This window comes from Acidovorax sp. FG60, from assembly GCF_057808995.1.
Genome location: NZ_JBMDJC010000011.1, coordinates 1 through 56891, shown reverse-complemented (window position 1 = coordinate 56891; position 56891 = coordinate 1). Strand labels below are relative to the sequence as shown.

Below are 56891 nucleotides of genomic sequence, written 5' to 3'. Positions count from 1 at the left end.
CTGACCGAGGCGGGGCGCCAGTTGCTGGCGGCGGCAAATGCGATGGCGCAGGCGCGGGGCGCTGTGCTGTCGCGCTGGCAGGCCACGCCCCATGCGGGCCCTGCGCTGGCGCGGCTGGCGGTGCGCACCAGCATGCGCAACCAGTTGCCGTGTGTGGTGGAGCGGCTGGTGGTGCAGGGGCAGATCGTGGCGGTGCACCTGCGGTTGGGCAATGCGAGCGATGGCGACGGTGCCGCAATGGGCGTGCCTGCAGCACTGGCCGCGCGCATCACCCGCGAGAGTGCGGAACTGCTGGGCCTGCAGCCGGGGCTGGCCGTGCAGGCGCTGTGCAAGGCCACGGCCGTGCGCGTGGATCGGGGTGGTCGTTTGGCATCAGCGTCTGGGTCTGCGGTGGCCGATGCACCCGGCATCCACCGCCTGCCTGCAAAAGCCACGCGCGTGGTGCGGGGCGAGTCGGGCGATGAGGTGTCTGCCGAGCTGTCGGGTGGCTTGCAGATGGTGGGTTTTGCGGCGCCCGGCAGTGGCCTGCGCGCGGGCAGCCCGGTCGTGCTGGTGGTGGAAGACAACGCCGTGGTCCTGGCCTTGGTCGAGGTCTGATACTGGGCCCATTGCGGGAATTTCGCTATATATTTTATAGCTATTGGCGCTTGCTGAAGAAGCGCTAGCGGCCAATTTGATGCAAATGTCTGCTGCGCGTTGTTGGCAGGTGCCGCAGTCGCCGATCACAGCCCCTTGGGATGGCCCAGTTTGCGGTACACCGTGGCGCGGCTGATGCCGAGCACCCGGGCAGCTTCTGCCACATTGCCACGGGCGTCTTGCACGGCTTGGCGAATCAGGGCGGTTTCAGCCTCGCGCAGCGGTGCGGCCGTGGGCGGGGCGCCCACCAGCGCCGGGGACAGGGTGGCAACAGGCTGGCTGGCGCCACGGGCGTTTTCTGGCCGTTGCGCTAGCGCCTGCAGGCGCAGGCCCGACCACAGGGGCAAATCGATCGGCTGCGCCGGGTGCCGCCGCGCAGCATCGAACAACATGGCCCACGGCATGGCCAGCAGGTCGCTGGCGTGGGTGGGCGCACCCGGGGTGCGCAGTGGCTGGGGCACCAGTTGGCGTGCCATGCTGTTGGAGCCCACCACAAATCCATCGCCGTCCAGTGCCAGCAGGCCGTCGCCCTCGCTGCCCAGCGGGCCGCCGGGCCAGTTCACGCGCAGCAGCAGGGCATGGGGCAATTGCAGCAGCAAAGCGTCTTCCATGGCGCGGGCCGATCGGGCCACCAGGTGGCGCAGCTCGGGCCGCTCGGGCACATCCACGCCGGTCAGGTCCAGCATGCCCACACACTGGCCCTGCGGGTCGAACAGCGGTGCGCCTGCACAGCTGTAGCTGGCGTTGTCATCAAAGAAGTGTTCGCCCCGGTGCAGCCACACCGGCTGCAGTTCGGCCAGCGCAGCGCCGATGGCTGTGGTGCCCACGGCCGCTTCCGACAGGTCGATGCCCACGCGGCCAATGGCGCTGGCGCGCGGGTCGCCCGGGTCGCAATGGCCTTGCACGTCTACCACGATGCCGCGTGCGTCCGTCAGCATGGCGAAGTAGTGCATGCCCGCAATCGCGCGGGTGAGCTGTTGCAGCACGGGCCGTGCCGCGCGCAGCAGGTGGTGGTTTTGCTCCTGGCTACGGCGCAACGCCGTGGCGCTGACGGCGTCAAATGCCACACGGTGGGTGGGGTTGAGCCCCTGGGCCAGGCAGCGTTGCCACGACCGTGCAATCCATGGCTCCACCTCGGCCCGCAGGGGCGCTGCGCCATCCGCCAGCAAGCTTTGGCGCGCCTGTGCAATCAGTGCGTGGCGGTGGGCGGGGGAGGTGGGCGCGGAGGACAGCATGGTGAACCGAATCCTTGAGCTGCGCATGATGCGCTGGTGTGCGCTGCAACATGTTTCATTTTGAGAATATCCAGCTGGGGCTGCCGGAAATCTAGGGTTGTCCCTAGGGATGGGTGGTGGGGCGCGGCAGAAGATGCGCGAGGTCAGTCCAGCCAAAACCTATTCAGGAGACAGCCAGATGCAAGTCCAGTTCACGGTCAACGGGCGCGCTGCCAGTGTTGACGTCCCCCCCAATACCCTGCTTGTCCATGCGTTGCGAGAGCACCTGCTGCTCACCGGCACCCATGTGGGTTGTGACACCAGCCAGTGCGGGGCGTGTACGGTGCATGTGAATGGCCGGGCCGTCAAATCCTGCGCCATGCTGGCGGTGCAGGCCCAGGGGGCCGAGGTGACCACCATCGAAGGCATGGCCACCCCCGACGGCACCATGCACCCCATGCAGGCCGCGTTCAAGGAGTGCCATGGCCTTCAGTGCGGCTTCTGCACCCCGGGCATGGTGATGAGCGCGGTGGACCTGTGCAAGAACCACCCCAACGCCAGCGAAGGCGAGATCCGCGAGCTGCTCGAAGGGAACATCTGCCGCTGCACGGGCTACCAGAACATCGTGCGCGCAGTGCAGGTTGGCCAAAAGGCCATGGCTTCAGCGTAAACACACAGGAGAAGAACCATGGGTGCATCCGACTTTTCCAAGCTGCCGCACATCGGCGAATCGCTCAAGCGCAAGGAAGACTACCGCTTCCTGACCGGCGCGGGCCAGTACACCGACGACGTGGTGCTGGCGGCGCAAAGCCATGCGGTGTTTGTGCGCTCGCCGCACGCACACGCCAAGATCAACAGCATCAATGTGGAAGCGGCCAAGGCCGCGCCCGGCGTGCTGGGCGTGTTCACCGGTGCCGACGTGGCGGCCGACAACATCAACGGCCTGCCTTGTGGCTGGCTCATCACCAGCACCGACGGTCAGCCCATGAAGGAGCCGCCGCACCCCATCCTGGCGCAGGGCAAGGTGCGCTATGTGGGCGACCATGTGGCCATCGTCGTGGCGCTGACACAGCAGCAGGCGCGTGATGCGGCCGAGCTGGTGGAGGTGGATTACGACGTGTTGCCCGCTGTGGTCAGTGTGGCCGATGCCGCAGCAGGCACCGTGGCGGGCGCAGGGCTGCATGACGCCGCGCCGGACAACCATTGCTACAAATGGGCCATTGGCGACAAGGGCGCGGTGGACGCCGCATTTGCCAACGCCGCGCACGTGACGAAGCTGGATCTGGTCAACAACCGCCTCATCCCCAACGCGATGGAGCCCCGCGCCGCCATTGGCTCGTACAGCCGCGCCAACGACGAATACACGCTGTACGTCAGCAACCAGAACCCGCACGTCGAGCGCTTGCTCATGACAGCGTTCGTGATGGGGCTGCCCGAGCACAAGGTGCGCGTGATTGCGCCCGATGTGGGCGGCGGCTTTGGCTCCAAGATCTTCTTGTATGCCGAGGACGTGTGCCTGACCTGGGCGGCCAAGAAGCTCAACCGCAACATCAAGTGGGTGGCCGATCGCAGTGAGTCTTTTGTGTCGGACGCGCATGGCCGCGACCATGTGAGCCATGCCGAAATGGCGATGGACAAAGACGGCAAATTCCTGGCCATGCGCGTGCACACCGACGCCAACATGGGCGCCTACCTCAGCACCTTTGCCAGCGCAGTGCCCACCATCCTGTATGCCACCTTGCTGGCAGGCCAGTACACAACGCCGCAGATCTATGTGGAGGTGGATGCCTGGTTCACCAACACCGCGCCGGTCGATGCCTACCGGGGCGCGGGCCGGCCCGAGGCCACCTACCTGCTGGAACGGCTGGTGTCGCGCTGTGGCTGGGAGATGGGCCTGGGCCAGGACGAAATCCGCAAACGTAACTTCATCACCAGCTGGCCCTACCAGACGCCCGTGGCACTGCAGTACGACGTGGGCGATTACCACGCCTGTATGACGCAAGCGCAGGAGCTGGCCGACGTGGCGGGCTTTGCGGCGCGCAAGGCGGCCAGCGAGGCCAAGGGCTTGAAGCGTGGCATCGGCTACAGCAGCTACATCGAAGCGTGTGGGATTGCGCCGTCCAACATCGCGGGCGCCCTGGGCGCGCGCGCAGGTCTGTTTGAATGCGGCGAAGTGCGTGTACATCCCACGGGCAGCGTGACGGTGTTCACCGGCTCGCACAGCCACGGCCAGGGGCACGAGACCACCTTTGCGCAGGTGGTGGCCGCGCGCCTGGGCATCCCGGTGGAGAACGTGGACATCGTGCACGGCGACACGGGGCGCGTGCCCTTTGGCATGGGCACGTATGGCTCTCGCTCCATCAGCGTGGGCGGCGCGGCCATCATGAAGGCGCTGGACAAGATCGAGGCCAAGGCCAAGAAAATCGCCGCGCACTTGATGGAGGCCAGCGACGCCGACATCGACTTCAGTGGCGGTGAGTTCACCGTGCGCGGCACGGACAAGAAGATCCCGTTCGGCCAGGTGGCACTCACGGCCTATGTGCCGCACAACTACCCGCTCGACAAGCTCGAACCGGGCCTCAACGAAACCGCGTTCTACGACCCGACCAACTTCACCTTCCCTGCTGGCACCTACATCTGCGAAGTGGAGGTGGACCCGGCCACAGGCAGCACCCGCGTAGACAAGTTCACGGCCGTGGACGACTTCGGCACCATCATCAACCCCATGATCGTGGAGGGCCAGGTGCACGGAGGTCTGGTGCAGGGCATCGGCCAGGCGCTGATGGAAAACTGCGTGTACGACCGCGAGACGGGCCAGCTGCTGACCGGCAGTTTCATGGACTATGCCATGCCGCGCGCCGACGACTTCCCCGAGTTCAAGCTGGGCCATGTGTGTACCCCCTGCACGCACAACCCGCTGGGTACCAAAGGCTGCGGCGAGGCGGGGGCAATTGGCTCGCCACCGGCGGTGATCAATGCGGTGCTGGATGCACTGCGCCCGCTGGGGGTTAAAGAGTTCGACATGCCCGCATCGCCACACCGTGTGTGGGAAGCGATTCAGAGTGCCAAAGCCTGAGGAGAACCAGCATGTACGCATTCACCTTTGAAAATCCCTCCTCCACCGCCGCCGCTGCACAGCTCATAGCCCAGGGCGGCAAGCTGCTGGCCGGTGGCCAAAGCCTGCTGCCGTCGATGCGGCTGCGCCTGGCCAACCCCGAGAAGATCGTTGACCTCAACAACATCCCCGAGCTGGCGGGCATCCGCCGCGAGGGCAACGCGCTGGTCATCGGCGCCATGACGCGCCACATGGACGTGGCCAACAGCGCCGATGTCAAGGCCGCCATCCCCGCGCTGGCCGACTTGGCCGCGCACATCGGCGACCGGCAGGTGCGCGCACGCGGCACGCTGGGTGGTTCGGTGGCCAACAACGACCCAGCGGCGTGCTACCCCAGCGCCGTGCTGGGCCTGGGCGCCACCGTGATCACCAATCAGCGCGAGATTGCGGCCGACGACTTTTTTGTGGGCATGTACACCACGGCGCTGGAAGAGGGCGAGATCATCACCGCCATCCGCTTTCCGATTCCGAAGCGCGCGGCGTACCTCAAGTTCAAGCAGGCTGCATCGCGCTTCTCGCTGGTGGGTGTGTTTGTGGCGCAGACGGACGGCGGTGTGCGCGTGGCCATCACGGGCGCGGCCAGCAGCGTGTTCCGGCATGCGGGTCTGGAGGCAGCGCTGAACCAGAGCTTTACGCCCGCATCGGCGGCGGCGGTGAAGATCGATGCAAGCGATCTCAACGCTGACATCCACGCCAGTGCGGCCTATCGCGCCAACCTCATCAGCGTGCAGACCCAAAGAGCAGTAGCGCAAATCCTGGGCTGATGGGGGATAGCACCCGCGCCCTGCATACTGCATCCAGGGGCGGGTGTTTGAATGAAATTGGCCTCTAGCGCTTTTCTATCAAGCGCTATTAGCTATAGAAACTATAGTAATGAACGTTTCCCCTCCCGTGCCCATGACCGCGCCTGCGCTGTCCTCCATCGACGCCCTGGTGTCGGCCTTGCAGGGCGTGGGCTATTTTGCCGACCGGCGGCTGGCCACGGCCGTGTTCCTGGCGCTCAAGCTGCAGCGCCCGCTGCTGCTGGAGGGCGAGCCCGGCGTGGGAAAGACGGCGCTGGCCCAGGCGCTTGCCAAGGTGCTGGAACGCAGCCTGATCCGTCTGCAGTGCTACGACGGCCTGGAGCAGCGCGAGGCCCTGTACGAATGGAACTACGCCGCCCAGTTGCTGCACATGCGCGCGGCGGAAGGCAAAGGCAGTGCCGACATGGCGCAGGTGGAGCGCGAGGTCTACCAAGACCGCTACCTCATCCGACGCCCTTTGCTGCAGGCGCTGCAGGCGCCAGAACCCGGCGCCGTGCTGCTCATCGACGAAGTGGACCGCGCCGACGAGCCCTTTGAGGCGTTTTTGCTCGAATACCTGGGCGAGTACCAGGTGAGCATTCCCGAGATCGGCACCGTGCGCGCCACGGCCACGCCGGTCACCATCCTCACCAGCAACCGCACGCGGGATCTACACGACGCCGTCAAACGCCGCTGCCTGTACCACTGGCTGGACTACCCCGAGCGCGAGCGCGAACTGGTCATCGTGCGTGCGCAGGTGCCGGACGCCAGCGCGGCTTTGGCCACCCAGGTGGCGGATTTTGTGGGCCGCCTGCGCAGCCAGCCGTTTGCCAACGCTTTTCAGCGCGCGCCGGGCATCGCAGAGAGCGTGGAGTGGGCCAAGGCGCTGGTCGCGCTCGACACCATCGTGGTGGACCCCGAAGTGGTGTCCGACACCGCAGGTATCTTGTTCAAGCAGCGCGAGGACGTGGCTGCGCTCACGCGCGACATGGCGGCGCAGTTGCTGCAACCCGCTGAGGCCGATGCCTGAGGGCTCAACCGTGGCAGAGGTCAAAACGATTTCCCAGCTGGGCGATGCCCGCACGGGCAAGCTCGCCGACAACCTCAGCGGTTTTGGCCGCACCCTGCGCCGCGCCGGTGTGCGCGTGGACGCCGCCCGCATGGCGCTGGCCCAGCAGGCGGTGATGCTGGTGGGCCTGCGGCGCGAGGATTTCAGCGCCGCACTGGAGGCCGTGCTGGTCAGCCGCGAGCAGGACCGTTTGGTCTTCCGCGAGTTGTTCGACGCGTACTTTCGCAACCCCAACGTGGCGCAAAAGCTGCTGGCGCAGATGCTGCCCAGCGCTGAGTCCAAGGCCGAGCCCGCCAAACGCCGCCCGCGCGTGAGCGAGGCGTTGGCCCCCGTGCGTGCGGCCAGCAACGCCCCCCCGCCGCGCGAGGACGAGAAGATCGATTTCGACGCCGCCATGACGGCCAGTGACCTGCAGCGCCTGCGGCAGGCCGACTTCAACCAGCTCTCGGCCAGCGAATACCTGCTGGTGGAGCGCCTGGCGCGCGAGGTGCCCTTGCCCCTGCCGCGCTACGCCGCCCGCCGCACCCGCCCCGGTGGGCGCGGCAGCCGCCCGCACTGGCCCGGCGCCATGCACCACGCGGCCCGCAACGGGGGCGAGGTGCTGCGCATCCCGCTGCTGCAGCGGCGCCAGCAACCGCTGCCGCTGCTGGTGCTGGTGGATGTGTCGGGCTCCATGGAGCGCTACGCGCGGCTGCTGCTGGCGTTTTTGCATGCCGCCACGGCACCGCGCCACACCGGCGATGCCGTGCGCCGCGACGTGTTTGCGTTTGGCACCGGGCTGACCGATCTCACGCCAGCATATCGCCTGGCCGATACCGACGCGATGCTGCAGGTGGCCAGCCATTCCATCAATGATTTTGCGGGGGGCACCCGCATGGGCGACAGCCTGGCCCAGCTGCGTTTGCAGCATGCCCGGAGGCTGGTGGGGCGGCGCACCCTCGTGCTGCTGATCAGCGACGGGCTGGACACCGGCACGCCCGAGGTGCTGGCGCAGGAACTGGGCTGGCTGCGCCGCCATTGCGGACGCCTGCTGTGGCTCAACCCCTTGCTGCGTTTTGAAGGCTATGCACCCACGGCACGCGGCGCCTCCGAACTGCACCGCCAGGCCCACGGCATGGTGGCCGTGCACAACCTGAGCCGCTTGCAGGATCTGGCGGCCAGCCTGGCGGCCGTGCTGCGGCAGTGACCGATTTCAGAGATAACCAGACAACACCAGACAACACAAGGAACCCACCATGGAAATGCAAGCCAGCCGCACCCTCGCCGTGAGCCAGCAGCAGGCCTGGGAAGCGCTCAACGATCCTGAGGTGCTCAAGCTGTGCATCCCCGGCTGCGACAAGGTCGAGGCGACCGGTGACAACCAATACGCGGTCGCCATGGCGCTCAAGATCGGCCCCGTGTCGGCCAAGTTTGCGGGCAAGATCACGCTGTCGGACATCGTGCCGCCGGAGAGCTACACCATAGCCTTCGACGGATCGGGTGGTGTGGCGGGTTTTGGCAAGGGCAATGCGCAGGTCAAACTGGTGCCTTTGCCCGCGGATGCCGCTGGGCAGGAAAGCTGCGAGCTGCACTACACCGTGCATGCCACGGTGGGCGGCAAGATCGCTCAGCTGGGACAGCGGCTCATCGACGGCGCGGCCAAGAGCATGGCAGAGGATTTTTTCAAGCGCTTTGACAACGAAATGCAAAGCCGCCATCCGCGCGCGCCGGCAGACGATGGTGCGGCATCCTCCGAAGCGCCCACCGAGCCTGGGGCACTGGCGGCGTCGGCGGGGGAGGATATTCCCCCCAGCGGCATTCCGGTTTGGGTGTGGGTGGTGGGCGCGGCGGCGCTGGTGCTGATAGCCTGGGCAATCAATTGACTCCCCCTGAGCCGCTTCGCGTCTTCCCCCTGAGGGGGACGCCTCCGGTGGCCCGGCAAAGCCGGATCCACGGTGGCGCTGGCCCGGGCACCGCGCGGTTTCAGACGCAGCGGGCGTAGACGGGAATATCTGAATAAGCGGCAGAAATGAATTGGTGACGGAACGATGGAAAACCTGGATGTGATGGTGTTGCGCACGCTGCAGGGCTGGCGGGCCGCCGGGCGGCGGGCGTTGCTGGCGACGGTGGTGCGCACGTGGGGCTCTTCACCCCGGCCGGTGGGCTCCATCATGGCGCTGTGTGAAGACGGTTCGGTGGTGGGGTCTGTGTCGGGCGGGTGCATTGAGGACGATCTGATCGATCGCCATACACGGGCCTATGCACAGGGCGCGCCCACGGCGAACGCGGGCAAAGATCACCGCATTCCCAGCGGCCCGCCGACGTTTGTGAAATACGGCGTCACCGCAGACGAGGCGCACCGCTTCGGCTTGCCCTGTGGCGGAACGCTGGAGCTGCTGCTGGAGTACGACCCGGCCCCGGACAGCCTGGCAACACTGATCACCGCGCTGGAGGCTGGGCGCCTGATGCAGCGCAGTGTGCGCTTGGTCGACGGCGCGGTCACGCTAACGCCTGCGGCAGCGCCCACCGAGCTGGTGGTGGATGCTGAGCGGCTTACCAACACCTTTGGCCCCGAGTACCGCATGCTGCTGATCGGCGCGGGCCAGCTGGCGGAATACCTGGCCACCATGGCGCTGTTCAACGGGTTTGCGGTAACGGTGTGCGACCCGCGCGAGGAATACCGGGGCAGCTGGAACGTGCCCGCTGCCACGGTGGTGAGTGACATGCCCGACGACGTGGTGCTGGCCTTCAAGCCCGACCGACGCAGTTGCGTGGTGGCCCTCACGCACGACCCCAAGCTCGATGACCTGGCGCTGCTGGAGGCGCTGAACACGGATGCGTTCTATGTGGGTGGCATCGGCTCGCGCCGCAACAACGAGGCGCGCCGTGCCCGCATGATCGAACACTTCGACCAGACCGAGGAGAGCCTGGCGCGCCTGCGCGGGCCGATTGGCATCTACATCGGCAGCAAGACACCACCCGAGATTGCGGTGAGCGTGATGGCCGAAATTTTGGCCGTCAAAAACGGTGTCACCCTGCCGCGCGACATGGAAGTGGCCCAGGCCAAGAATGACCGGGAGCTGGCGCACAACGACCCCGGTGCGCTGGTGTGTGGGGTGCGCGCCGCGTAGTGCTAAAGCGGCCTGGACCGCCGCTGCAACTGCTGCCGCACATGGTGCAGCAGGCCATCACAGGCGTCTTCCACCAGGTCCAGCACCTCCTCAAAACCAGCGGCCCCGCCGTAGTACGGATCGGGCACCACGGGGCTGTCGAACCGTTGGCAGAACTCTGTCATACGGCGCAACTTGCGGGCGTGTTCGGGTGGGCAAAGGTCTTGCGCAAGGGCCAGGTTGTCCCAGTCCATCGCCAGAACCAGATCGTGGCGTTCAAAGTCGTTGGCCAGCATCTGCCGAGCGCGCAGATCCGACAGGTCGTAGCCCCGTTGCGCCGCATGGCGTTGCGTCCGCTCGTCCGGTGCCTTGCCGGGGTGGTAGTTGTGGGTGCCTGCCGAGTCCACACGCACCTGGCTGGCCAAACCACTGTGAACCACCTTGTGCCGGAACACGCCGTGGGCCGTGGGGCTGCGGCAGATGTTGCCCATGCACACAAAAAGCACCGAGTAGGTAGCGACGCGGTCAGGCATCTCTGTGATCCCGACGATGTTCAGGCGGACATCACCACCGGGCCACCTTTGGCAATGCCGCGCTGGTACGCGGGGCGGGCCTCCATGCGCTGCTTGTAGGCCAGAAGGTTGGGGCACGCACCGGCCTTGCTGGCACGTGAGAGGGCGGCCTCCACCGCAAAGCTCATCTGAAAATCGGCCATGGTGAGGTGATCGCCCGCAAACCAGCGGTGCGTGCCCAGGTGCTGCTCCATGAAGTCGAGCGCGGTGTTCACATTGGGGTCGATCAATTTCTCCTGCACCGTGCCGCACAGTGCCTTGGCGATGGGCTTGACGAAGAACGGCATGGGCTGGGTCGGGATGGTCATGAACACCAGCTTCATCACCAGCCAGTTCATGAGCGAGCCTTCGGCGTAGTGCATCCAGAAGCGGCACTGGCGGTACTCTGGCGTGCGCGGCGCCGGTTGCAGGTGGGCCAGGTCGCCGCCCGCCTGGGCTCCGTAGGTTTCCACCAGGTATTCGATGATCGCGCCCGACTCGGCGATGACCTCTTTGCCGTCGGTGATCACCGGTGATTTGCCCAGCGGGTGGATCTTCTTGAGTTCGGGCGGGGCCAGCTTGGTGGCCTTGTCGCGCTGGTAGATTTTCAGCTCGTAGGGAACACCCAGTTCTTCGAGCAGCCAGAGAACGCGCTGCGAGCGCGAGGTTTCGAGGTGATGGACGGTGATCATGGGTGAATATTGGCACAGGTTGCCGGAGCAAGGCGCCACCGGCCGGGTGGTGTGAAAGCCCCAGAAAGCAAAAAGCCCTCTGGCGAGGGCTTTCTTGCAAGGAACCAACCGCAGTCGGCCCGTGGCGATCTGGCGATCAGCCGCCCTTCTTGGAGCGCTTGCCAGGGTTCTTCTTGCTGCGGGTTGCCACACCGCGTTCCAGGCTCACGCGCTGGCCACGGCCGGGAGTGGCCAGGGTGTAGCCGGGCACGGGCGTAGGGCGGGGGGTGCGCTTGCGGTCTGCTTCGGTGACGATCTTGTTGCCCATGGTAGGTCTCTGAGTTGGTGGAAAAAGGAGAGATTTTAGGCCACAGCCGGGTTGCCGGGCTTTCAAAGGTGTTTGGCAGGTGTTTTGTGGGTGCTCAGGCCGCCACAAAACCTGCGGCCACACCCGCCGCCACACCTGCGCCGTGGTCGGTGGACAGCGCTTGTGTGCAATGGCGGGGCAACTCAAAACCCCGCGCGGCATCCTGAATGGCCATCGTACGGATCACGGGGGGCTTGGCCCACACGCCACCGAAGATGGTGGCAAAGGCCACATCTGCCGCATCCCTCCCCACACCAAACCGCAGCAGGCCCATGGGGATCGCCGTGCCAGACGGGTCAAAGATGTACCAGCGGTCGCCCAGGTACACCTCCACATAGGCATGAAAGTCGGGGGGGCCCAGGGCCGGGTCAGCGCCGTAGTCGGTTCCGGTGGTGAAGCGGGCCGGGATGTTGATGGCGCGGCACAAGGCAATCATGAGGTGGGCGAAGTCACGGCACACGCCCACCTGCTCCACCAGCGTGTCCACCGCAGAGGTGTTGGAGTTGGAAGTGTTGGAGGTGAACGCCACGTGCCGCTGCACCCAGTCGCAGATCGCCTGCACGCGGCTGTGCCCTTGCCACAGCGCACCAAACTCGTTCGTCGCCAGGCGCAGCAGCCGGTCGGACTGGCAATACCGGCTGGGGTAGATGTAGCCCATTACCTCTTGCGGCAGGCGCCGCACCGGTACTTCTGCCAATTGGGAGGGGTCGATGCGGTAGTGGTTGATATCGACCGTGGCTGAATACGACAGCTCCAGCGTGCCGGGCTCGCCATGCAGCCGCAGATAGCGGTTTCCAGTGGCTGGGTCGGTATGAATGTGGTGGGCAATGGGCTGGTTGATGACAAGGCGCTCTGCGCTTACCGACTGGTTGGGTGTCTGCGCCGCGTGGATGTTGAAGACAAAATCGGCACCATGCTGGTCCACCTCGTAGCTCAGATCAATCTGCAGCTCCATGCGTACGCGGTCATGGCTTGGCTGGTCTGCAGGGACTGTGCCGACTTGCTGGGCGGGGTAGGGGGCAGGCCAGGTGGCAGCGTTGCGGGTATTTGACTGCGGGGGAGGGCTTTGGGTGTTTGCCATGGGCATGTCCTTCGTGCACCGCGTTCCGGGGCATCCGGCACAGCAGCGTGGCTTGAGGATAGTCCTTTCCCCCGCGCCCGATGTAGGCGAACGACCCGCCGCCATGCCCGCCCGCTACCCATTCGCGGGAAGCCGCCAGGTCACCCCGTCAGGCGGGTATGGAAAGACGCGCCAGGACCTCGACGTTGCCACTGCGATCTGCCCGGAGAATCAGCCCCTCGCCCGAGCTGGTGTTGGTACTTGCCAGGTCGGACAGCACAAACATGTGGGTGAACCACACTTCGAAACGACCGGGCTGAGACGACGCTGTGGCCAGCGCTGTACGCAGTTCACGCAGGTGGGCCGCACCGGTGGTCTCCGGGCTACCCCGGGGCGACCCGAGTGCCGCCCAGACCTGCGGCGTACCAAAGGCGAGGGCGGCACTGTCCACGCAGCGGCACCAGGGGCTTGATAAAACCTTGCCAGGTTGGAGTTGCCGTTGCTGAAACCACGCGCCCACGCTGCGTGCCTGTGCGCGGCCTTCTTCGCTCAGATTGCGCTGGGTGCTGCAGTCACCCAGGCGGAATCCTGGGGGGTCGAATGTGCCGGGGGCCAGCGAGTGGCGGAAGGCGGCCACCACCCCGCCCTTGCGCAACAAGGCTTCGGCATCCGCGTCTTGCGCCGCCCAGCCACGCAGGCTGGCCAAGGCCAGCCCGGCGCTCAGCACCGCACGGCGGGCAATGCGGGGCTCAGGCGGCAGGCTGGAAGGCATAGCCATTGCCAGAAACCGCCATGCGGCCAAACGCAGGGAACGGGAAGTGGAAGCCGCCCAGCATGGCATTGCTGGCGGTGATGCGCTGGAACACATCGCGCCGCACCTTGCGCGCAGCCTCGGCGTCCATGTCAAAGGTCACAGCCCAGTCGGGATTGCGAGCGAACAGCGCAGGCACATTGGTCAGGTCTGCCACGTAGAAGAACTTCTGGCCCGACGAGGTCAGCTCGAACAGCGTATGACCCGGCGTGTGGCCATAGGCCGCCACAGACTTGATGCCCGGCGCCACTTCCGCATCGGCCGCAAACTGCACCAGCGTGTCTGCGGGCATGGTGGCAAAGGTGCGGCGCACGTTATCGAATGCACCCTTCATGCCTGCGGGCGCAGCTGCCATGCGGGCGTCGTCCATCCAGAACGCGTGTTCGGCGGCAGGCACCATCACCTTGGCCTTGGGGAAAACCAACTCACCGGCCTTGTTGCGGATGCCGTTGATGTGGTCGCCGTGGTAGTGGCTGATCAGCACGGTGTCGATGTCGGCTGCCTGCATGCCTGCCGCGCGCAGGCTGTCGAGCAGCTTGCCGGTGGTGGCGCCACCAAACTCGCCCAAGCCGGTGTCGATGAGGATCTTGCGCGCGCCTGCCACCACCAGAAAGGGTGTGTAGGGCACGTCGATGTAGTCGGTGGGCAGTCCTTGCGATGCCAGCAGCGCACGCACCTCGGTCAGCGGCGCGTTCTTCACAAATTCCTCTCCCAGCGGGCGGCGCGTGATGCCATCGTTCAGCGCAATCACCTCCACATCGCCCACCTTCATGCGGCGAAAGCCGGGGCTGGGCAAGGTGGGGGTTCCGAAGTTGGGCGCGTTCTGGGCCCACACGGGGACAAACGAGCCCGCTGCGTAAACGGTGGTGGCAAGGCTTGCACCCAGGAAGTGGCGGCGTGACAGCATGAAACTCTCCGGTCTTGAGTTGAACTGAGGAGTCGCAACTGTAACGATGCCCGAGAGATTGCCGCTTGCCGACGCGCTAACCTGTTCGCAACGTGGGGCTTTTGCTGGTAATTGGGGCTATGGAGGCTATTCGATCGCGAAGGCGTCGCGCAACGCACCGCAAAAGTCAGCATTTCCGCTGATTGTCAATGTGATCGTGGTCCGCGGTGGGGCGGGGTTGCCTGGCGCCGCACGCAGTTGCCCGGCGGGGTCATCAAACGTCAGCACCAGCGGTGTGCTGATCTCCTGCACGCCTTGCAGGTCGTAGTGCCATATGCCCCCATCTTCCGACGGGCCGCAGGCATCGGGCCAATGCTGGTGCGCCCAGACCAGCACGGCGCTGATCTCGGCATGTAATGCGGGAATCTGCGCGGGCTGCACGCTCGCCATGGCGTCAAACGTACCTACGCCGTCCGCGTCTTCGCTGTAGTCAAAATCCAGGTAGTTCAGGTTCATGGTGTCCGTTAAAGAGATGTCATGTCCAGGTACGGCCCAGCGCCTGGGCGGCTTCGCCCAGGCGGGTCACCTGCTGTAGCGCCTGCGCCAGCGGCATGCGTGCCGCCGGTGCTTGCAGGGCCACGGCGCAGCGTACCTGCCGCCGCCCGCTGCCCAGCACAGGCACAGCCACACAAACGAGACCGTCCACAAACTCTTCGGCATCTGTGGCGTAACCCTGCCGCAGGATCTGCTCCAGCTCGGCCTCTAGGGCGGTGCGGTCGATCAAAGTGGTGGCCGTGTGGCGGGTCAGCGGCAGTCCGTCCAGGATCGCCGCCCGGCGCGCGGCCGACAGGTGGGCCAGAAACAGCTTGCCGCTGGCCGAGCAGTGGATGGGCACGCGCGTGCCGGGCCGCAGCTCCATGCGCAGCGGAAAGGCCGACTCCACGCGGTCCAGGTAGATCACCTCGGCGCCGCTGAGCGCCGTGAGGTTGCAGCTCTCGCCAATATCGGCCACCAGCTGGCGCAGCACCGCATGGCGCACGCCATGCTGGGTGCCCGCGCTGAGCGTGCTTTCGGCCAGGCGCAGCAGGCGGGGTGCGGGGGTGTAGCGGCGCCCATCGGGCTCGCGGGCCAGCAGGCCACCGCTTTCCAGCTGGCCCAGCATGCGGTGCACGCTGGGTTTGGGCCAGCCTGTGGCCTCGATGGCGTCCGCCAGGCTGAACGGGCGGCCATGGGCGCACATGATTTCCAGCAGTTCAAACAGGCGCAGGCTGGGGGATGAGTTGGTCATAAATCCCGAAATTCGAGACGAATCCATAAAACATTTCGGGATTATTGAGCATTGTGGCTAAGCTGCAAACCAACATTTCACGGGGTGCTCATGGCGGCGACTTTTCAGAACGCGGTACTCACAGGCGCTTGTGGTGGCCTGGGCCAGGCCCTGGCGCGGGAGCTGATCGGCGAAGGCGCCGCCGTCGCGCTGGTGGGGCTTCACTTGCCCACGTTGCGGGCACTGGCTGCGCTGGCGCCTGGGCGCTGCGCGGTGTACACGCCCGATGTGGCCGACAGCACCGCGATGCAGGCCATGGCGGCCGACTGGATGGCGCTCTCGGGCGCGGTGCCCGACCTCGTCATTGCCAACGCGGGCGTGGCAGGCGGCTTTGACACTGCCGAAGCCGACGACCTCGCGGTGCTGCGCCGCATGCTGGAGATCAACCTGCTGGGCGCGGCCACCACCTTTCAGCCGTTTGTGAAAGCCATGCGCGCGCAGCGGCGAGGCGCCCTGGTGGGTGTGGCCAGCATTGCAGGCTGGCGCGGCATGCCGGGCAACGGTGCCTATTGCGCGAGCAAGGGCGGGCTCATCCGCTACCTGGAGAGCCTGCGTGCCGAGCTGCGTGGTGAACGCATTGTGGTCAGCACGGTGAGCCCTGGCTACCTTCGCACCGCGCTTACGGCGGGCAATCGTTTTGCCATGCCGGGCCTGATGGAGCCCGAAGCCGCAGCCCGGGACCTGCTGGCGGGCGTCGCGCAAGGTCGTACCCACATCGTGCTGCCCGCGCGCATCGGCTGGCTGGCCCGCTTGCTGAACCTGTTGCCCGATGCCCTGCACGACCGCCTGCTGCTGGGCCAGCCGCGCAAGCCGCGCGTGGGCGAGGCGGGGGCCACGGCCATTCCGGGCCTGCCGTTGCCTACGGAGACACCGATACACAACGAAAGCAAAAACGCATGACAACGGAGACAACACCCACTGTGGCAGATACCCGCACCCAGATCGCTCTGATAGGCGCCGGCCCCAGTGGCCTGGCGGCTGCGCGCAACCTGCAAAAGCTGGGGGTGCCCTTCCAGGGCTTTGAAGCACACACCGACGTGGGCGGCCTGTGGAACATCGAGAACCCGCGCAGCACGGTGTATGAGTCCGCGCACCTCATCTCCAGCAAACACACCACGGAGTTCACCGAATTCCCCATGCGACCCGAGGTGGCCGACTACCCCAGCCACCGCGAGATGCGGCAGTACTTCATGGACTTTGCCGCGCACTTTAGTTTGCGCCCGCACTACTGGTTTGGTACCCGCGTGCTGAAGGTCGAGCCCGTGGGCGAGGGCGCAGCGCCGCTGTGGCGCGTCACCTGGAGCCAGCACGGCGGACCCGCGCAGACCGCAGAGTTCAAGGGCGTGGTGATTGCCAATGGCACGCTGGCCGAGCCCAACATGCCGCGCTTTGAAGGCCAGTTTGATGGCGAACTGCTGCACACCAGCGCCTACAAAAGCGCGGAGTTGTTCAAAGGCAAACGCGTGTTGGTGGTGGGCGCGGGCAACTCGGGCTGCGACATAGCCGTGGATGCGGTGCATTACGCGCGCAGCGTGGATCTGTCGGTGCGGCGCGGCTACTACTTCGTCCCCAAATACGTGTTCGGCCAGCCCGCCGACACGCTGGGTGGCAAGTTCAAGATGCCGCCCTGGCTCAAGCAGAAGATCGACAGCGTGGTGCTGCAGTGGTTCACCGGCGACCCGGCGCGGTTTGGCCTGCCCAAGCCCGACTACAAGATGTACGAATCGCACCCCGTGGTGAACTCGCTGGTGCTGCACCACCTGGGTCACGGCGACATCCATGTGAAGCCCGATATTGCGCGCCTGCAGGGCCACACCGTGTTTTTCAAGGACGGTAGCGCGCATGACTACGACCTGGTGCTCTGCGCCACCGGCTACAAGCTGCACTACCCTTTTATCGACCACAGCCTGCTCAACTGGAACGGCATGGCGCCGCAGCTGTACCTCAACATCCTGTCGCCGCGCTTCGACAACCTGGCCGTGATGGGGATGATCGAGGCCAGCGGCATCGGCTGGCAGGGCCGTTACGAGCAAGCGGAGCTGGTAGCGCGCTTTTTCAAGGCGCAGTCTGAAGGATCGCCGCGCGCCGAGGCCTTGCGCCAGGCCAAGGCCGGACCTCCACCCGATCTGTCGGGTGGCTTCAAGTACCTGAAGCTTGAACGCATGGCGTACTACGTCCACAAGGACACCTACCGCAACGCGGTGCGGGCAGCGGCCGCTGCCCTGGCATGAAAGCCCCCCTGAGGCGCTGCGCGCCTTCCCCCCGCTCTCGCAGCGCTGCGCACTGCGGGCGAGGGGACGACGCCCTCGCTGCGGGGCGGCCCTTGCTCGGCGTCCCACGCCGTCGCTGCGACAGTTTCGTGCGTTGCGCGTTTCGCAATACGCGGTGAAGAACTGAACTCAAAGGTTATCTATGCTCCCCGTCGACGAAATCCGCCTCAACTTCAACCCCGCGTCCTTGGTGGCGCTCAACGTGGTGCTGGGGTTTCTCATGTTCGGCATTGCGCTCGATACGCGCGTGGCCGACTTCAAGCGCGTGCTGCGCATGCCCGGCGCCATGGCGGTGGGCATTGCGGCGCAGTTCATCGTGCTGCCTGCCGTGACCTTTGTGCTCACGCTGCTGCTCCAGCCCGGCCCCAGCATCGCGCTGGGCATGATCCTGGTGGCCTGCTGCCCGCCGGGCAATGTGAGCAACATCCTCACGCACCGCGCCGGGGGCAATGTGGCGCTGTCGGTGTCGATGACGGCGATCTCCAACGCGCTGGCGATTGTGCTCATGCCGCTCAACTTCGCGTTCTGGGGCGGTTTGCACCCCACGGCGGCGCCGCTGTTGCGCAGCATTGCGCTCGACCCGCTGGAGATGGCGGGGCACATCGTCGCCATCATCGGGCTGCCGTTTGCGCTGGGCATTCTGTGTGCGGAGAAGCTGCCGCGTTTCACGCAGCGGGTGAACAAGCCCGTGCGCATCCTCAGCTTTGTCTGCCTGATCGGTTTCATCGTCGGGGCCGTGGCGGGCAACTGGCGCTACTTCCTCGACTACGTGGGGCTGGTGCTTCTGGCCGTGGTGTTGCATGACGCACTGGCCTTTGGCACCGGCTATGCCTGCGCGCGGCTCAGCGGCTTGTCGGACTACGACCGGCGCGCGGTGAGCATTGAGGTGGGCATCCGCAACGCGGGCCTGGGCCTGGTGCTGATCTTCAGTTTTTTTGGAGGTCTGGGGGGCATGGCCGTGGTGGCGGGTGTCTGGGGCTTCTGGGACATCATTGCCGGCCTGGCGCTGGCGGGATGGTGGGGCCGCAGACCTGCGGGGGTGCCGCCGGGGGCTTCGGCCAAGGAGCACGGCGCATGACGGCTTCTTCATTGGCAACGCGCCGCATCCTGGTGACCGGGGCCGACGGTTTTCTGGGCCGGGGTGTAGTGGCCGCCCTTGCGCGCGAGGGTGTGCACACGCTGGTGGCGGCCGATGTGCGCGAGGTGCCTGCCGAGCGCCGCCTGCCTGGCGTGATCTATCTGGTACAGGACGTGCGTGACCCCGCGCTGGCGCAGACGCTGGCCGACCATGCCATCGACAGCGTGGTGCACCTGGCCTCCATCGTCACGCCGGGCAAAGGATCCAACCGCGAATTCGAATACTCCGTGGATGTGCTCGGCAGCAAAAATGTGCTCAACGCCTGCGTGGCCACGGGGGTGAAACATATTGTGGTCAGCTCCAGCGGCGCGGCCTATGGTTACCACGTCGACAACCCGGCCTGGCTGCGGGAGACCGATGCGCTGCGCGGCAATGAGGTTTTTGCCTATGCCCACCACAAGCGGCTGGTGGAAGAGATGCTGGCGCAGTACCGCGCGGACCACCCCGCGCTGGCGCAGACGGTGCTGCGCATCGGCACCATCCTGGGCGAGCGGGTGGACAACCAGATCACCGCGCTGTTCGACAAACGCCGCCTGCTGGCCATCCGTGGCAGCGAGAGCCCGTTTGTTTTCATCTGGGACGAGGACGTGACCGGCGCCATCCTGCATGCGTTGCGCACGCAGCGCGCTGGCTGTTTCAACCTGGCGGGCGATGGTGCGCTGCCGCTGCGCGAGATCGCCCGGCGCCTGGGTAAACCGGTGCTGGAGTTGCCTGCGGGCCTGCTGCGTGCCGCGCTGGCGGTGGGCTCCGCGCTGGGCCTGAGCCGCTACGGGCCAGAGCAACTGGATTTTCTGCGTTACCGCCCCGTGCTGCTCAATGCCGCGCTCAAGGAGGTGCTGGGCTACGTGCCCGGCAAGACCAGCGCAGAGGCGTTCGAAGCCTTTGTGGCTGCCCGGGCGCGCCAAGGGCGGCCGGTGGCTGCGGCTGCGGCGGTGGCTGCATGACGGCGCTGGCACTGAGCCGTGGCGACCTGCTGCGCGCGCTGGCCGTGGTGGTCATCTGGGGGCTGAACTTTGTGGTGATGAAGCTGGGCTTGCAGGGGCTCAGCCCCATGCTGCTGGGTGCCCTGCGTTTCACTGCGGCATCCTTGCCGTTTCTGCTGTTCGTGCCCCGCCCATCGATGCCCTGGCGCTTTGTGGTGGGCTACGGGCTGGCGCAGGGGCTGGGGCAGTTCGGCTTTCTGTTCCTGGGTCTGCAGCTGGGCATGACGGCGGGCATGGCCTCGGTGGTCATGCAGACGCAGGCGTTTTTTACGCTGCTGCTGGCTGCACCGCTGCTGGGTGAGCGCGCCAAACCCTGGCAGTGGTGGGGTCTGCTGCTGGCGTTTGGCGGGCTCATGACGATTGGTCTTGCCCATGGAGAAGGGCCCGGGCAGATGACGCTGGCCGGTTTTGTGCTCACCCTTGGCGCGGCCTTCATGTGGGCGGTGTCCAACCTGGTGGCACGCCGCGCTGCGCAGGCAGGGGCTTACGCGCCGTTTCCGTTCATCGTGTGGAGCAGCGTGGTGCCCATCGTTCCGTTCTTTGCGCTGGCGGTGTGGACCGAAGGCGCCAGCGGTGTCGTGGCGCAATTGCAGGCGGTGGACGGCAGGGCTTTGCTCGCAGTGCTTTACCTCGCATTGCTGGCCACCTTGCTGGCCTACACGCTGTGGACGCAGCTGCTGCAACGCCACGCGGCCGGGCGGGTGACGCCGTTTTCGCTGCTGGTGCCAGTGGTAGGGCTGTGGGCTGCGTATGCGTTTTTGGGCGAAACGCCCTTGCCGCTGCAGTGGGCGGGCGCAGCCGCTGTGTTGTGTGGCCTGGTGGTCAACCAGACCGGTGGCTGGCTGTGGGCACGGTGGCGGCGCAAAGCCGAGACCCACTCGACCGCTCTCTAGAATCCTGGACCGGCGCAGGCTTGTACGGAATGTCCTGCGCAACAAACCCAAGGAAGCAGGATGTCTGAGAACGTGGTGTTGCAGGTGGAGGGGCTGTGTTTTGCCTATCCCGAATGTGGGGTGCTCAACCAGTGGTCGGTGGCGCTGCCTGCAGGCCTGGCGCTGGTGCGTGGCGACGAAAGCAGTGGCAAGACCACGCTGCTGCGCCTGCTTGCGGGTGAACTCACGGCACAGGCCGGGCGCATCACGCTGCAGGGTGTGCGCCTGAGCGACGCGCCCAAGGCCTTTGCGCACATGGTGTTCTGGGTTGATCCCCGTGCTGGCGACCTGGACAAACTCACCGCCCGTGGCTGGCTGGACAGCCTGCCCGCGCACTACCCGCTGTGGGATGCGGCAGCGCTGGCCACGCACATTGAAGGCTTCACGCTGCACGAGCATCTGGACAAGCCGTTCTACGCGCTGTCCACCGGCAGCAAGCGCAAGGTGCTCATGGCCGGGGCGCTGGCCTCGGGCGCGCCGCTGACCTTGATCGACGAGCCTGTGGGCGGGCTGGACAAGCCGTCGGCCACCTACCTGGGCCGCGCCCTGGCGCAGGTGGCGGGCCAGCCCGGGCGGGTGGTGGTCGTGGCGCATTACGAGGCTTTGCCCGGCGTGCCCTGGGGCACGGTGGTGGAACTGAACGGTTGAGTGGTGTCCGGGGCACCGAGCGCCTGCGCCTTCCGCCCCCGCTTGTTTTAGACTGGGCCGCTATCGGGTGTTTTCCCGTTCTCTGAAGGACTGTTTCATGGACGCGCTTCTTTTTGCCCCGGTGGCGGTTGCCATTGCGCTCACGCCCGGCCCCAACAATTTCTGTGGCCTCAACAACGGCATTCGCGCGGGGATTGGTGCGGCCATGGTGGCGACGCTGGGGCGGGTGGCTGCGTTCGCGATTTTCCTGACGGTGTCTGCGGTGGGCCTGGGGGCCATGCTGCTGGCGTCCGAGGCGGCCTTCACGGTCGTGAAGTGGGTAGGGGCCTGCTACCTGTTCTGGCTGGGCTGGCGCGCGTGGCGCAGCCGTGAGTTCAGCGGGCTGGATGTGGTGGATGGCGCAGACGGAGGTGCGGTCAAAGCGGGCGGTGCACCGGTGCGCCTGCAGTCGCTCATCGCGCAGGAGTTCTTGCTGGGCATCACCAATCCCAAGGCCATCATCCTGTTTGCAGCTGTCTTTCCGCAGTTCATCGACCCCGGCCAGCCGGCCCTGCGCCAGTTTGTGGTGCTGGGGGCGGTGTACCTGGGGGCTGAGTTTGTCTCCACGGCGGTTTATGCGGCGGGGGGCCGGCAGATCCGCCGGTTTATCCGCACCTCGCGGGGTGTGGTGCGTCTCAACAAGGCCACCGGCGGGTTCTTCATGGGGGCGGGTGGCCTGCTGCTGGCCACCAATCGGTAAGAACGTGTTTACGATCTTTTCAGGGCCGCGCAAGTACCTTGCCGGGATGGGATGCTAGGCGCGGTGCGCAGTTGATAGCTTGGCTATCAACAAGCGCCGCAACACCGCAGACCGCCCGGCAAGGCACTTGCCCCAAGGGTTGGAGTGAAATCGGGCGATTGAACGCCCCGGCTGCTTGCATGGGCATGGGCCCATGCGGCGCATCCGTTGCATCCATTCATCCCGATTGCACTCCAATGCGGCCCCGAAAAGACCGTAAACACGTTCCAAGAACTCTCGGGGACTACATCGCCTTGAACAGGTGCGCGTAAAGGCGGCTCACGGGCAGCTTCTCGGTCCGGCCCGCCAGCTCCAGATGCAGCTTGCCCGCCTCGTCGCGCGTCACTGTGGTGATGGCGCTGGCGCGCACCAGGGTGCTGCGATGTATCTGCCAGAACACCTGCGTATCAAGCTGGCTCGTCAGCTCCTTGAGCGGCGTGCGGATCAGGTACTCGCGCGCCGCAGTCAGCACCCGCACGTATTTGTCGGCCGCTTCAAAGTACAGCACGTCGGCCACCGGCACCATGTGGATCTGGCTGCCGCTGCTGGCCTGGATGAGGGTGAGGGGGGCGGTGCTGCCTGGTGCCGCTGCAGCGGATGGCGAGGCAATGCCGGGCGCTGCCAGCAGGTGGCGCAGCTGCTCCATGGTTGCTTCTAAATTGATAGCTGGTTGCGCTTTATTCATAAGCGCTAGCTGCAGTTTTTGCACTGTTTTTTGCAGCCGGGCCGCCTGCACGGGCTTGAGCAGGTAGTCCACAGCCTGGGCTTCAAACGCTTGCACGGCGTACTGGTCGTAGGCCGTCACGAATACGAGTGCGGGAAACGGTTTGTCGTCGGGCCAGGCGTCGGCCAGTTCCACGGCGGCATCCAGCCCGCTTTGGCCCGGCATGCGGATGTCAAAGAAGAGCACGTCGGGGAGCAGGGCCAGCGCCTGCCTGACGGCCGACAGGCCGTCGCCCACGGTCGCGGCGATCTGCAGCGCGGGCCAGGCGCGGGCCAGCTCCTGCTGCAGTGCGGCAGCCAGCAGGTGTTCATCCTCGGCAATCAGGGCGCGGGGGGCGGGCTGGTTCATGGGTTGGGGGCGGATTTCAAAGGAAAAACGACGCTAGCGCTTGTCCCACCTGCGCTAGCAGCTATCAAATCAAGAGTGCCTGATGCGCCGTGCAAGGTGGCCAGGCGTTCACGCACCTGGGTCAGGCCAAAGCTCTGGCCGGGACCCGGCGTGGGCAGGGTGCCGGGCAGGCCCACGCCGGTGTCGTTGACCTCGATCACCAGCAGCGGGCCATTGGCGCCCGGGCGCGTGCTGGCACGCACGGTGATGTGGCCGCCTTCCACCTGGGGCTCCAGGCCGTGGCGTATGGCGTTTTCCACCAGGGGCTGCAGCAGCAGTGGCGGTACGGGCACATCCCGCAGTGCCTCGGGCAGGTCCAGCGTGTAGGCCATGCGCGGGCCCATGCGCACCGCCATCAGCTCCAGGTAGTCGCGCAGGCGGTCAAACTCGTTGGACAGCGGGTGCTGGGTGCTGCGCGACGCGGTGAGCGTGGCGCGCAGGTAGGCAATCATGCGGTCCAGCATCTCTTGCGCACGCGCGGGGTCTGTGCCGATCAGCACGCGCAGGTTGGCCAGCGTGTTGAACAGCATGTGCGGTTCGAGCTGGGTTTCCAGTAGCTTCAGGCGCGCCTCGCTCGCGTGCATGCGCGCCTCGGCCATCTTGTCTTCCAGATACGCCGATTTGTGGATGGCGTAGAAGTAGTAGCTGCCCACCAGCCCGGCAATGGCCGTGATGAGAATGGATGTGCGCTGGTCGGACCCGGTAGTGGACGTGCCCGGTGGGTAGAAGTGAAAGTAGTACACGCACAAGGCGTTGGCCAGCGCCGTGCCAGCCACGTACCCCACAACGATGCCCCCCGCCACCAGTGCCATGCCCTGCCACCCATGCGGCCAGCCCGTTTCGGCGGCAGACGGTATCAATTCGCGCCCCAGGTCGATCACGGCCCAGGTGAAGGTGCCGATCAGTATCGAATACACCACCGGCGGCCCGTAGGGCTTGTCGGGCATGAAGGCATATTGGATAGTCGCAACGACCAGGGTGAAGGCGAGCACCTGAAGGAAGTGCCGCAGCTTGCTGATGCCGTTGAAGGGGCGTCGCAGCATCATGGCCGGTTCTGATCTTGCTGCTTTTGGGCTTGTTCGCGCTGCAGGGCTTCGCGCTCGCGCTGCACCATGCGTTCGCGCAGGCCGTCGCCACTGCCCAGCAGGAACACCGACACCCCATGCAGCACCAGCCCCAGGCCCCAGCCCAGCAGTGGATAGATCGACCAGGGGCGCGTACCGAATGCGTAGCGCGACATGGCAAAGAGCAGCGCGTTCACCAGCACGAACGCTGCAGCGTGCACGTACCAACCCAGCTTGGCGCTGGCGCGCCGGCGGGCCAGCGTTTCGATTTCTTCGGGGCTAAGAGGGGAGGTCATGGCGGGGCGGTCGGGGGTGAAAAGCTCGGGGCGCTGCAGGGATTCTAGGGGCGGGCTACGCCGGGCAGGCGTGGCGCGCCACCGTGGCCACAGCCTGGGCGTCCAGCGTCAGCCCCATGTGGTTCACGCCGGGCACCAGGGTCACGGGCACAGGCTTGCCCGCCTGGGCAAACAGGTCGGCAAAGCGGTCGGCGTAAAAAAGCTCATCGTCCTGCCCGGCCACGATGCAGACCGTGCCCCGGGCATTGCGGATGTCGGCCTGGTAGTCGTCGTGGGGTCGAAAGTTGGTGGCCACCGTGTACGAATAGCGGGGCGTGAGCAGCTCGCGGGCTACGTCGTTGAGGGCAAAGCTCAGCACGGGCAGGTGGTTCCACCGGGTGATGCCGATCTGATTGAGCAGCGTGATGGCAACCATGCGGGGCAGGCCCACCGACACCCAGCCGCCGCTGTCAGGCCGCGATGTGGGGGCGTTGTGGTGCAAAAAAGGCGAAAGCAGCACATAGCGGTCGAACAGGTCCTGCCGCGCGCTGCCCGCAAAACGCAGCGCGAACCCGCCGCCTGCCGAAAACCCCATCAGCGTTTGCGGGCCAGCGTGCGGCACGGCGCGCAGAAAGTCCTCGATGTCGTCTTCCATCTGGCCGATGTACGCGGCCTGGCCCCTGGGGCCGGACGCGCCGTGCCCCCGCATGTCCAGGGAAGCCACGGCATAGCCCTCAGCCGCCAGCGCCTGTGCCAGCACGTGGTTGGACTGCCCGCGTGCGGAAGACCCATGCACCAATACCACCCGGCGCTGTGGTGTGGCTGCTGTTGCCGGACTGGGGCTGTAGCCATGCCACGCCAGTGAGGTACCGTCGCGCGCTGTGTAACGCTGGGCTGGTGGAACACCGCTGTAGTCCACACCCTTGAACGGATTGTTGATGCTGGACAGCGGCGGGATGTCGTGGGGGCCGCCCCAGGCGATGGCGGCAGCAAGTCCGGCAAGCCCCAGGGTCAGCAAGGCGGCAGCGATGAACAAGGGGTACCGGCTGCGGGGCCGCAATCTGGAGGTTTGCGTCATGGTGGCGAGCAGGCCGAGGGTGGCGGCAGAGATGAGGAGCATGGGGGCGTGTGACGCAGGATGGCCGCGTTAGGGCACTGGTTGAAAGGGGTGCAAGGGTTGCAGGTGCTGGGCGAAGAACGCCACGATGCGTGCATCCACCTCGGGCAGCACCTTGCGGTCAAAGCCGGGCGGGTCGCCCAGCAGCGCGGTCTGCACGTCGCTCAGCAGGTGCAGCGGTGGCATGGGCGACAGCATGGCGCCGTGGCTGGCGTCCGGCAGGTGGGCTACGTGGGTGCAGCGGTCCTGGCAGGCCGTGAGCACAGCGTCACTGTGAAAGCGCGGTACCTGGTTCACATCCATGCCCGCAGTCACCAGCCCCAGCGCGATGCTTGGGGTGGCAAGGGTGGCCATGTCAAAGTCGGCTGCAAAGGGCACGCTGGCCACGGCGGCTTGTATGCGGGGGTCCTGGTGTGTGTAGGCGGTGTCATCGCCAAAGCGGTGCCGTATCACGGTCAGTGCAAACCACTTCTTCAGGCCATCCAGCAGGTTGCCGTGCAAACGGGTGATGAACCCGACACAGGAGGAAAAATCATCGGCAATGTGGGCCTCGCAGTGCTGACGAAAGCGAGCGGGCGACCACGCGCCGCCCGCCAGCGTCAACGCCGTGTGGCCACCGGCGGAACCACCGAAGACCCCCACCTTGTCCAGGGTGAGCAACGGGGCCAGGCGGTTGTCTTGGGCCACGGCGTCGATGGCGCGGGAGACCTCGGCGGGGCGGCGCTTCCAGCTCTCGGGGCCGGGAGTGGATGGGTCTTTGGAGTTGTCTCCCGCATGTTCGGGCAATGCCACGACAAAACCTGCGGCCACCATTGCACGCGCAAGGTCGGTGTGGACCCACGGATTGCCGCCCGAACCGTGTGTGATGACGATCAGGCGGCCGTTGCCCCGCACGGGGCTGCCTTGCCAGGCCAGCTGCAGCTGGAAGGGGCCGCGCTGCACGGGTTCGTCGGCACTGCTGCTGGGGTAGAACACCGTGATGGGGCCATCCCCCAGCAAGCCGGGCAATTCCATCAGCCCCGTGCCCGCCTGGGAGGCGGTGACCGCACCCCATGTCGCCATTGTCAGCAGGGTCAGGGTCAGTCGTCGGAGCATCTTCATGGGATTTCTTTCGTGCGGAAGGAGGGTGTAGACGGGTTCAGGGACGTTGCCCCTGCTGCGCCAGACGGTCGCGTTCGGCCTGCACCATGCGCTCATGCAGCCCGCCGCCAGCAATCAGGAACACCACCGCCCCATGCACCACCAGGCCGATGCCCCATCCCAGGGCGGGGTACACCGCCCAGTGCCGCCCGCTGGCGGCCGACAAGGTGATCAGCAGCAGGTTGACCAGCAGATAGACGCCGGCGTGCATGTACCAGCCGAGTTTGGCCCCGGCGCGCTTGCGGGCCAGGCGTTCCATGGGGTCTTGGGTGGGGTGGATGTAGTGCATGGTGATGTCTCCAGACAAGGTGAGTCAGTTCGATGGGAGGGCAGGGTTCTGGCGGGGCTCAGGCGCCCACGGGGGATGCGCCGTAGACCACGCTTTGCTGCGCCAGGCGCCACATCCGCAGGGCCCGGGCGGCGAACAGGCCGTTGAACACCCCATAAAGGGCCGAGATCTGCAGCGCGAAGGTGCCGTCCCGTGCCAGGGTGGGTTGCATGGCCAGCTCGACCCCTACGAAATACTTGGTCAGGAAGATGCCGACGATCAGCGCGAGCGGCATGGCGCTGCCCGGAATGTAAAAACTGCGCGAAGAGGCGCTATAGAGCGTGCCGGTGGGCGCCGTGGGCTGGAACCACAGGGCCAGCGCCGTGGTCGCCGTGGCGGCTGCCAGCCAGAGACCCACTGCCTGTACGCCGGAGGAGGCCGAACCGCCGAATGCCGACAGCAGGCCTGCCACCGAGAAGGCGGCCATGCCCAGCGGCATGAGCTGGGTTCGCAGCAGGCTGGCGCTGCGGTCGCGCAGCTGGCTGGCTCCCAGCCCCACCAGGCCGGCCAGCATGCCCCAAACCCAGTAGGGGGTGTGACTGATGACCTGGAGCATTGCTTGGGGTTGGTGAACAATCAAATTGAGCAGCATGGGGGTCTCCTGAGTGGAAAGGGTGGATGGAGAGGGAACGGCAGGGTCAGATCACGCCCAGTGCCGACCAGAGCGAATGGCCGAGAAAGCGATCAGGCAGCAGAGTGAAGCCACCGGCCACCACGCAGGCGCCGATGTAGACGCGCTGCATGGTTTTGCGATGCCCGTCGATGTTGCGCCGGGCCAGGAAGACAAAAGACAGCACCAGCATCCCCAGCGTGACCGGTATCAGCAGGTGGATCAGCCCGAAGCTGCCCCAGCGCGGGCCCGGACCCCCACTGATGAAAATGGCCGACACGGCTGTGGCCACCATCAGGGTTACCCAGGCATACCCGGCGGCGCGGTGCAGGCGCGGGCGTTGGGTGGCACCCTTGCGGGCCCACAGGGCGATGGGGCCGATGGCGGTCGCGGCGAGCGCTGCGGCGAGGTGGATGGCGATGACGGGGGTGAGTTGCATGGTGTGGCTCCGGGCTCGTTCTTCAATGGAGCGGACTGTGCCGACACCGCCCCGCCGCTGCCAGCGGCTTGCGACGAAATGCGCCAGGGCCGCCGCGAAATGCAGGAGCGCGGCGTGACTTGCGGGCATTTTCGGTGGTCGGCCCGTTGGTGGATGTGCCTTCCCTACGAATTGCTTTGACCCCAAGGTTTACTTTTCTTCGCACAGCGTTCAAAGCAACGCGTGAACTGAGCCTCTACGATCCGGTACGGTTGACCGTGCTGACACCCGCCCTGCACGCACCCCGAGAACACGAATCAAGACCGCCATGAACCCCCAAGAAGTCAACGCGCCCCCGCCATCGGCCATTCCTCCCGCTCCCCCCGGCAAACCGCCACGCCGATCCCGATGGGTAGGAAGCCTGCTGGCGCTGGTGTTGGTGGGGCTGGTAGGAGGGGCGGCGTGGTATCTCATCCAGCGGGCCAATGGTGAATCCAGCGGCGGTCCGGGCTTTCCGGGGGGCGGGCGCCCCATGGTCACGGTGGGAGATGCCGTGGTGCGCAAGGCTGAACTGCCGGTGATCATCGATGCGCTGGGCACCGTGATCCCCGCCACCACGGTCACGCTGCGGCCCCAGGTGTCGGGCATGCTGACCCAGGTGCTGTTCACCGAGGGGCAGATGGTCAAAAAAGGGCAGTTGCTGGCGCAGATCGACCCCCGACCCTTCGAGCAGGCGCTGATGCAGGCCCAGGGCACCCGCCAGCGCGACGAGGCGCAGCTGGAGAACGCGCGCCTCACGCTGGAGCGCTACCGCACCTTGCTGTCGCAAGACTCCATCGCCCGCCAGGACGTGGATACGCAGGCCGCGCTGGTCAAACAGCTTGAAGGCACGGTGATGACCGACAAGGCCCAGGAGGGCACGGCGCGCCTGAACCTGGACTACACCCGCATCACCGCGCCCGCGTCGGGGCGCATCGGTCTTCGCACCGTGGATGCGGGCAACTACGTGACCTCGGGCGACACGGCGGGCCTGGCCACCATCACGCAGGTGGCGCCCATCGACGTGCAGTTCTCGGTGCCGCAGGACCGCGTGGCCGACATCCAGGCAGCGCAGGGCGCAGCGGACGCCCTGGCCGTGACGGCGCTGGACCGCACGCGCAAGGCCGAACTCGACAAGGGGCGTTTCTCTACGCTGGACAACCAGGTGGACACCACCACCGGCACCGTCAAGGCCAAGGCGCGGTTCGAGAACGCGGCGGGTGCACTGTTTCCCAACCAGTTTGTGAACGTGCAACTGCTGCTGCGCAACGTGCCCGCGCTGGTGGTGCCCGTGACCGCCGTGCGCACCGGCGCCAATGGCGACTACGTCTATGTCATCAACGAAGACCGCACGGTGTCGCTGCGCAAGGTCAAGCGCGGTCAGGCCACGGTGGGGCTGATGGCGATCACCGAAGGCCTGAAGGAAGGCGAACGTGTGGTGACCGAGGGCGGGGACCGCTTGCAGGATGGCATGGCCGTGCAGCTGCCGGGTGCGCAGGCCGCCCGTGCACCGCGTGCGGGGGCCAGCGGGCCGCGAGGGGAGCGTGGAGAAGGTGGCCAGCGCCGCCAGCGTCCTCCTCAGAATCCCTGAGCGCGACACGACAACATGAGTCCTTCACGTCCATTCATTGAAAGGCCCGTGGCCACTGCGCTGCTGATGATTGCCATCGTGCTGGCAGGGCTGGTGGGGTTCCGCTTTCTGCCGCTGTCGGCCTTGCCCGAGGTGGACTACCCCACCATCCAGGTGCAGACCCTGTACCCGGGGGCCAGCCCCGAGGTCATGAGCCGCACGGTGAGTGCGCCGCTGGAGCGCCAGTTTGGCCAGATGCCCGGGCTCACGCGCATGGCGTCCACCAGCGCCTCGGGGGTGTCCATCATCACGCTGCAGTTTGGCCTGGGGCTGGCGCTGGATGTGGCCGAGCAGGAGGTGCAGGCGGCCATCAACGCGGGCAATTCGCTGCTGCCCGCAGACCTGCCCGCACCGCCGGTGTACGCCAAGGTGAACCCTGCCGACGCGCCGGTGCTCACGCTGGCCATCAGCTCTGACACGCTGCCGCTCACCGAAGTGCAGAACCTGGTGAACACGCGCCTGGCGCAGAAGATCAGCCAGGTTTCGGGTGTGGGGCTGGTGTCGCTGGCGGGTGGGCAGCGGCCTGCCGTGCGCATCCAGGCCGACACCAAGGCGCTGGCGTCGTACGGCATTGGCCTCGATACCCTGCGCACGGCCATCACGTCGGCCAACGCCAACAGTGCCAAGGGCAGTTTTGACGGCCCGCAGCGCTCGTACACCATCAATGCCAACGACCAGTTGCTGACGGTGGACGACTACAAGAACCTCATCGTGTCGTGGCGCAACGGCGCGCCGGTGCGCATGCTGGAGGTGGCGCGTGTGGTGGAGAGTGCGGAGAACAACCGGCTGGGCGCGTGGGCGGGGCTCAACGACCTCCAGAGCGCGGCGCCGGGCCGCCCCAAGCAAGCGAGCGCCCCCCGGGGGGGCAGCGAACCACACGAAGTGAGGAGCGTGGGGGCTTCTAGCACGCCTGCGCCGGGCCGCCCCCAGCAAGCGGACGCGCCCTCGGGGGGCAGCGAACCACACGAAGTGGGGAGCGTGGGGGCTTCCATCACTCCAGCGATCATCCTCAACGTGCAGCGCCAGCCGGGCGCCAACGTGATCGCCACGGTGGACAACATCAAGAAGCTGCTGCCCGAGCTGCAGGCGGGCCTGCCCGCATCGCTCAAGGTGCAGGTGCTGTCGGACCGCACCACGGGCATCCGGGGCTCGGTCCACCATGTGGAGCTGGAACTGGTGCTGGCCGTGCTCATGGTGGTGCTGGTGATCTTCTTCTTTCTGCACAGCCTGCGCGCCACGGTGATTGCCAGCCTGGCCGTGCCCATTTCGCTCATTGGCACCTGCGGCGTGATGTACCTGCTGGGCTACAGCCTCAACAACCTGAGCCTGATGGCACTGACGATTGCCACCGGCTTTGTGGTGGACGATGCCATCGTGATGATCGAGAACATCGCGCGCTACCTGGAGGAGGGCGAGCCGCCGTTCCAGGCGGCGCTCAAGGGCGCGACGCAGATTGGCTTCACCATCATCTCGCTCACGGTGTCGCTGATCGCGGTGCTGATCCCGCTGCTCTTCATGAGCGATGTGGTCGGCCGGCTTTTTCGCGAGTTCGCGGTCACGCTGGCCATCACCATTCTCATCTCGGGCGTGGTGTCGCTCACCCTTGTGCCCATGATGGCTGCGCGCTGGCTGCGCGCCGAGCCCGCTGGGGGCCCGAAGGGCGTGGCGGGCCGTATCAACAGGGGTTTCGAGCGGGTGATTGGCGGCTATGACCGCTGGCTGCAGTGGGTGCTGCGCCACCAGGGCGCCACGCTGGTGGTGGCGGTGATGACGCTGGCCCTCACGGCGCTCTTGTATGTGGTGATCCCGAAGGGGCTTTTTCCCACGCAGGACACCGGGCAACTGCAGGCGCGCGTCGAGGCGTCGCAAGATGTCTCGTACGCCCGCATGAGTGAACTCCAGCAAGCCGCCGTACGCACCATCTTGCAAGACCCCGACGTGTTGTCGCTCAGCTCGTTTGTGGGTGTGGATGCGGCCAACAACACCATGCTCAACGCCGGGCGCATGCTGATCAATCTCAAGCCTGACCGCGACGGGCAGGAAGCCATCATGCAGCGGCTGCGTGAGCGTGTGCGGTCTGTGGCGGGTGTCACGCTATACCTGCAGCCCACGCAGGATCTGACGATCGATGCGGAAACCGGCCCCACCGAGTACCGCGTGTCGATTGGCGGTGTGGATGCCGCGCAGGTCAACGACTGGACCCGCAAGCTCGCCGAGCGACTGCAGCGCGAGCCCAAGGTGCGCAACGCCACGACCGATGCGGGCGCGCAGGGCCTGTCGGCCTTTGTGGACATTGACCGCAACACGGCATCCCGCCTGTCGGTCACGGCCAGCAGCGTGGACGACACGCTCTACAGCGCGTTTGGCCAGCGCATCGTGTCCACCATCTTCACCGAGACCAACCAGTACCGCGTGATCCTGGAAGCCCAGCAGGAAGGCATGAACACGCCCGAGGCCCTGGGCACCTTGCAGCTGCGCACAGGCTCCGGCACGCCCACGCCGCTGGCGGCTGTGGCCACCATCCGCGAGCAACTGGCGCCGCTGCAGATCACGCGCGTGGCCCAGTACCCGGCGGCAACGCTGGGGTTTGACAAGGCCGAGGGCGTGTCCTTGGGCAGTGCGGTGGATGCCATCCGCGCTGCCGCCAAGGAGATCGGCATGCCGCAGGGCTTGTCGATGGAGTTCCTGGGGGCTGCCGGGGCTTACGAAAAATCGTTGTCGAGCCAGCTGTGGCTCATTCTGGCGGCCATGGTGTGCGTGTACATCGTGCTCGGCGTGCTGTACGAGAGCTATATCCACCCGGTCACGATCCTCTCCACCCTGCCTTCCGCCGGGGTGGGGGCGCTGCTGGCGCTCATGGTGTCGGGCAACGACCTGGGGGTGATCGGCATCATCGGCATCATCCTGCTGATCGGCATCGTCAAGAAGAACGCGATCATGATGATCGACTTCGCCATCGACGCCGAGCGCCACCAGGGCATGGGGCCGCAGCAGGCCATCCACCAGGCCGCGCTGCTGCGCTTTCGCCCCATTCTCATGACCACGCTGGCGGCGCTGTTTGCCGCGCTGCCGCTGATGCTGGGATGGGGCGAGGGGGCGGAACTGCGCCGCCCCCTGGGGCTGGCGATTTTTGGCGGCCTGATCCTGAGCCAGATGCTCACCCTGTTCACCACGCCGGTGATCTATCTGGCGTTTGACCGGCTGGGCCGCCGCTGGACGGGCCGGGGCACGGCGGCGGCGCCGGTCCAGGCCGGGGAGGTGTCGTGAATCTCTCGCGCCCCTTCGTCGAGCGGCCGGTCGCCACCGTGCTGCTGACCATTGGCGTGGCCCTGGCGGGGATCGCCGCATTTTTTGTGCTGCCCGTATCGCCTTTGCCGCAGGTGGACTATCCGGCTATTTCGGTCTCGGCCAGCCTGGCGGGCGCCAGCCCCGAAACCATGGCCACCAGCGTGGCCACCCCTCTGGAGCGGCGGCTGGGGGTGATTGCCGGGGTCAACGAAATGACCTCGACCAGCTCCAACGGATCGGCGCGCGTGAGCCTGCAGTTCGACCTGAACCGCAATATCGACGCGGCTGCGCGCGAGGTGCAGGCCGCCATCAACGCGGCGCGGGCCGACCTGCCCGCCACGCTGCGCAGCAACCCCACGTACCGCAAGCGCAACTCGGCGGCATCACCCGTCATCATTCTGGCGCTGACCTCCAAGACGCGCACGCCGGGTGAGATCTACGATGCCGTCTCCAACGTGGTGAGCCAGCGCCTGTCGCAGGTGGACGGTGTGGGCGAGGTGGAGATTGGCGGCGGCTCGCTGCCCGCCGTGCGGGTGGAGCTGCTGCCCTTTGCGCTCAACCGCTACGGCATCAGCACCGAAGACGTGCGCGCTGCCATCCAGGCCTCCAACGCCAACCGTCCCAAGGGCGCCATCGAAGGCGACGGGCGCCGCCTGCAGATCTACACGCCATCGCCCGCGCGCAAGGCGGCAGAGTACGAATCGCTCATCGTCGCCTGGCGCAACAATGCCGCCGTGCGGCTGGGGGATGTGGCGCGCGTGGTGGACGGGGTGGAAAACCGCCGCACCGTGGGGCTGTTCAACGGCGATCCCGCCATCATCGTGCTGGTCACGCGCCAGCCGGGTGCCAACATCATCGAAACGGTGGATGCCGTGCGCGCGCTGTTGCCCGACCTGCAGGCCCAGCTGCCGCAGGACATCCAGGTGGCCGTGGCGTCGGACAGCACCAACTCCATCCGTTCGTCCCTGCATGAAATCGAGCTGACCCTGATGGTCTCCATCGCCCTCGTGGTGCTGGTGGTGGGCCTCTTCCTGCGCAAGGCGCGGGCCACGGTGATCCCGGCGGTGGCCACTGTGGTGTCGCTGCTGGGAACCTTCGGCGTGATGTACTTCCTGGGCTTCAGCCTCAACAACCTGAGCCTGATGGCGCTGACCGTGGCCACAGGTTTTGTGGTGGACGATGCCATCGTGGTGCTGGAAAACACCATGCGCCACATCGAGGCCGGCATGGACCGCATGCAGGCCGCGCTGCAAGGTGCGCGGGAGGTCGGCTTCACCGTGCTGTCGATCAGCCTGTCGCTGGTGGCGGTGTTCATTCCGCTGCTGTTCATGGACGGCCAGGTGGGGCGGCTGTTCCGCGAATTCGCCATCACGTTGTCAGCGGCAGTGATGATTTCGCTGGTGATCTCGCTCACCACCACGCCCATGATGTGTGCGTGGCTGCTGCGGGCGCACGACCCGGCCAGCGACAAGCCCCCGTCGCGCCTGGCGCGGTGGGCAGAGCGCGGCTACCAGGGCGTGCTGCGCGGGTATGGACACAGCCTGGACTGGGCCCTGGCCAGCAAAGGCCTGGTGGTGCTCATCCTGCTGGCGGTGATCGGGCTCAACGTGTACTTGTTCGCGAAGATCCCTAAAGGGTACTTCCCCGAGCAGGACAACGGCCAGCTCAACGCGGGCCTCAGGGCCGACCAGAGCATTTCGTCCGAAGCCCTGGCGCGCAAGCTGCGCCAGGCCGTGGAGATCATCCGCAAGGACCCAGCGGTGGACACCGTCGTCGGCTTCTCGGGTGGCAGCCGGGCCGGGGGTGGGTTCATGTTTGTGAACCTCAAGCCTTTGAAGCAGCGCACGGACAGCACACCGGCCGTCATTGCGCGGCTGCGGCCGCAGCTCAACCAGATCACCGGCCTCAGGGTGTTTCTGAACCCCGTGCAGGACCTGCGCATGGGCGGTCGCTCCAGCAACTCCACCTACCAGTACACGCTCAAGAGCGACAACATGGCGGACCTCAAGCAATGGGCGGGCAAGCTGGCCGACCGGCTCAAGGACGAAAGCCTGCTCAAGGACGTGGACACCGACCAGGCGGAGAACGGCGTGGAGACCTATGTGGAGGTGGACCGCGACAGCGCTTCGCGCCTGGGCGTGAGCGCCTCGGCCATCGACAACGCGCTGTACAACGCCTTCGGCCAGCGTTCGGTGGCTACGATCTATGGCGAACTCAACCAGTACGCCGTCATCATGGAGTGGGCGCCGGAGTACACCCGGGGCCCGCCGGCCCTGAAAGATATCTACGTGGCCAGCAACCCGACCGGTGCCACGGGTACGGCCGCCAACCCGGGCCAGCGCGGTGCGTCCACGGGCAATGTCATCAGCACTGCGGCATCGACCATGGTGCCGCTGAGCGCCGTGGCGCGCGTGGTGGAGCGGGCGTCACCCACGTCCATCAGCCACCAGGATGGCGAGCTGGCCACTACCATCTCGTTCAACATCGACCCCGGAACCTCGCTGGCGCAGGCGCGCCAGGTCATCGAGCAGGCCGAGGCCGACATTGCCATGCCCACCGACGTGCGCGGCAGCTTCCAGGGCACGGCGCTCAGCGCCCAGCAGTCGCAGGGGCAACAGCTGTTCCTGATCCTCACCGCCATCGTGGTGATCTACATCGTGCTGGGTGTTCTGTATGAAAGCCTGATCCACCCGATCACGGTGCTGACCACGCTGCCGTCGGCTGGGGTGGGCGCCGTGCTGGCGCTGCTGCTGTTCAACATGCAGTTCACCATCATTGCGCTCATCGGCGTGTTCCTGCTGATCGGCATCGTCAAGAAGAACGCGATCATGATCATCGACTTTGCGCTGGACGCTGAGCGCGCGCGCGGGCTCACGGCCCTGGAGGCCGTGCGCGAAGCCTGCCTGCTGCGGTTTCGCCCCATCCTGATGACCACGATGGCTGCTGCGCTGGGTGCACTGCCGCTGGCCATCGGCTTCGGGCAGGGCTCGGAGCTGCGCCAGCCGCTGGGCGTGGCGATCATCGGCGGGCTCATCGCGAGCCAGTTGCTCACCTTGCTGACGACGCCGGTGGTGTATGTGCTGCTCGACAAGCTGCGCAAGCCCGCACCCAACGAACAACAACTCAGCCGCGCCGGATCCCCCGGTGCCGCTGTCTGATTGCGCACCATGACCCGTCCCTTCATCCCCCTCGCACCGGGTGCACGCGCCGCACGCTGGGCCAGCCTCGGGCTCGCGCTGACGCTGCTGTCTGCCTGCTCCGTCACTCCGCCGTACCAGCGCCCCGAGATGCCTGTGCCGGCCACGTTCAAGGAGGCGGGCGCCACCTGGGCGCCAGCCGCGCCTGCCGACGCGCTGGACCGTGGACCCTGGTGGGAGCTGTTCGGAGACGCCGAGCTGAACCGGCTGGCGGAGCAGGTGCAGCTATCCAACCAGAACATTGCCGCAGCAGTGGCTGCCTATGCCCAGGCGCAGGCCGTGGTGCGGCAGCAGCGCGCGGGGCTGCTGCCTTCCGTCAGCCTGTCGGGCGGTGCCACGCGTTCGGGTGGCGAGGGCGCCAGCCGGTCCGGCACCACGACCCAAGCCTCGTTGGGGGTGGACTGGGCCCCGGACCTGTGGGGGCGGCTCGAAAGCGGCGTCAACAATGCCCAGGCCAGTGCGCAAGCCAGCGAGGCCGACCTTGCGTCGGCCCGCCTGTCCGCCGTGGGCAGCCTGGCCTCTGCCTATTTCCAGTTGCGCGAGGCCGATGCGGAAATCGGGTTGCTGCAGGCCACGGTGGAGGGCTACGAGCGCAGCCTGCAGATTGCCAGGAATCGTTATTCCGCCGGAGTGGTGGCCCAGACCGATGTGCTGCAGGCGCAGACCCAGCTGGCAAACGCGCGGGCCGACCTGGCCACCGCGCGCCAGAACCGGGCGCGGTTCGAGCACGCGCTGGCGGTGCTGACGGGGCAGGCGCCCTCCGACTTCGTCGTGCCCAGTGCACCGTGGGTGGCCCAAGTGCCCGAGGTGCCACCAGGCGTCCCCTCAACCCTGCTGCAGCGCCGCCCCGACATCGCGTCGGCAGAGCGGGCCGTGGCCGCTGCCAACGCGCAGATCGGCATCCAGCGCGCGGCGTACTTTCCCAGCCTGAGCCTGGGCGCCACCCTCGGCAGCGGTGGCAGCAGCGTGGCGGATCTGTTCAAGGCGTCGGGCACTGTGTGGTCGCTGGGTCTGTCCATTGCACAGACTGTGTTTGATGCAGGTGCCACCGCCGCCCGCGTGGAGGAGGCGCAGGCTGCACGCGATGCCCGTGTGGCCGTCTACCGCCAGACCGTGCTGACGGCCTTCCAGAGCGTGGAAGACCAGCTCACCGTGCTGCGCACCCTGCGAGAACAGGAGCCCCTGCGGCGCGAGGCCGTATTGGCCGCCGAACGCACGGCGCAGCAGCTGCTCAACCGCTATCGCGAAGGCCAGGTGGGCTACACCGAGGTGGTGACCGCGCAAGTATCAGCGCTGTCTGCCCAGCGCGCCCTGCTGCAGCTGCAGGTCAACCGCCAGCTGGCCGTGGTGGCGCTGGTGCAGGCGCTGGGGGGCGGGTGGCAGGCGCCGTGGCAACCCCCTGCCTGAAGGCCGCGCCAGGTTGTTGGGCATATACTCCTGTTTTGATAGCTGCTAGCGCTTGATAGATAAGCGGTAGAGCCTAATTTGATTCAAATTTATCTCAAGGAGTGTGCGTGGACGTTGTATTGCTGGTCAAGGCCGCCATCATGGGCGTGGTCGAAGGCCTGACGGAGTTCCTGCCCATTTCTTCCACGGGGCACCTGATCCTGGCGGGCTCTCTGCTGGGGTTTGATGACGCCAAGGCCAAGGTGTTTGACATTGCCATCCAGACCGGTGCCATCTTTGCGGTGATCCTGGTGTATTGGCAGAAGATCCGCGCCACGCTGGTGGCCTTGCCCACGCAGCGGCAGGCGCAGCGGTTTGTACTCAATGTGCTCATCGGGTTTTTGCCCGCTGTGGTGCTGGGCCTGTTGTTTGGCAAAGCCATCAAGGCCCATCTGTTTACCCCTGTGGTGGTGGCCAGCACCTTCATCATTGGGGGCTTCATCATTTTGTGGGCAGAGCGCCGATCTCCTGCGGCCACCCGCATCCAGTCGGTGGATGACATGACGCCGCTGGACGCCCTCAAGGTGGGCCTGGTGCAGTGTCTCGCCATGGTGCCGGGCACCAGCCGCAGTGGCTCCACCATCATCGGGGGCATGCTGCTGGGCCTGTCGCGCAAGGCAGCCACCGATTTTTCGTTCTTTCTGGCCATTCCCACGCTCATTGGCGCGGGGGTGTACAGCCTGTACAAGGAGCGCGCGCTGCTGTCAGTGGCCGATCTGCCCATGTTCATCACCGGGCTGGTCTTTTCTTTCCTGAGCGCCTGGCTGTGTGTGCGCTGGTTGTTGCGCTACATCAGTACCCATAGCTTTGTACCGTTTGCGTACTACCGCATCGTGTTTGGCATCGTTGTTCTGGTGACAGCATGGACTGGATGGGTGCAGTGGGCGGACTGATAATCCACCCATGAGCCGTTTTGCCCCCATTGCACCCCTGGTTTCTTGTGCTTCGTTGCTGGCTTGCCTGTGCTCCTGGCCGGCGGCGCACGCCGCGGATGCGCCTGCGGCCGAAGAGCCGCCCAAACCGTTGTTCAACTACGCGCTGGGCGCCATCGTGGGCTCCAGCCCGGACTACGCGGGCGGTGATGGGCGCAAGAACAGCTTGCGGCCCGCATGGGCCATCGAATATGGACGTTTCAGGCTCAGTACCTCGCGTGGCAGCGCCTTCATGGGACATGGGCTGGGTCCGCGCGAATCGGGTGCCAGTGCCACGCTGGCGCAGGGAGATCAATTCAACCTGAGCGCCTCGCTGCGCATCGACAAAGGCCGTGACGGCTCGGACGCACCGATCCTGGTGGGGTTGCCCTCGGTCCGGTCCACGCTGCGCGCGCGGGTGAGCGCTGGGTATGCGCTGACGCCACGGTGGTCTGTGGGCGCCGGGCTTTCGCAGGACATTCTGGGGCGCGACGGCGGCGCGCAGTTGTCCACCAGCGTGGGCTATACCTGGCCCGTGACCGAGCAGACCAAAGTCACTTTCGGCGCAGGCGCGAGCTTTGGGGATCGCACCTATCTGCGCGGTCATTTTGGTGTGCCTGCGGGTGGTTCCGGGGCCTTGCCTGCCTTTGATCCGGGCGCAGGCCTGTACAGCGTGGATGCCGGGGTGGAGGTCATGTCGGCCATCAATCGCCACTGGGTGATTCTGGGTGCGGCGCGTGTATCGCAGCTCAAGGGCGACGCCCGCCGCAGCCCGCTCACCGTCGAGCCCACAGGGTATTCCGTGTCCGTCGGCCTGGCATACCGCTGCTGCCGTTAGTCCACTGAAACCGAGAAATCGGCTGTGCCTGAGGGTCTGGCAGGGCCGCCCTCTGGGCGGCGGGCGCAGGCGGGTTGCATACCCGGCGAGCACGGCAACGACGAGGGCGGCCCTGCCAGACCCTCACCCTTCGGGCCGGGGTGGCAGCAGGCGCATCGCTGCGTTGCGGGCCTTGCCAAGGCGGCCAGCCTTGGCCGCAGCCCGCGCCTTGCGCTGCACCCGCTGCCACCTCGGCACACAGCCGATTTCTCGGTTTCAGTGGACTAGCGTGCAACACCGTGCGGGAGCTGGCCTTTTGCGAAGGCCCGTGGGGCCTGCGGGGGCTCCATGGGCCGAAAGTGATAAGCTGGCGCTGACACACTGTTACCTGTAGCAGGGCGATGCAAAGCGGCCACCGCGAAGGAGGTGCAGCGTTGGATCGCCCCCTCTGTCGATGACCATCTCCCCGCCGGGGCTATCGCCGCATGATGCAAGACGAGCCTGAGTTGTCGCAGCCCCCCACAGCCGTCCATCAGGATTCCTGGTCCAAGGCTGAATTGCTGGATCTGATCACCCGCAGCGCGGGTGCCACCATGGCCGTGATCGACCGCAGTCTGGCCATGATCTATGTCAACGAGGAATACGCCCGCTGGTTCGGCGCCGTGCCCCAGCAGTTGGTGGGGAAAACCCTTGTCGAGGTGTATGGTGAGAGCGACTGCGCCCGATTCATGCCCTTCGTCGAGCGTGTGCTGCAGGGCGAGCGGGTGCAGTACCAGCGCCTTCTGCGCACACCGTATGGCATTGATGAATGGCGCACCATCTGCCTGACCCCCTGGCACAACCGGCAGGGGCTGGTGGACGGCTTCATCACCACGGCGCTCGACGTTCATGAACTGCAGGTCACCATGAATGCGCTGCGCGCTGCCAACCAGCGGCTTTCCTCGCACATGGAAAACAGCCCGCTTGCGGTGCTGGAGATGGACCACAACCTCAGGCTCCTGCACTGTTCGCAGCGCGCTGTGCAGCTCATGGGCTGGCTGCAGGTGGCGGGGCTGGAGGGGCGGTTGCTGACGGAACTTGTGGATCCCTCACTTCAGGACGATGGGCTTCAGAGTGCGCTACAGCGCCTGCAGACGGGGCAGGAGTCCCAGAACCGCGCGGAGACCTGCTTTGTGCGGGAGGACGGTAGCGAAGTGCATTGCGAGTGGTTCAACTCCGCACTGACCGACGCCCAGGGGCAGGTCACATCGATCATGGCGCTGGTCCAGGATGTCTCGGCCAAGATCCAGATCGCCCGCCAGCAGCACTATTTGGCCAACCACGATTCACTCACGGGCCTGCTCAATCGTGCGGCTTTTCAGAGCCGTCTGGAGCAGTCCCTGACGCAGGCGCGATGCAATGCCGGGTCTGTGGCCTTGCTGTTCATCGACCTCGATGGGTTCAAGGGGGTGAACGACGCCGAAGGCCATCGCGCCGGTGATGAAGTGCTGCGCATTGTGGCCCAACGCATTGCCAGCACGGTGCGTGCGGGCGACACCATGGCACGCCTGGGTGGCGACGAATTCCTGGTCATGCTCGACCGAGATGTCACCCGCGACGTGACCGACACCATCGGCCACCGCATCATCGAGGCATTGCACCAGCCCATGGTTGTGGAAGGGCGTGACCTTTTCATCGGCGCCAGCATTGGCGTGGCCGTGTATCCCCCGCTGGAGGGGGATATCGACGCCCTGATGAACCGCGCCGACCAGGCGATGTACTCGGCCAAACGCGCGGGCAAAGGCCGGCTCCATTACGCGGAAGCGGCCCGTTCCTGAGCGGTGGTCTACCGCTCCAGGGAGGCTGGCCTGCAGCGCCTCCTCTATAGGCTGGGCAGCCGGACGCTCTGCTGAAAGTGGAAGAAGTTCCCGGGGTCGTACTGGGCCTTGACCTGCTGAAGCTGCGGGTATGCAGGGCCCCAATAGGCCTGGGCAAAGTCCTGCAGGCTTGCGTCGGGATAGTTCTGGTACACGTGGCCGTTCAGGAAGGGTTTGACCAGGTTCATGAACCCATCGAGCCAGGCTTCCATCTGGGCCCGCTCGGTGTCATTGGTCCAGAACACGTCCACCACGAGGTCGGCATCCACATGGCGGTGGATGAAAGCGCTGTCGGCCACGGGATAGCGGTTGATGGCGCCGCCATAGGGTTCCAGATAAGCCAGCGACCAGGGGTTGGGCGAGGTCTTGAAGTAATCGATGATGCGTTGCCAGTCGGCTGTTGACAGCGGCGTGCTGATGTAGCCGCAGGCCTTGGTTTCCGCCACGCCGTCGGGCAGGTTGTCTGGCAAGGTGTAGGGGTGGCCTTCCAGCCAGATATTCATGTCGGGGTAGGTGCCCGTCTTGTCCACCAGCAGCTGTGCGCTCGGTATCGCCATGAGGCGTGCAATGGCCTTCATGCCCTCATCGCGCGTGCCGCAGAACATGCCTTGCACCATGTAGACCGGCGTACTGTTCTGGTAGCCCAGGTTCATCATGTAGCCCAGGGCATCGGGTGCGCCGGTTTTCATGTAGTGGGCTTGCATCGTCGTCAGGACTTCGGCGGCATGCGCGGCGTCCCAGCTGATGGCCCAGGCCCACACCTGGTCCAGCCGGTGCATGCGGTAGGTGACCTGCAGCAACACACCAAAGTTGCCGCCCGTGCCACCGCGCATGGCCCAGTAGAGCCCCGGGTTCTCCTGCGCGCTGGCCGTGACGATGCTGCCGTTGGCAAGCGCCACCCGGAACGATTCCACCAGATCGCTCTGGATGCCGAAGGCCCGCGACGTATAGCCGTAGCCGCCACCCTGCACGAAGCCCCCCACGCACACGCTGCCGCACGCTCCCGTGGGCACATGCCAGCCGGTGTGGTTCATCGCGCCGTTGAAATGGTCGAAATCGGTGCCCGGCAGCACATGCACGCGCTCGCGGGGTGGGTCCAGCATCACGCCTTTCAGGTCGCTCAGGTCCACCACCATGCCGCTGTTGACGGAGTAGCCTGCCGTGCTATGCCCGCCGCAGCGCACGGCCACCCACAGGTTGTAGGTGCGGGCCACGGCAAGGCATTCAAGCACATCGTGTTCGCAGGCGCAGTAGACGATGATCTCGGGATAAGCCTGAAACGCGGGGTTGGATTCTTGCCGCGCAGCGTTGTAGTCGGGGCTGGATGGCAGCACGATGCGGCCCACCAGCTTGGCCTCCAGCGCAGCCACGGCGTCCCAGGTCAGGGTTGCGCCCGGCGCGTTCGGTGCGGCCTGGCGTGTAGCCAGCGACTGAAAATGCGCAATGCGGGCGTCTTTGGCAATGCGGGCGGGACTTTTGCGATGGGCCATGGTGAACAATCCTTGGGTGGTAACGCGAAGCCCCGTGTTTAACGGAAGCCAGGCCGTTTGACCAGTTCGGAATGGCCCTTGTGGCTCAGCCGCCGGGTGCGGTGTGCACTGGTAGCGCTCAGGCCGACGACAGCGCCAGGTCCCCGGTGTTGCGGCGAAGGCAGAATTTCCCTCCTTGCTTGCCGCTGTACATTGCCGCATCCGCCAGCTTCAGCAGGCCCAGTGCGTCGTTGCTGTCGTCCGGTGCAATCGCGTAGCCGATGGTCAATCCCACTTCCACCTGTAGATCGCCCAGCGAGAAAGGGGTGCGAAAAGCTTCCAGCAGTTTGAGCCCCAGCTCCTGGGCTTGCTGGCTGCTGCCAAGGTGGCCCGCCATCACCACAAATTCATCGCCGCCCAGGCGCGCTACCACGTCACTCTGGCGCACATGGCCTTGCAGCCGACGGGTCACGGCGATCAGCAGTTCATCGCCCACATCGTGGCCGTGCCGGTCGTTGACGGGCTTGAAACCATCGAGGTCCATCACGTACACGGCCAGCAGGCTGTTGGGGCCGCTGTGGGGCAGGGCGGAGGCCAGGGCAATGCTCAGGCCACGCCGATTGGGCAAGCCGGTCAAGGGGTCGGTATGGGCCAGCGAGTGCATCGCGTCGCGCTCGCGGTTGGCATCCAGCGCCTCCAGCCGCAATGCCTTGGTGCGCAGGCCCAGCACGCGCATGAAGAGCAGCATATCCAGCGTTGCACCAAACTGGAAGGAATGCAAAGTCCAGAAATTCACCGGCACCCAGCCGTTGATGACGCCGATGACGATCGCGGTCGCAATGAAGTAGACCAACCAGGCCAGCAGCAGGCTGGTTCCAACCCCATCACCCCGGATCGCACGGCGTGCCGCACCGGGGATGCCCATCAGGGCGGGTACCAGGCCCAGGATGCTCACAATGGCTGCAATGGCGCGGGTGGAGATGGCATCCAGTCCGTATGCCAGTGCAAGGAGCACACACAGTGCCGCTCCACAGCGCATGAAGCGCAGAAAGCGTTTGTTGGAGTCGGGCTCCGACAGGGCCTGTCCGATGAAGAGGAACGAACCACAGGTGGCGAGCAAGGCAGAGAGCCCTCCCATGTGGACTTCATGCCAGAGGCTGTCGCTCCAGAGGAACTGCCGACCCACGCCGAACAGGTGCATCGAAAACAGCAGGCTGCCGGATGTGAGCAATGCGTAGTAGATGAACAGTGGCTCGCGCAGGCTCAGCCACTGGCCCACGCTGTACACAAGCAGGCACAGGGCCAGCCCGGTCAATACGCCCTGCAGCATTTGCTCGTTGACCGCCTTGCTGAGCATGGCTGCAGGCTTGTAGAACGAGATTGGCAGGATCATCGCTCCCCGGGTCTGGATGCGCACCAACAGTTCGTACTGCAACCCGGGCCTCAGATTCAGCGTGAGCGCGTGGGATCGGCTTTGCAATGGACGGTGCGCGTAAGGGTGCAGGCTGCCCAGGGTTGCTTGCTGGACCACATAGCCGCTGGTCGTGAGGTAGACGCCGATGTGGTTCAGGTCGGAGTGGTTGACATCCAGGATCCACTGGGCGTCAGACGTCGAGGCCACTTCGAACGGGATGCGCAGCCAGACTGCATCGGGCCTCACCCCCAACGTGGCGCCCACGCTAGGGGGCGGGGTGAACTTGTCGGACTGCGCCAGTACATCTTCCACTGAAAGCTGAAGGCTGGGATCGCTCAGTAGCGTGACGGCTGGCCATGCATCGATGGCTCCCCGCTCGTCGTTCAGCAGCAAGGGTGAGCTACCTGCCCACGCCCAGGGGCATACCATCAACGCCCAGAGCAAAGCCAGCCAAGGGAGGTGGTGGGGCCGGGGCCGGTTCGGCATGGGGTGACGGCGGGGCATGGTCGGGCTGGTTCAGTATAGGCAAGGCACCACGGTGCAGGAGGCCTGTTTCATGGCGCAAGCGCCAGTTCGCCACTGTTGCGCAGGATGGAGCTTTTGCCCCCTTGCTTGCCGGCATACATGGCTGCATCGGCAAGACGGATCAACCCATGGGAGTCGTCGCTGTCCAGGGGGGCCAGGGCATAGCCGATGGTCAGTCCCACCTTCAGGTTCAGGTCGCCCAGGGAGAACGGCGCATCGAAAGCGTGCAGCAGGGATCGGCCCAGCTCTTCGGCATGGTGCGGACTTTCGAGATGGCAGGCCATGACGATGAATTCATCCCCGCCCAGCCTTGCTACCAGGTCGGTCTGCTGGCGGACACTGGCTTGCAGCCGCTTGCCCACAGCCACCAGCAGGTCGTCGCCCACATCGTGGCCATGTGAGTCATTGATGGGCTTGAACCCGTCCAGATCGATCAGATACACCGCGACCAGATGGCTTGGTGAGCTGGAAGACAGCGCAAGTTGCAGCGCATGCTGCAGCCCACGCCGGTTGCTCAGACCTGTCAGTGGGTCGCTGTGCGCCAGCGAATGCATGATGTCGCGCTCGCGCAGCGCCTCCTGTGCTTTCATCCGCATGGCTTTGGCACGCAGCCCCATGACGCGCAAGAACAGCAGCATGTCCAGCGTGGCGCCGAACTGGAATGAGTGCAGCGTCCAGAAGTTCGCGGGCACCCAGCCCTGCACCAGGCACACCATGAGTGCGGCAGCCACACCGTAGGCAATCCAGGCCGCCAGCAGGGTGGTGCCGATGGGGTCTTTTTGCCGCACCCGCGTGATGGCAGCAGGCACGCTGATGAGAGAAGGCAGGGGGCCTACCAGACTCATGAAGGCGATGGCGATGGCGATGCTCAGCCAGCCCAGCGTGACGGCAACGCAGACCACTGCTGTGATCGCTGCACCTGCGCGCATGGCGCGTGCGTACCGGCTTAGCGGGTTGTCTGCCAGTGCGGCACTCAGGAACAGGAACGAGCCCGCCAGGGCAATCAACCCAGCGGCCAGTCCTGCATACCGGCTCATCCACAGATTGCCCGGCCATAAAAACTGGTCGCCAATGCCGAAGAACTGCAGCGAAAAACCCGCGCTGCCCAGCACCACCAGTGCATAAAAGCCGAACAAGTGCTCGCGCTGCGTGAACCACTGGATCAGGCTGTACGCCAGCAGGCACAACGCCAGCCCGTTGAGCAGACCCTGCAACATCTGCTCGCGCAGGGCCTGGTGCATCTGGTAGGGCATTTCGCCGACCGTGATGGGCAGGATCAGTGGTCCGGTGGCTTGCACCCGTATCAGCAGGTCGTAAGCCTGTCCGGCCTGCAGGTCGAATGCCATCGCTGGCGTGCGGCTGGATAGCTGCATCTGATCACGCTGGCTGGTACGAATCTGCTGGAGCACCCGGCCGCCACGGACCAGGTAAATCTCGGCCTGCAGCGAGCTGTAGCCGATATCCACCATCCAGGGGGCGCGCGGTGTCTTGGGCGCGACGATGGGAATGTGCAGCCACATGGCTGCCTTGTGCACACCCAGCGAGCCACCGCGCCGGGCAGGCGCCTTGAACTCATCCAGGCGTTCCAGCATGTCCTGCACCGAAAGCTGGTACGTGGGATCGGCCTTGAGCGTGATGGCTTCCCAGGCATTCATCTGCGGCCGATCCTGCGTCAGCACCAGAGGCGCGTTCGCCTGCACGCCCGCAGGCAGAGCCATGATGACGAACAGCCAAAGCAGGCTGGACGCCACGCCGCAGCGTGCACGACCAAGCCGGGTGATCGTCAGGAGGGCGCAGACCAGCGGGGACATTGGCGTGGGAACAACGGCTATGTGGGTTGCTGCGCCTGGGCGGGGTGTGCGGCAGGGGCCTGGGCGGCCAGGCCCGCGCTCCAGCTGCCGTGCGTCGTCAGCCGGTCTTCGATCCGGTTGATCCAGCCCGGCGCGTGGGGGTCATCGCTCCAGCTGTGCACCACCTCGTCCACCTGGTTGAGCAACTCGGTGGGCAGTTGGAGGGGGCGGGTCTGGCTCATCAGCACGCGGCTCATGAAGTGGTAGCCCAGGATGCGCGTGAGTGTCCTCACGATCGAGAACCGGGGCAGCACCAGGCGCAGCACGGTGTCGATGGCACGGGCGAGCAGCAACACCCCCCAGAACAGCAGCGCCGATGGCCACGGCACAGGCTGGGTCAGGCCCAGATCGCTGGCCGTGTCGCGCCCGCACAGGTAGCGGGTCATGAGTTCGGGGAAGGGTTTCACAATGTTCCAGGGCAGCGAGTTCTCCATGGTCTGCATCAAGGCCCGGCCCAGGGCAGGGCGGGGGTCCGGTGTGACGGGTTCGGCGCGGCCCCGGGCCTGCATGCGCGCCATCAGGGCCTGGCCCTGGTCCATGGTGTCCACCATCAAGGCCCGGTCGATGCCCAGGATGTGGCCCACCACGTTCCAGGCGTGCAGGTAGGCCTCTTCGTCGGCCGTGCGCAACCTCAGCCCCAAGCGGCGCAAGCTGCGCAAAAACACATAGCCAAACGTTAGCAAGGTGTAGGCCAGCTCTTCCTGGTTGCAGGGCAGTCCATCGCCTTTCAGGTTCCAGCCGCGGGCGTACAGCGTCTGGAACATGGCCTGACGCCCGCCCCCGCTGGGCAGGGCTTGTGGTGCCACGTGCCCGCTGCCCCCGGCCAGCAGCTGTTTGACGGCACTTTGCGGGCTGCCGTGCAGGATCAGGTTGCGGATGGTGGCGTGGATCAGCCGCACCTTGAGCACCTGCGCCACGCCCGCGCCGCGCTGGCTGAGGCCACCGTGCAGCATCACGGGGAAGATCATCGCGGCCGTGGACCGGATGCGGTACTCGGCGTTCTGCTCCAGCTGGCCCGAGGTGTGCAGCACGCTGGAGAGGTCGGGGATCACATAACACTCGGGCAGGCTGGCGCAAAACAGCAGGATGCACGACAGCGCCCCATGTTCCATGAACAGCTTCTCGGCACGCTCGATCTTTTTCGCATCGGCCCAGGGCGGCAGCACTTGCGCGGTCTGCACGTAGTGGTTCAATGCCCGGGCCATGGCTGCATCCACCCCGTCACCTTGGGCGGTCCAGCCCACCAGGCTCTTGTTGTCCGTCCATTGGCCGAACAGGCGGTTCACGGTGTCGATGCGCGCCCATTGCGGCGCATCCACCGCGACGTCCCCTGCGGGCCAGTCGCCCAGGATGTCGGCGATGGTCTGGTCGGCCAGGGGGTCGGCGTGGTGCTGCATACCCGCCAGTTCGGCGTCCGAGATGGTGTTGGAGTGTGACGTGTTCTGGTTCATACGCTGGCCTTTGCGGGGGCTGCCCAGCGCTGGTACCCGGCCAGCGCGCACAACAAGGGGATGCCCATCGCAAACGGCGCAATGGAGCGGATTTCCACCGGATTGCCCAGGATCATCTGAAACACCATATTGCTCCCATACAGTGCCAGCGGCACCAGGGCATGGTGGCGCAAGAACGGGCTGGATGGCTGCAGTGCCAGTTTGCGAACCGACATGCGGAAACCGAAGATGATGACGAAGGACACGAACACCCAACCAAAAAACCCCTGCACCGTCTCCCCAAACCATGCGCCATCGGTCTTGGTCATGATCCAGGCCTTGAGGGTGTACACCATGTAAGGGTCGGCGCCCAGATCAAACGCCGTGACGATCATCGCTGCCAGAAATGACAGCATGGCGGCATTGCCCAGGCCCCGCGCGCCGTCCACCGCGCTTTGCCAGACGATGAGGTTGCAGATCACATACCCCGCATAGGTCAGCGAAAACCACATCAGCGGGATGACCAGGGGCACGTCCCCCAGACGGGGACCCAGCACTTCGGTGTAGGTGTACTGGCCAAAGAACCAGCCGCGCGAGGAGCCCATCTGCTCGGCAAACCAGCCAAAACTCACGGCAATCAGCACAAACTGCAGCGCTGGCCGTGCGCCCAGCAAATGGGTGGCACTGGCCCAGCAGCAGGCAAACATCACGACCGAGGCAATCACCAGGGCAATGGTGGTGTCGTTGTGGGTGCGGACTGCGAGGATGACCAGATAGACGGCCAGCAGCACATAGCTGAGCACAGGCAATCGCGAGGCAAAGTGAGGCAGGGTGGGCATGGGGGTGTATCACACTGTAACAACTCCCCCAGTGTAGGGGATTGCTCCACTCGGGGCGAACCTTGTTTGCCCTGATCGAAGGCCGTCTTGGCGGGGCTTTTCGGCGCTATTCGGGGCATTGCAGGAGGTATTGGGTGCTATGCCGCCCCAAACCCCGCAGCCCCCCAACACTGCGGGTGGGTCGTCAGTGCTTGACCGGGTTCAGCGCCGCCAGATTGAGCAGCGCCGCCTCAATGGCCGCCGCCGTGGCCATGGGTTGCTCCATCGGAAACAGGTGGCTGCCGTCCAGCATCATGGTGCGGCCCTGGGTGATGCGCAGCGTCATCGCCATGCCCACCTGCCGCATCTCGTCCGAATCGCGCCCGCCGATGAAGGCGGCCGGGCACTGCAGGGGGTGGGTGCTGAGCAGCCGTCCCAGGTTGTGCGGCAGCGTGTTGTAGATGGCGGTTTCCACCGCGCGGTCAAAGCCCAGCACGCGCTTGCCGTCGTGGTCCACCAGGCCGTGGGTGATGTAGTCGCCCAGCACTTCGGGGTCCCAGTGCGCAAAGGCTTTCTTCTTGCGAAAGTGTTCCAGCGCCTCTTCGTTGCTGGCCCAGCTGAAGCGCCGCTGCCGACTGACCTTGCCCGGCGAGATGGAGCCCACGACCTGCGTGCGCTTGGCCACATCGACCGCGTTGGCCTTCCATCCGCCCAGCAGGGGCGAATCGATCAACAGCACACCGCGCACCAGGTGGGGGTGGCGGGCGGCGGCCATCACGCTCAAAAAGCCGCCCAGCGAATGCCCCACCAGAAATACAGGCTGGCCCAGGCGCTCCACCTGCGGCGTGGCGAAGTCTGCCAGCTGCTGCACCAGATGGGGCCAGTTGTTGGTCACCGGGTACTTGGGGTCGTGGCCGTAGCGTTCCACCGCGCTGACTTCAATCCCCCGGGCCTTGAGGTGCTGGAAGAGCACGCGGTAGGTGCTGGCCGGGAAGCTGTTGGCGTGCGAGAAAACGATGGGGAGCATGGGGATACCGGCGGGGCAGGGCGAACCCCGCCGTCAGAGAAATCAGATGAGCTTGTCGGTGTGGTTGGTGATCTTCTTGAGCGGCTTGCTGCGGGCCGGGTTCACCATGATGGGCACGGTCGTGGCGCCACCCCCCCAGGCCGGGTCTTCAATGCTGTCGAACACCTGGCGCAGTTTCTGGCCCCAGCTGTCGTGCAGCATGCGGAAGTAGGGGTTGTTCTCGTCGATGCAGACCACCTTGGAGGTCGAGAAGCTGTCGGCCTCGTACACCACCAGGTCCAGCGGCAGGCCCACCGACAGGTTGGACTTGAGCGTGCTGTCCATGGACACCAGCGCGCACTTGGCGGCTTCGTCCAGCGGGGTTTCGGGGGTGAGCACCCGGTCGAGCACGGGCTTGCCGTACTTGGATTCGCCGACCTGGAAGTACGGTGTCTCGGACGTGGCCTCGATGAAGTTGCCGGCCGAATACACCTGGAACAGGCGCATGCCTTCACCCTTGATCTGGCCGCCGAACACCATGGACACATTGAAGTCCACGCCCGAGCGCTTGAGCGCTGCGCCGTCGCGTTCGTGCACATGGCGCACCGCAGCACCGAGCACGCGGGCCGCGTCGAACATGCTCTTGGCGTTCCAGATCGAGATCGTCTCGCCCGAGTCACCGTCCTTGAGCTGCTCGGTCTGCAGGATCTCGCGCACCGACTGTGAAATGGACAGGTTGCCTGCCGATAACAGCACCATGAAGCGGTCGCCCGCCTTCTCATAGACCATCATCTTGCGGAAAGAGCTGATCTGGTCCAGGCCGGCATTGGTGCGCGAATCGGACAGGAAAACCAGCCCGGCGTTGAGTTTGATGGCGACGCAATACGTCATGGAAGAAGTGGGGTCGTTGTAAGAGGGGAACCCGCGAGTTTAGTCCGGCGTGGGAAGGCACCCTTGGGCAGAGTGCGGGCCAGTCGTCGCGTGTGCCGTAGTCGGTATCCTGTATTGATAGCAACCAACGCTTGGTGGATAAGCGCTAGAGGCCATTTTTACTCAAGAATTGGCAGATCCCGCCCTTTTCCGTTCACCCGAAGTTCCGGCGGCAGCCAAGGCAACTGCCGCCCCGGGGGTAAAGGGCTATTGCTTACGGGCCAGGCAGTATGTGCCCGTCGCTCCTATCATCCGCCGCTTCACCTGGAGGGGCCTTGCCGTGTTGAACCCACTGATTTTGTCTGGAACCCGCCGCGCCTGCGCGCTGGCCTTGGCGGCATTGCTGGCGGCCTGTGGCGGGGGCGGCGCGCAAGACCCCGGCGATGGCGGCAACACTCCGGAGCCACCTCCCGCACCGGCGCGTTCCGGCCAGCTCGAATCCGCCGCCTTGCTTGGCACCGTGCCGGCCGCTGATATCGCTGCAGCGCTGGCCGCCAAGGAGTCGCTCGCCCAGGACGTGGTGCCGCGCTACAGCGTCACTTCTTACCGGATCGAGTACCTCACCACCGATGCCGACGGCAAAGAGGTGCGCGCCTCGGGGCTGGTCAGCGTTCCGCAAAAGCCAGCGGGCGCCAAAAGCCCGGTGCTCAGTTACCAGCATGGCACCCTCTTTCGCGATGCCGAGGCGCCCAGCAACAACGCGGTTGCGTCCGAGGTGGCGGTGGTGCTCGCGTCACTGGGCTATATCGTGCTGGCGCCCGACTACGTGGGCTTTGGCGCTTCCAAGGGCACGCCCCATCCCTACCTGCTGGCGGCGCCGTCCGCAGCCGCCACGGTGGATTTTCTGACCGCCACCCGCACCTGGCGCAGCCAGGCCAACGTGGCGGACAACGGGCAGCTCTTTCTGACCGGCTATTCCGAAGGCGGCTACGTCACCATGGCAACACACCGCGCGCTGCAAGCAAGCGCTTCGCCCCACCTGCAACAGCTGCGCATGGTGGTGCCGGGCGCGGGGCCTTACAACGTGCAGACCACCATGGATGGCCTGGTGGACCTCGTGCGGCAAGAACAGCCGGTGATCGGCGCGCTCATCAACCCGGGCTTCCTGCGCTACCTGGGCGGCAGCGTGCAGCGTGAGGTGCGCCGCCTGCTGCTGCGCGCGCTGGTCCCGGGCGATGCCGATGTGGCCTACGACACACGTTTCATCGACCACTTCCTGGCCGACGACGTGTTGGCCCTGGCCAGCGCCAGCAACGTCTACGACTGGAAACCCAATGTGCCAGTGCGCCTGTACCACGGCCGCGATGACCGCACCGTGCCCTACGCCAGCTCGGTCAGCACCGTGCTCGCGATGCAAAGTCGCGGCGCGGGCGATCTGGTCAGCCTGACTGAATGCCGCGCACAACCGGTGGCCGGGCACCTGCCCTGTGTGCCGCCATTCATCACCTTCATGCTAGGGCAGCTGGCGCCGGTGGCGCAGGATCTTTAAGCCGGGCAGGTGGCGGGGCTCGCGTTGGTGGCGAGTGCTACCCGCTGGGGTGCGTGACTGCGTCAGCCCACCATCTTCTTGAGCTGGTACAGCGCATCCAGTGCTTCACGCGGGCTCAGTGCATCCGGATTGATGCCTGCGAGCGCAGCTTCCAGCGGGCTGGCGCCCGCACTCTCAGGCACCTCGGGCGCAGCGAACAGGTCCACCTGCAATTCATCTTCGCCTGCCCGCTCTTCCAGCGCCGCCAGCGCATGCCTTGCGTGGTGCAGCACGGGCGAGGGCATGCCCGCCAGCTTGGCCACCTGAATGCCGTAACTGCGGCTGGCCGGGCCGGGTTGGATCTCGTGCAGGAAGACGATGTCGGTGCCGCTCTCGGTGGCGCTCACATGCATGTTGATCGCGTGGCGCGCCTTGGCGGGCAGCTCCGTCAGCTCGAAATAGTGCGTGGCAAACAGCGTGAAGGCGCGGGTCTTGTCGTGCAGGTGCGTGGCAATGCCGCTGGCCAGCGCCAGGCCGTCGAACGTGCTGGTGCCCCGGCCGATCTCGTCCATCAGCACCAGGCTGTGGGGCGTGGCCGCGTGCAATATCTGCGCGGCCTCTGTCATCTCCAGCATGAAGGTCGATTGCGCATTGGCCAGGTCGTCCGCCGCGCCGATGCGGGTGTGGATGGCGTCGATGGGCCCCAGGCGGCAACTGGCGGCGGGCACATGGCTGCCCATGCTGGCCAGCAGCACGATCAGCGCGACCTGGCGCATGTAGGTCGATTTACCGCCCATGTTGGGGCCGGTGATGACCTGCATGCGCGTGTTGGCGTTCAGGCGCGTATGGTTGGCGATGAAGCTGCCGCTGGAGGTCTCCGCCAGGCGGGCTTCGACCACGGGGTGGCGGCCGCCTTCGATCTCGATGCAGGGCTCGGGCACAAACTGCGGCGCGCACCAGTTCAGCGTGAGCGAGCGTTCGGCCAGTGTGCACAGCACATCCAGCGTGGCCAGCGCCTGGGCCAGGCGGGTGAGGGCGGGCACGTGGGGTTGGAGCTGGTCGAGGATCTGTTCGTACAGCCACTTCTCGCGGGCCAGGGCACGCTCGTTGGCGGACAGGGCCTTGTCCTCGAAGGTTTTCAGCTCGGGTGTGATGAAGCGCTCTGCGTTCTTCAGCGTCTGGCGGCGGCGGTAGTCGTCGGGTACGCGGTCGAGGTGGCTGCCGGTCACTTCAATATAGAAGCCGTGCACCTTGTTGAACTGCACGCGCAGGTTGGGGATGCCGGTGCGGGCTTTCTCGCGGGTTTCCAGATCCAGCAGGAAGGCGTCGCAGTTGGTCTGGATGGCGCGCAACTCGTCCAGCTCGGTGTCGAAGCCGTTGGCGATCACACCGCCGTCGCGCACCAGGGCGGCGGGCTCTTCGGCGATGGCGGCCTGCAGCAGGCCGGTGCAGCCCTCGGGCGGCTGCAGGTGGCCGAAGATTTGAATCAAATAGGGCTCTAGCGCTTGTCCATTCAGCGCGAGTAGCTCTGCTTTTTGTAGCGTTTTGCCCAGGCCCACCAGTTCGCGCGGGCGCACCTGGCGCAGGGCGATGCGGGCCGTGATGCGCTCCACATCGCTCACCCCTTTGAGTTCGCCGCGCAGCAAGGCCCACGGGCCAGTGCCACCCCCAGCGCCGCCTGCACCGCGCAGCGCAGTGGTGGCCGACAGGCGTTGGCGTGCCTCGGTGCGGTCGCGGCGTGGCTCCAGCAGCCACGTCTTGAGCAGGCGGCTGCCCATGCCGGTCATGCAGGTGTCGAGCAGCGAAAACAGCGTGGGCGCATCGTCGCCACGCAAAGTCTTCACCAGTTCCAGGTTGCGCCGCGTGGTGGCGGGCAGGTCGATGAGGTCGTCGTTGCGCTGCACCTGCACGCTGTGCACGTGGGTGAGGGTGCGGCCCTGCGTGTGCTCGGCATAGGTCAGCAGCCCGGCGGCGGCGGCGTGCGATTCGCCCAGGTCTTGCGCGCCCCAGGCCTGCAGGCTGGCGGCGCCCAGGTTTTCGAGCAGCTTGCGTTCGCCCAAGGCGCTGTCGAATTGCCAGTCGGGGCGGGGGCTCATGGGGCAAGTGAAGGCGCCGCCCTGGCGCAGCACCTGCAGTTGTTGCTCGAAGCGCTCGGTCACGCCCGCGCTGTAGATCAGCTCGCTGGGCGCCACGCGCGCCAGCCAAGCGCCCAGTTCGTCCTGCGCACATTCGGCCAGGAAGACGCGGCCCTGCGTCACGCTCAGCCAGGCCAGTCCACAGCGCGCACGCGGCGCCTGGTGCACGGCCATCAGCAGCGATTCGGATTTGTCGGACAGCAGCTCCGTGTCGGTCAGCGTGCCGGGCGTGACCACGCGCACCACCTTGCGCTCCACGGGGCCCTTGCTGGCGCCCACCTCGCCCACCTGCTCGGCAATGGCTACCGATTCGCCCATCTTGATCAGGCGCGCCAGGTAGTTCTCCAGTGCGTGGAAGGGCACACCCGCCATCACCACCGGCTGGCCGCCCGACTGGCCGCGCTGCGTGAGCGTGATGTCGAGCAGCCGCGCGGCCTTCTCGGCGTCTTGCCAGAAGACCTCGTAGAAGTCGCCCATGCGGTAGAACAGAAGCGTCTCAGGATACCCGGCCTTGAGGGCCAGGTATTGCTGCATCATGGGGGTATGGTGTTCGAGCGTGTCGGACATGCTGGGGGCCGAGAAATGAGGCGTGGACTGTAGCAGTTCGCTCCACGGGCCTGCACTGCATGCGGCAGAGGGCGGAGCCCGTTGGCCCAGGCGGATACGGTCATCGCCGTGCTGCACGAAGGGCTCCGGGTTTTCCCTTGGGCAAATGCCGCAGGTTTTTATTGTTCGTTACGTTTTGACATACTCTTGCCTGTATGCTGGCACATTGGCTGTGACCCTCGGCCCCGCCTTGCGCAGGCGGGATTCCTACCCACCGCAGGCTTCAAAGGTTTCAGAGCGACCGTGATCTCGTCCGAACTGTTGACCGATCTCCTTGCCCCCGTTGGCGAGGGCCACATAGAGCCGATGGCGCAGGCGCGTCTGCAGGCGCTGGTCGATGCCGTTCCGGTGGCCTTGATGGAGTTCCGGCTGCAGCACGGCCGTCTGCTGCTGCTGGCCGCCAACGCTGCCGCACGCCGCATGCCCGGCCTGGGGGCGGTGCGCAACCCCGGAGCGGATGCCTGCGAGGTGTTTGACCTGCTGGCGGGCACCCCCCTCATGGACCAACTGCAAGGCGTGGCCCGCGTGGGTGCGCCGCTCGAATGCCGCCAGGTGGTGCGCGAGCCGGGTCGGCTGCTGCTGGCCTGGGATCTGTCAGCCCGCCGTGTGACCAGCGACTGCATCGTGGTCACTGTGCGCGATGCCACCGAGGCCGAAACCCTGCGTGCCGCGCTGGCAGCGTCCGAACGTGCCCTGGAAGAAGTGCGCCGCGAACTGCGCGAACAGACCGAGGTCTTCAACACCATGGAGAGCCTGGCCCGCACGGGCCATTGGCGCCGCATCGAAGACCCGGGCGAAACGGTGCTGCTGTGGTCGCCCGGCCTGTGCGACATCGCTGGCTTCGAACAGCAGGAATGGGTGGACCCCGAGCGCGCCGTGAGCGGCATCCTGCCCGAGGACCGCCATGTGTTCGACAAGGCCCGCATGCCAGGTGCCGGCCTGGATGTGGAATACCGCTGGCGCCGGCCCGATGGCGAAGTGCGGTGGATGCGGTCGCGCGTGCAGCGCACGTTGCCGCGCGACGGGGTGCAGGTGGTGATGGGCGTGGTGCAGGACGTGACGGACGAACACCGCGCGGCCGAACAGCTGCGCGAGCAGCTGCTGTTCATCCAGCGCATTGCCAGCCGCATCCCGGGCTTTATCTACGAGTACCGACTGCATGCGGATGGCGGCACCAGCGTGCAGTACATCAGCGATGCAGTGCGTGACTTCATGGGCGTGGAGCCGAGCCAGGTGACCGCCGACCACGGCGTGCTCATGCACCGGGTGTTGCCCGAAGACCTGCCGCAGGTGCAGCGCTCGGCGATCACGTCGGTGCGCAGGCTGGTGCCCTGGCAGTGTGAGTACCGTGTGCGCATGCCCGACGGCAGCGTGCGCTGGCACATGACCAATGCCATTCCGCACCGCGAGCCCGATGGCTCGGTGGTGTCCCATGGCTTCACCATGGACATCACAGACCGCAAGCGCGCAGAACAAGAAATCGAGCGCCTGGCCTTCTTCGACGCCCTCACAGGCCTGCCCAACCGCCGCCTGCTGCTGGACCGCCTGCAACGCTCCATCGCCGCCTGCCAGCGCACCAAGAACCTCGGCGCCCTGCTGTTCATCGACCTCGATAACTTCAAAGACCTCAACGACACCCTGGGCCACGACATGGGCGACCAGCTCC

Annotated in this window: 49 protein-coding genes (1 of these 49 running past the window's edge); 24 read left to right on the top strand and 25 right to left on the bottom strand. The window is 66.0% G+C overall.

What is annotated here, in order from left to right; all coding sequences use genetic code 11:
* Window positions 1–597 carry the 3' portion of a TOBE domain-containing protein gene (locus tag ACODS0_RS17255; protein ID WP_488836133.1) on the top strand. 225 nt of this gene lie to the left of the window's left edge, so 597 of the gene's 822 nt are visible here — the last part of the coding sequence; its start codon lies off the left edge, out of view; its stop codon occupies window positions 595–597.
* Window positions 598–722: 125 nt separating this feature from the next.
* On the opposite strand, the gene ACODS0_RS17250 is transcribed toward ACODS0_RS17255, so the two are convergent.
* The gene (locus ACODS0_RS17250) at window positions 723–1871 is read right to left on the bottom strand and encodes a helix-turn-helix domain-containing protein (RefSeq protein ID WP_488836132.1); all 1149 of its coding nucleotides are present in this window, start codon (window positions 1869–1871) and stop codon (window positions 723–725) included.
* Window positions 1872–2049: 178 nt separating this feature from the next.
* On the opposite strand from ACODS0_RS17250, the gene ACODS0_RS17245 reads away from it, so the two are divergent.
* The 7 genes from ACODS0_RS17245 to ACODS0_RS17215 all read left to right on the top strand — a co-directional run bounded on the left by ACODS0_RS17245 (window position 2050) and on the right by ACODS0_RS17215 (window position 9926).
* Entirely contained in the window at window positions 2050–2520 is a 471-nt protein-coding gene (locus tag ACODS0_RS17245; RefSeq protein WP_055396291.1) for a (2Fe-2S)-binding protein, read from the top strand.
* An 18-nt stretch (window positions 2521–2538) separates the two neighbouring features.
* A complete protein-coding gene (locus ACODS0_RS17240) occupies window positions 2539–4926 on the top strand; it encodes a xanthine dehydrogenase family protein molybdopterin-binding subunit (RefSeq protein WP_121419341.1) in 2388 nt (795 codons plus the stop codon).
* An 11-nt stretch (window positions 4927–4937) separates the two neighbouring features.
* A complete protein-coding gene (locus tag ACODS0_RS17235) occupies window positions 4938–5729 on the top strand; it encodes an FAD binding domain-containing protein (RefSeq protein WP_218299134.1) in 792 nt (263 codons plus the stop codon).
* A gap of 133 nt (window positions 5730–5862) precedes the next feature.
* Window positions 5863–6777, top strand: coding sequence for an AAA family ATPase (locus ACODS0_RS17230; protein WP_488836205.1), 915 nt, complete (start codon window positions 5863–5865; stop codon window positions 6775–6777).
* Window positions 6770–8002, top strand: coding sequence for a vWA domain-containing protein (locus ACODS0_RS17225; protein ID WP_488836131.1), 1233 nt, complete (start codon window positions 6770–6772; stop codon window positions 8000–8002). Before ACODS0_RS17230 ends, ACODS0_RS17225 begins: the two co-directional genes overlap by 8 nt.
* Before the next feature lie 49 nt (window positions 8003–8051).
* Complete coding sequence (locus ACODS0_RS17220) at window positions 8052–8678, top strand: SRPBCC family protein (protein WP_218299136.1); 627 nt, start codon at window positions 8052–8054, stop codon at window positions 8676–8678.
* A gap of 165 nt (window positions 8679–8843) precedes the next feature.
* The gene (locus ACODS0_RS17215) at window positions 8844–9926 is read left to right on the top strand and encodes an XdhC family protein (protein WP_488836130.1); all 1083 of its coding nucleotides are present in this window, start codon (window positions 8844–8846) and stop codon (window positions 9924–9926) included.
* Window positions 9927–9928: 2 nt separating this feature from the next.
* On the opposite strand, the gene ACODS0_RS17210 is transcribed toward ACODS0_RS17215, so the two are convergent.
* The 8 genes from ACODS0_RS17210 to ACODS0_RS17175 all read right to left on the bottom strand — a co-directional run bounded on the left by ACODS0_RS17210 (window position 9929) and on the right by ACODS0_RS17175 (window position 15539).
* Window positions 9929–10438 carry a low molecular weight protein-tyrosine-phosphatase gene (locus tag ACODS0_RS17210; RefSeq protein WP_121507166.1) on the bottom strand — a complete coding sequence of 170 codons (510 nt, stop codon included), beginning with the start codon at window positions 10436–10438 and terminating at the stop codon, window positions 9929–9931.
* A 20-nt stretch (window positions 10439–10458) separates the two neighbouring features.
* Window positions 10459–11148, bottom strand: coding sequence for a glutathione S-transferase family protein (locus ACODS0_RS17205; RefSeq protein ID WP_488836129.1), 690 nt, complete (start codon window positions 11146–11148; stop codon window positions 10459–10461).
* A gap of 136 nt (window positions 11149–11284) precedes the next feature.
* Complete coding sequence (locus ACODS0_RS17200; RefSeq protein ID WP_162995995.1) at window positions 11285–11455, bottom strand: hypothetical protein; 171 nt, start codon at window positions 11453–11455, stop codon at window positions 11285–11287.
* A 94-nt stretch (window positions 11456–11549) separates the two neighbouring features.
* On the bottom strand, window positions 11550–12449 hold the full coding sequence (locus ACODS0_RS17195; protein ID WP_121507164.1) for a transglutaminase-like domain-containing protein: 900 nt from the start codon (window positions 12447–12449) through the stop codon (window positions 11550–11552).
* Between the two features lie 274 nt (window positions 12450–12723).
* Window positions 12724–13326, bottom strand: coding sequence for a histidine phosphatase family protein (locus ACODS0_RS17190; RefSeq protein WP_488836128.1), 603 nt, complete (start codon window positions 13324–13326; stop codon window positions 12724–12726).
* Window positions 13304–14272, bottom strand: coding sequence for an MBL fold metallo-hydrolase (locus tag ACODS0_RS17185; RefSeq protein WP_121419351.1), 969 nt, complete (start codon window positions 14270–14272; stop codon window positions 13304–13306). The genes ACODS0_RS17190 and ACODS0_RS17185 overlap by 23 nt, the downstream gene beginning before the upstream one ends.
* 126 nt (window positions 14273–14398) lie before the next feature.
* The gene (locus ACODS0_RS17180) at window positions 14399–14767 is read right to left on the bottom strand and encodes a hypothetical protein (RefSeq protein ID WP_121507161.1); all 369 of its coding nucleotides are present in this window, start codon (window positions 14765–14767) and stop codon (window positions 14399–14401) included.
* Between the two features lie 19 nt (window positions 14768–14786).
* Window positions 14787–15539 carry an IclR family transcriptional regulator gene (locus ACODS0_RS17175; protein WP_488836127.1) on the bottom strand — a complete coding sequence of 251 codons (753 nt, stop codon included), beginning with the start codon at window positions 15537–15539 and terminating at the stop codon, window positions 14787–14789.
* Window positions 15540–15629: 90 nt separating this feature from the next.
* On the opposite strand from ACODS0_RS17175, the gene ACODS0_RS17170 reads away from it, so the two are divergent.
* The 7 genes from ACODS0_RS17170 (at window position 15630) to ACODS0_RS17140 (ending at window position 22288) form a co-directional block, all read left to right on the top strand.
* A complete protein-coding gene (locus ACODS0_RS17170) occupies window positions 15630–16478 on the top strand; it encodes an SDR family oxidoreductase (RefSeq protein ID WP_488836126.1) in 849 nt (282 codons plus the stop codon).
* The gene (locus ACODS0_RS17165; protein ID WP_488836125.1) at window positions 16475–17809 is read left to right on the top strand and encodes a flavin-containing monooxygenase; all 1335 of its coding nucleotides are present in this window, start codon (window positions 16475–16477) and stop codon (window positions 17807–17809) included. The genes ACODS0_RS17170 and ACODS0_RS17165 overlap by 4 nt, the downstream gene beginning before the upstream one ends.
* Window positions 17810–17990: 181 nt before the next feature.
* Entirely contained in the window at window positions 17991–18926 is a 936-nt protein-coding gene (locus tag ACODS0_RS17160; protein ID WP_488836124.1) for a bile acid:sodium symporter family protein, read from the top strand.
* Complete coding sequence (locus tag ACODS0_RS17155) at window positions 18923–19930, top strand: NAD-dependent epimerase/dehydratase family protein (protein ID WP_488836123.1); 1008 nt, start codon at window positions 18923–18925, stop codon at window positions 19928–19930. The genes ACODS0_RS17160 and ACODS0_RS17155 overlap by 4 nt, the downstream gene beginning before the upstream one ends.
* Complete coding sequence (locus ACODS0_RS17150) at window positions 19927–20862, top strand: EamA family transporter (RefSeq protein WP_488836122.1); 936 nt, start codon at window positions 19927–19929, stop codon at window positions 20860–20862. Before ACODS0_RS17155 ends, ACODS0_RS17150 begins: the two co-directional genes overlap by 4 nt.
* A 60-nt stretch (window positions 20863–20922) precedes the next feature.
* A complete protein-coding gene (locus tag ACODS0_RS17145) occupies window positions 20923–21549 on the top strand; it encodes an ABC transporter ATP-binding protein (RefSeq protein WP_488836121.1) in 627 nt (208 codons plus the stop codon).
* A gap of 97 nt (window positions 21550–21646) precedes the next feature.
* The gene (locus tag ACODS0_RS17140; RefSeq protein ID WP_488836120.1) at window positions 21647–22288 is read left to right on the top strand and encodes a LysE family translocator; all 642 of its coding nucleotides are present in this window, start codon (window positions 21647–21649) and stop codon (window positions 22286–22288) included.
* Window positions 22289–22571: 283 nt separating this feature from the next.
* On the opposite strand, the gene ACODS0_RS17135 is transcribed toward ACODS0_RS17140, so the two are convergent.
* From ACODS0_RS17135 to ACODS0_RS17100, 8 genes are read right to left on the bottom strand one after another with little or no spacing between them, the layout of a single operon-like run.
* A complete protein-coding gene (locus ACODS0_RS17135; RefSeq protein WP_488836119.1) occupies window positions 22572–23399 on the bottom strand; it encodes a LytR/AlgR family response regulator transcription factor in 828 nt (275 codons plus the stop codon).
* Complete coding sequence (locus ACODS0_RS17130; protein ID WP_121419360.1) at window positions 23396–24484, bottom strand: sensor histidine kinase; 1089 nt, start codon at window positions 24482–24484, stop codon at window positions 23396–23398. The genes ACODS0_RS17135 and ACODS0_RS17130 overlap by 4 nt, the downstream gene beginning before the upstream one ends.
* Complete coding sequence (locus ACODS0_RS17125; RefSeq protein WP_306556150.1) at window positions 24481–24798, bottom strand: 2TM domain-containing protein; 318 nt, start codon at window positions 24796–24798, stop codon at window positions 24481–24483. The genes ACODS0_RS17130 and ACODS0_RS17125 overlap by 4 nt, the downstream gene beginning before the upstream one ends.
* A 55-nt stretch (window positions 24799–24853) precedes the next feature.
* Window positions 24854–25897, bottom strand: a complete 1044-nt coding sequence (locus ACODS0_RS17120; protein ID WP_488836118.1) for an alpha/beta hydrolase — start codon at window positions 25895–25897, stop codon at window positions 24854–24856.
* A gap of 27 nt (window positions 25898–25924) precedes the next feature.
* Window positions 25925–26989 (bottom strand): alpha/beta hydrolase family protein, encoded by a 1065-nt coding sequence (locus ACODS0_RS17115; protein WP_488836204.1) that lies wholly within the window; start codon window positions 26987–26989, stop codon window positions 25925–25927.
* Window positions 26990–27032: 43 nt separating this feature from the next.
* Window positions 27033–27323: a 2TM domain-containing protein gene (locus tag ACODS0_RS17110; RefSeq protein ID WP_436130608.1), complete on the bottom strand. Its 291-nt coding sequence runs from the start codon at window positions 27321–27323 to the stop codon at window positions 27033–27035.
* Between the two features lie 58 nt (window positions 27324–27381).
* The gene (locus tag ACODS0_RS17105; protein WP_142144400.1) at window positions 27382–27954 is read right to left on the bottom strand and encodes a DUF6622 family protein; all 573 of its coding nucleotides are present in this window, start codon (window positions 27952–27954) and stop codon (window positions 27382–27384) included.
* Window positions 27955–28000: 46 nt separating this feature from the next.
* Window positions 28001–28411, bottom strand: a complete 411-nt coding sequence (locus tag ACODS0_RS17100; protein ID WP_121419366.1) for a DUF2306 domain-containing protein — start codon at window positions 28409–28411, stop codon at window positions 28001–28003.
* Between the two features lie 307 nt (window positions 28412–28718).
* Between ACODS0_RS17100 and ACODS0_RS17095 the strand changes: the two genes are divergently transcribed.
* The 7 genes from ACODS0_RS17095 to ACODS0_RS17065 all read left to right on the top strand — a co-directional run bounded on the left by ACODS0_RS17095 (window position 28719) and on the right by ACODS0_RS17065 (window position 41535).
* A complete protein-coding gene (locus tag ACODS0_RS17095; RefSeq protein WP_174240365.1) occupies window positions 28719–30020 on the top strand; it encodes an efflux RND transporter periplasmic adaptor subunit in 1302 nt (433 codons plus the stop codon).
* A gap of 15 nt (window positions 30021–30035) precedes the next feature.
* Entirely contained in the window at window positions 30036–33326 is a 3291-nt protein-coding gene (locus ACODS0_RS17090) for an efflux RND transporter permease subunit (protein ID WP_488836117.1), read from the top strand.
* A complete protein-coding gene (locus ACODS0_RS17085) occupies window positions 33323–36505 on the top strand; it encodes an efflux RND transporter permease subunit (RefSeq protein WP_488836116.1) in 3183 nt (1060 codons plus the stop codon). Before ACODS0_RS17090 ends, ACODS0_RS17085 begins: the two co-directional genes overlap by 4 nt.
* 9 nt (window positions 36506–36514) lie before the next feature.
* On the top strand, window positions 36515–37951 hold the full coding sequence (locus ACODS0_RS17080) for an efflux transporter outer membrane subunit (RefSeq protein ID WP_488836115.1): 1437 nt from the start codon (window positions 36515–36517) through the stop codon (window positions 37949–37951).
* A 107-nt stretch (window positions 37952–38058) separates the two neighbouring features.
* Window positions 38059–38883 (top strand): undecaprenyl-diphosphate phosphatase, encoded by an 825-nt coding sequence (locus ACODS0_RS17075; protein WP_121422620.1) that lies wholly within the window; start codon window positions 38059–38061, stop codon window positions 38881–38883.
* Window positions 38884–38893: 10 nt separating this feature from the next.
* Window positions 38894–39739: a MipA/OmpV family protein gene (locus ACODS0_RS17070; protein ID WP_233573352.1), complete on the top strand. Its 846-nt coding sequence runs from the start codon at window positions 38894–38896 to the stop codon at window positions 39737–39739.
* Between the two features lie 464 nt (window positions 39740–40203).
* A complete protein-coding gene (locus ACODS0_RS17065; RefSeq protein ID WP_431152317.1) occupies window positions 40204–41535 on the top strand; it encodes a diguanylate cyclase domain-containing protein in 1332 nt (443 codons plus the stop codon).
* 44 nt (window positions 41536–41579) lie between these two features.
* Here ACODS0_RS17065 and ACODS0_RS17060 read toward each other — a convergent pair whose 3' ends face one another.
* The 7 genes from ACODS0_RS17060 to ACODS0_RS17030 form a co-directional block, all read right to left on the bottom strand.
* Entirely contained in the window at window positions 41580–43064 is a 1485-nt protein-coding gene (locus ACODS0_RS17060; RefSeq protein WP_488836114.1) for an FAD-binding oxidoreductase, read from the bottom strand.
* A gap of 118 nt (window positions 43065–43182) precedes the next feature.
* Window positions 43183–44850, bottom strand: coding sequence for a diguanylate cyclase (locus ACODS0_RS17055; protein ID WP_255577540.1), 1668 nt, complete (start codon window positions 44848–44850; stop codon window positions 43183–43185).
* Window positions 44851–45011: 161 nt separating this feature from the next.
* Window positions 45012–46793, bottom strand: coding sequence for a diguanylate cyclase domain-containing protein (locus ACODS0_RS17050; RefSeq protein ID WP_488836113.1), 1782 nt, complete (start codon window positions 46791–46793; stop codon window positions 45012–45014).
* Between the two features lie 17 nt (window positions 46794–46810).
* A complete protein-coding gene (locus ACODS0_RS17045) occupies window positions 46811–48283 on the bottom strand; it encodes an oxygenase MpaB family protein (protein ID WP_488836112.1) in 1473 nt (490 codons plus the stop codon).
* On the bottom strand, window positions 48280–49101 hold the full coding sequence (locus tag ACODS0_RS17040; RefSeq protein WP_488836111.1) for a carotenoid biosynthesis protein: 822 nt from the start codon (window positions 49099–49101) through the stop codon (window positions 48280–48282). Before ACODS0_RS17040 ends, ACODS0_RS17045 begins: the two co-directional genes overlap by 4 nt.
* A gap of 184 nt (window positions 49102–49285) precedes the next feature.
* On the bottom strand, window positions 49286–50107 hold the full coding sequence (locus ACODS0_RS17035; RefSeq protein WP_176888823.1) for an alpha/beta fold hydrolase: 822 nt from the start codon (window positions 50105–50107) through the stop codon (window positions 49286–49288).
* 42 nt (window positions 50108–50149) lie between these two features.
* Window positions 50150–50977: a proteasome-type protease gene (locus tag ACODS0_RS17030; protein WP_010459683.1), complete on the bottom strand. Its 828-nt coding sequence runs from the start codon at window positions 50975–50977 to the stop codon at window positions 50150–50152.
* Window positions 50978–51296: 319 nt separating this feature from the next.
* Between ACODS0_RS17030 and ACODS0_RS17025 the strand changes: the two genes are divergently transcribed.
* Window positions 51297–52505 carry an alpha/beta hydrolase family protein gene (locus ACODS0_RS17025; protein WP_488836110.1) on the top strand — a complete coding sequence of 403 codons (1209 nt, stop codon included), beginning with the start codon at window positions 51297–51299 and terminating at the stop codon, window positions 52503–52505.
* 62 nt (window positions 52506–52567) lie between these two features.
* Here the strand turns inward: ACODS0_RS17025 and mutS are convergent, their stop codons facing one another.
* A complete protein-coding gene (gene mutS / locus ACODS0_RS17020) occupies window positions 52568–55186 on the bottom strand; it encodes a DNA mismatch repair protein MutS (protein ID WP_488836109.1) in 2619 nt (872 codons plus the stop codon).
* A gap of 282 nt (window positions 55187–55468) precedes the next feature.
* Here mutS and ACODS0_RS17015 point away from each other — a divergent pair.
* Window positions 55469–56891, top strand: a 1423-nt coding sequence (locus ACODS0_RS17015; protein ID WP_488836108.1) for a PAS domain-containing protein, incomplete at its 3' end; no start/stop codon positions are given.

What these genes read in the sequence shown, in the direction of transcription:
- ACODS0_RS17250 (WP_488836132.1), bottom strand. Translation starts at nt 1,871, where the DNA reads ATGCTGTCCTCCGCGCCCACCTCCCCCGCCCACCGCCACGCACTGATT.
- ACODS0_RS17245 (WP_055396291.1), top strand. Translation starts at nt 2,050, where the DNA reads ATGCAAGTCCAGTTCACGGTCAACGGGCGCGCTGCCAGTGTTGACGTC.
- ACODS0_RS17240 (WP_121419341.1), top strand. Translation starts at nt 2,539, where the DNA reads ATGGGTGCATCCGACTTTTCCAAGCTGCCGCACATCGGCGAATCGCTC.
- ACODS0_RS17235 (WP_218299134.1), top strand. Translation starts at nt 4,938, where the DNA reads ATGTACGCATTCACCTTTGAAAATCCCTCCTCCACCGCCGCCGCTGCA.
- ACODS0_RS17230 (WP_488836205.1), top strand. Translation starts at nt 5,863, where the DNA reads ATGACCGCGCCTGCGCTGTCCTCCATCGACGCCCTGGTGTCGGCCTTG.
- ACODS0_RS17225 (WP_488836131.1), top strand. Translation starts at nt 6,770, where the DNA reads ATGCCTGAGGGCTCAACCGTGGCAGAGGTCAAAACGATTTCCCAGCTG.
- ACODS0_RS17220 (WP_218299136.1), top strand. Translation starts at nt 8,052, where the DNA reads ATGGAAATGCAAGCCAGCCGCACCCTCGCCGTGAGCCAGCAGCAGGCC.
- ACODS0_RS17215 (WP_488836130.1), top strand. Translation starts at nt 8,844, where the DNA reads ATGGAAAACCTGGATGTGATGGTGTTGCGCACGCTGCAGGGCTGGCGG.
- ACODS0_RS17210 (WP_121507166.1), bottom strand. Translation starts at nt 10,438, where the DNA reads ATGCCTGACCGCGTCGCTACCTACTCGGTGCTTTTTGTGTGCATGGGC.
- ACODS0_RS17205 (WP_488836129.1), bottom strand. Translation starts at nt 11,148, where the DNA reads ATGATCACCGTCCATCACCTCGAAACCTCGCGCTCGCAGCGCGTTCTC.
- ACODS0_RS17200 (WP_162995995.1), bottom strand. Translation starts at nt 11,455, where the DNA reads ATGGGCAACAAGATCGTCACCGAAGCAGACCGCAAGCGCACCCCCCGC.
- ACODS0_RS17195 (WP_121507164.1), bottom strand. Translation starts at nt 12,449, where the DNA reads ATGGAGCTGCAGATTGATCTGAGCTACGAGGTGGACCAGCATGGTGCC.
- ACODS0_RS17190 (WP_488836128.1), bottom strand. Translation starts at nt 13,326, where the DNA reads ATGCCTTCCAGCCTGCCGCCTGAGCCCCGCATTGCCCGCCGTGCGGTG.
- ACODS0_RS17185 (WP_121419351.1), bottom strand. Translation starts at nt 14,272, where the DNA reads ATGCTGTCACGCCGCCACTTCCTGGGTGCAAGCCTTGCCACCACCGTT.
- ACODS0_RS17180 (WP_121507161.1), bottom strand. Translation starts at nt 14,767, where the DNA reads ATGAACCTGAACTACCTGGATTTTGACTACAGCGAAGACGCGGACGGC.
- ACODS0_RS17175 (WP_488836127.1), bottom strand. Translation starts at nt 15,539, where the DNA reads ATGACCAACTCATCCCCCAGCCTGCGCCTGTTTGAACTGCTGGAAATC.
- ACODS0_RS17170 (WP_488836126.1), top strand. Translation starts at nt 15,630, where the DNA reads ATGGCGGCGACTTTTCAGAACGCGGTACTCACAGGCGCTTGTGGTGGC.
- ACODS0_RS17165 (WP_488836125.1), top strand. Translation starts at nt 16,475, where the DNA reads ATGACAACGGAGACAACACCCACTGTGGCAGATACCCGCACCCAGATC.
- ACODS0_RS17160 (WP_488836124.1), top strand. Translation starts at nt 17,991, where the DNA reads ATGCTCCCCGTCGACGAAATCCGCCTCAACTTCAACCCCGCGTCCTTG.
- ACODS0_RS17155 (WP_488836123.1), top strand. Translation starts at nt 18,923, where the DNA reads ATGACGGCTTCTTCATTGGCAACGCGCCGCATCCTGGTGACCGGGGCC.
- ACODS0_RS17150 (WP_488836122.1), top strand. Translation starts at nt 19,927, where the DNA reads ATGACGGCGCTGGCACTGAGCCGTGGCGACCTGCTGCGCGCGCTGGCC.
- ACODS0_RS17145 (WP_488836121.1), top strand. Translation starts at nt 20,923, where the DNA reads ATGTCTGAGAACGTGGTGTTGCAGGTGGAGGGGCTGTGTTTTGCCTAT.
- ACODS0_RS17140 (WP_488836120.1), top strand. Translation starts at nt 21,647, where the DNA reads ATGGACGCGCTTCTTTTTGCCCCGGTGGCGGTTGCCATTGCGCTCACG.
- ACODS0_RS17135 (WP_488836119.1), bottom strand. Translation starts at nt 23,399, where the DNA reads ATGAACCAGCCCGCCCCCCGCGCCCTGATTGCCGAGGATGAACACCTG.
- ACODS0_RS17130 (WP_121419360.1), bottom strand. Translation starts at nt 24,484, where the DNA reads ATGATGCTGCGACGCCCCTTCAACGGCATCAGCAAGCTGCGGCACTTC.
- ACODS0_RS17125 (WP_306556150.1), bottom strand. Translation starts at nt 24,798, where the DNA reads ATGACCTCCCCTCTTAGCCCCGAAGAAATCGAAACGCTGGCCCGCCGG.
- ACODS0_RS17120 (WP_488836118.1), bottom strand. Translation starts at nt 25,897, where the DNA reads ATGCTCCTCATCTCTGCCGCCACCCTCGGCCTGCTCGCCACCATGACG.
- ACODS0_RS17115 (WP_488836204.1), bottom strand. Translation starts at nt 26,989, where the DNA reads ATGCTCCGACGACTGACCCTGACCCTGCTGACAATGGCGACATGGGGT.
- ACODS0_RS17110 (WP_436130608.1), bottom strand. Translation starts at nt 27,323, where the DNA reads ATGCACTACATCCACCCCACCCAAGACCCCATGGAACGCCTGGCCCGC.
- ACODS0_RS17105 (WP_142144400.1), bottom strand. Translation starts at nt 27,954, where the DNA reads ATGCTGCTCAATTTGATTGTTCACCAACCCCAAGCAATGCTCCAGGTC.
- ACODS0_RS17100 (WP_121419366.1), bottom strand. Translation starts at nt 28,411, where the DNA reads ATGCAACTCACCCCCGTCATCGCCATCCACCTCGCCGCAGCGCTCGCC.
- ACODS0_RS17095 (WP_174240365.1), top strand. Translation starts at nt 28,719, where the DNA reads ATGAACCCCCAAGAAGTCAACGCGCCCCCGCCATCGGCCATTCCTCCC.
- ACODS0_RS17090 (WP_488836117.1), top strand. Translation starts at nt 30,036, where the DNA reads ATGAGTCCTTCACGTCCATTCATTGAAAGGCCCGTGGCCACTGCGCTG.
- ACODS0_RS17080 (WP_488836115.1), top strand. Translation starts at nt 36,515, where the DNA reads ATGACCCGTCCCTTCATCCCCCTCGCACCGGGTGCACGCGCCGCACGC.
- ACODS0_RS17070 (WP_233573352.1), top strand. Translation starts at nt 38,894, where the DNA reads ATGAGCCGTTTTGCCCCCATTGCACCCCTGGTTTCTTGTGCTTCGTTG.
- ACODS0_RS17065 (WP_431152317.1), top strand. Translation starts at nt 40,204, where the DNA reads ATGATGCAAGACGAGCCTGAGTTGTCGCAGCCCCCCACAGCCGTCCAT.
- ACODS0_RS17060 (WP_488836114.1), bottom strand. Translation starts at nt 43,064, where the DNA reads ATGGCCCATCGCAAAAGTCCCGCCCGCATTGCCAAAGACGCCCGCATT.
- ACODS0_RS17050 (WP_488836113.1), bottom strand. Translation starts at nt 46,793, where the DNA reads ATGTCCCCGCTGGTCTGCGCCCTCCTGACGATCACCCGGCTTGGTCGT.
- ACODS0_RS17045 (WP_488836112.1), bottom strand. Translation starts at nt 48,283, where the DNA reads ATGAACCAGAACACGTCACACTCCAACACCATCTCGGACGCCGAACTG.
- ACODS0_RS17040 (WP_488836111.1), bottom strand. Translation starts at nt 49,101, where the DNA reads ATGCCCACCCTGCCTCACTTTGCCTCGCGATTGCCTGTGCTCAGCTAT.
- ACODS0_RS17035 (WP_176888823.1), bottom strand. Translation starts at nt 50,107, where the DNA reads ATGCTCCCCATCGTTTTCTCGCACGCCAACAGCTTCCCGGCCAGCACC.
- ACODS0_RS17030 (WP_010459683.1), bottom strand. Translation starts at nt 50,977, where the DNA reads ATGACGTATTGCGTCGCCATCAAACTCAACGCCGGGCTGGTTTTCCTG.
- mutS (WP_488836109.1), bottom strand. Translation starts at nt 55,186, where the DNA reads ATGTCCGACACGCTCGAACACCATACCCCCATGATGCAGCAATACCTG.